The sequence below is a fragment of the Serinicoccus sp. CNJ-927 genome, from assembly GCF_001942435.1.
Taxonomy (GTDB): domain Bacteria; phylum Actinomycetota; class Actinomycetes; order Actinomycetales; family Dermatophilaceae; genus Ornithinicoccus; species Ornithinicoccus marinus.
On sequence record NZ_MKKF01000022.1, the window covers coordinates 56,172 to 112,800 of the forward strand.

The 56,629-nt window shown below is 71.1% G+C and carries 53 protein-coding genes, 1 pseudogene and 1 riboswitch (1 of these 55 running past the window's edge); of the genes and pseudogenes, 15 read left to right on the top strand and 39 right to left on the bottom strand.

Annotated elements, in window-relative coordinates; all coding sequences use genetic code 11:
• Positions 1-653: the 3' portion of an electron transfer flavoprotein subunit alpha/FixB family protein gene (locus BJF86_RS07755; RefSeq protein WP_083652794.1), read on the top strand. Its footprint begins 328 nt before the window's first position; the window shows 653 of its 981 coding nt (coding positions 329-981); the start codon falls outside the window, past its left edge; its stop codon occupies positions 651-653.
• 21 nt (positions 654-674) lie between these two features.
• Here BJF86_RS07755 and BJF86_RS17915 read toward each other — a convergent pair whose 3' ends face one another.
• Both BJF86_RS17915 and BJF86_RS17920 read right to left on the bottom strand, forming a co-directional pair.
• Entirely contained in the window at positions 675-1,112 is a 438-nt protein-coding gene (locus BJF86_RS17915) for an aminoglycoside phosphotransferase family protein (RefSeq protein ID WP_075817903.1), read from the bottom strand.
• Positions 1,040-1,609 (bottom strand): hypothetical protein, encoded by a 570-nt coding sequence (locus BJF86_RS17920; RefSeq protein WP_075817905.1) that lies wholly within the window; start codon positions 1,607-1,609, stop codon positions 1,040-1,042. Before BJF86_RS17920 ends, BJF86_RS17915 begins: the two co-directional genes overlap by 73 nt.
• Positions 1,610-1,650: 41 nt before the next feature.
• Between BJF86_RS17920 and BJF86_RS07770 the strand changes: the two genes are divergently transcribed.
• Positions 1,651-3,513 carry a cell wall-binding repeat-containing protein gene (locus tag BJF86_RS07770; RefSeq protein WP_075817907.1) on the top strand — a complete coding sequence of 621 codons (1,863 nt, stop codon included), beginning with the start codon at positions 1,651-1,653 and terminating at the stop codon, positions 3,511-3,513.
• Positions 3,514-3,546: 33 nt separating this feature from the next.
• Here the strand turns inward: BJF86_RS07770 and BJF86_RS07775 are convergent, their stop codons facing one another.
• The 3 genes from BJF86_RS07775 to pdhA are packed head-to-tail and all read right to left on the bottom strand — an operon-like array spanning position 3,547 to position 7,159.
• Positions 3,547-5,001, bottom strand: a complete 1,455-nt coding sequence (locus tag BJF86_RS07775) for a dihydrolipoamide acetyltransferase family protein (RefSeq protein ID WP_075817910.1) — start codon at positions 4,999-5,001, stop codon at positions 3,547-3,549.
• Positions 4,998-6,023: an alpha-ketoacid dehydrogenase subunit beta gene (locus BJF86_RS07780; protein ID WP_075813054.1), complete on the bottom strand. Its 1,026-nt coding sequence runs from the start codon at positions 6,021-6,023 to the stop codon at positions 4,998-5,000. Before BJF86_RS07780 ends, BJF86_RS07775 begins: the two co-directional genes overlap by 4 nt.
• Positions 6,020-7,159 carry a pyruvate dehydrogenase (acetyl-transferring) E1 component subunit alpha gene (pdhA, locus tag BJF86_RS07785; protein WP_143553741.1) on the bottom strand — a complete coding sequence of 380 codons (1,140 nt, stop codon included), beginning with the start codon at positions 7,157-7,159 and terminating at the stop codon, positions 6,020-6,022. The genes BJF86_RS07780 and pdhA overlap by 4 nt, the downstream gene beginning before the upstream one ends.
• Before the next feature lie 102 nt (positions 7,160-7,261).
• Here pdhA and BJF86_RS07790 point away from each other — a divergent pair, with 102 nt between their 5' ends.
• Positions 7,262-7,756: an Lrp/AsnC family transcriptional regulator gene (locus BJF86_RS07790; protein WP_075817912.1), complete on the top strand. Its 495-nt coding sequence runs from the start codon at positions 7,262-7,264 to the stop codon at positions 7,754-7,756.
• 10 nt (positions 7,757-7,766) lie between these two features.
• Complete coding sequence (locus tag BJF86_RS07795) at positions 7,767-9,053, top strand: cation:proton antiporter (protein WP_083652797.1); 1,287 nt, start codon at positions 7,767-7,769, stop codon at positions 9,051-9,053.
• A 21-nt stretch (positions 9,054-9,074) separates the two neighbouring features.
• On the opposite strand, the gene leuE is transcribed toward BJF86_RS07795, so the two are convergent.
• From leuE to BJF86_RS07810, 3 genes are read right to left on the bottom strand one after another with little or no spacing between them, the layout of a single operon-like run.
• Positions 9,075-9,725, bottom strand: coding sequence for a leucine efflux protein LeuE (leuE, locus tag BJF86_RS07800; RefSeq protein WP_075817914.1), 651 nt, complete (start codon positions 9,723-9,725; stop codon positions 9,075-9,077).
• Positions 9,726-9,781: 56 nt separating this feature from the next.
• Positions 9,782-10,174: a type II toxin-antitoxin system VapC family toxin gene (locus BJF86_RS07805; protein ID WP_075817916.1), complete on the bottom strand. Its 393-nt coding sequence runs from the start codon at positions 10,172-10,174 to the stop codon at positions 9,782-9,784.
• Entirely contained in the window at positions 10,171-10,434 is a 264-nt protein-coding gene (locus BJF86_RS07810; RefSeq protein ID WP_066640628.1) for a hypothetical protein, read from the bottom strand. The genes BJF86_RS07805 and BJF86_RS07810 overlap by 4 nt, the downstream gene beginning before the upstream one ends.
• 164 nt (positions 10,435-10,598) lie before the next feature.
• On the opposite strand from BJF86_RS07810, the gene BJF86_RS07815 reads away from it, so the two are divergent.
• Complete coding sequence (locus BJF86_RS07815; protein ID WP_075817918.1) at positions 10,599-11,522, top strand: NADP-dependent oxidoreductase; 924 nt, start codon at positions 10,599-10,601, stop codon at positions 11,520-11,522.
• A 15-nt stretch (positions 11,523-11,537) separates the two neighbouring features.
• Positions 11,538-12,407 (top strand): hypothetical protein, encoded by an 870-nt coding sequence (locus BJF86_RS07820; protein ID WP_143553743.1) that lies wholly within the window; start codon positions 11,538-11,540, stop codon positions 12,405-12,407.
• A gap of 57 nt (positions 12,408-12,464) precedes the next feature.
• Here BJF86_RS07820 and BJF86_RS07825 read toward each other — a convergent pair whose 3' ends face one another.
• The 14 genes from BJF86_RS07825 to BJF86_RS07885 form a co-directional block, all read right to left on the bottom strand.
• Complete coding sequence (locus BJF86_RS07825) at positions 12,465-14,321, bottom strand: cell wall-binding repeat-containing protein (protein ID WP_075817922.1); 1,857 nt, start codon at positions 14,319-14,321, stop codon at positions 12,465-12,467.
• A 160-nt stretch (positions 14,322-14,481) separates the two neighbouring features.
• Positions 14,482-15,090 (bottom strand): winged helix family transcriptional regulator, encoded by a 609-nt coding sequence (locus BJF86_RS07830; RefSeq protein ID WP_237768129.1) that lies wholly within the window; start codon positions 15,088-15,090, stop codon positions 14,482-14,484.
• Between the two features lie 229 nt (positions 15,091-15,319).
• The gene (locus tag BJF86_RS07835) at positions 15,320-16,522 is read right to left on the bottom strand and encodes a hypothetical protein (RefSeq protein WP_075817927.1); all 1,203 of its coding nucleotides are present in this window, start codon (positions 16,520-16,522) and stop codon (positions 15,320-15,322) included.
• Positions 16,519-17,685 carry a pyridoxal phosphate-dependent aminotransferase gene (locus BJF86_RS07840; protein WP_143553744.1) on the bottom strand — a complete coding sequence of 389 codons (1,167 nt, stop codon included), beginning with the start codon at positions 17,683-17,685 and terminating at the stop codon, positions 16,519-16,521. Before BJF86_RS07840 ends, BJF86_RS07835 begins: the two co-directional genes overlap by 4 nt.
• The gene (locus BJF86_RS07845; protein ID WP_083652882.1) at positions 17,682-18,500 is read right to left on the bottom strand and encodes a 2,3,4,5-tetrahydropyridine-2,6-dicarboxylate N-succinyltransferase; all 819 of its coding nucleotides are present in this window, start codon (positions 18,498-18,500) and stop codon (positions 17,682-17,684) included. Before BJF86_RS07845 ends, BJF86_RS07840 begins: the two co-directional genes overlap by 4 nt.
• A 23-nt stretch (positions 18,501-18,523) precedes the next feature.
• Positions 18,524-19,405, bottom strand: coding sequence for a 4-hydroxy-tetrahydrodipicolinate synthase (gene dapA, locus BJF86_RS07850; RefSeq protein WP_075817931.1), 882 nt, complete (start codon positions 19,403-19,405; stop codon positions 18,524-18,526).
• Positions 19,402-19,545 (bottom strand): hypothetical protein, encoded by a 144-nt coding sequence (locus tag BJF86_RS18320; RefSeq protein ID WP_202817326.1) that lies wholly within the window; start codon positions 19,543-19,545, stop codon positions 19,402-19,404. The genes dapA and BJF86_RS18320 overlap by 4 nt, the downstream gene beginning before the upstream one ends.
• Entirely contained in the window at positions 19,542-20,243 is a 702-nt protein-coding gene (locus BJF86_RS07855) for a 4-hydroxy-tetrahydrodipicolinate reductase (protein WP_075817933.1), read from the bottom strand. The genes BJF86_RS18320 and BJF86_RS07855 overlap by 4 nt, the downstream gene beginning before the upstream one ends.
• A 176-nt stretch (positions 20,244-20,419) precedes the next feature.
• Positions 20,420-21,070 carry a response regulator transcription factor gene (locus tag BJF86_RS07860; protein WP_237141346.1) on the bottom strand — a complete coding sequence of 217 codons (651 nt, stop codon included), beginning with the start codon at positions 21,068-21,070 and terminating at the stop codon, positions 20,420-20,422.
• 11 nt (positions 21,071-21,081) lie between these two features.
• Complete coding sequence (locus BJF86_RS07865; RefSeq protein ID WP_083652803.1) at positions 21,082-22,425, bottom strand: sensor histidine kinase; 1,344 nt, start codon at positions 22,423-22,425, stop codon at positions 21,082-21,084.
• A gap of 13 nt (positions 22,426-22,438) precedes the next feature.
• Entirely contained in the window at positions 22,439-22,651 is a 213-nt protein-coding gene (locus tag BJF86_RS17480) for a hypothetical protein (protein ID WP_143553745.1), read from the bottom strand.
• Positions 22,652-22,881: 230 nt separating this feature from the next.
• The gene (locus tag BJF86_RS07875) at positions 22,882-24,474 is read right to left on the bottom strand and encodes a carbohydrate-binding domain-containing protein (RefSeq protein WP_075817939.1); all 1,593 of its coding nucleotides are present in this window, start codon (positions 24,472-24,474) and stop codon (positions 22,882-22,884) included.
• Between the two features lie 122 nt (positions 24,475-24,596).
• A complete protein-coding gene (locus BJF86_RS07880; RefSeq protein ID WP_237768130.1) occupies positions 24,597-25,259 on the bottom strand; it encodes a VTC domain-containing protein in 663 nt (220 codons plus the stop codon).
• Positions 25,256-25,873 carry a DUF4956 domain-containing protein gene (locus tag BJF86_RS07885; RefSeq protein ID WP_075817941.1) on the bottom strand — a complete coding sequence of 206 codons (618 nt, stop codon included), beginning with the start codon at positions 25,871-25,873 and terminating at the stop codon, positions 25,256-25,258. The genes BJF86_RS07880 and BJF86_RS07885 overlap by 4 nt, the downstream gene beginning before the upstream one ends.
• Positions 25,874-26,026: 153 nt before the next feature.
• Here BJF86_RS07885 and BJF86_RS07890 point away from each other — a divergent pair, with 153 nt between their 5' ends.
• Positions 26,027-26,770: an esterase family protein gene (locus tag BJF86_RS07890; RefSeq protein ID WP_075817944.1), complete on the top strand. Its 744-nt coding sequence runs from the start codon at positions 26,027-26,029 to the stop codon at positions 26,768-26,770.
• A 15-nt stretch (positions 26,771-26,785) separates the two neighbouring features.
• Here the strand turns inward: BJF86_RS07890 and BJF86_RS07895 are convergent, their stop codons facing one another.
• The gene (locus tag BJF86_RS07895; protein WP_075817946.1) at positions 26,786-27,241 is read right to left on the bottom strand and encodes a DUF3817 domain-containing protein; all 456 of its coding nucleotides are present in this window, start codon (positions 27,239-27,241) and stop codon (positions 26,786-26,788) included.
• 82 nt (positions 27,242-27,323) lie between these two features.
• Here BJF86_RS07895 and BJF86_RS07900 point away from each other — a divergent pair, with 82 nt between their 5' ends.
• The 3 genes from BJF86_RS07900 (at position 27,324) to BJF86_RS07910 (ending at position 34,226) form a co-directional block, all read left to right on the top strand.
• On the top strand, positions 27,324-28,562 hold the full coding sequence (locus BJF86_RS07900; protein ID WP_075817948.1) for an ATP-grasp domain-containing protein: 1,239 nt from the start codon (positions 27,324-27,326) through the stop codon (positions 28,560-28,562).
• Between the two features lie 74 nt (positions 28,563-28,636).
• Positions 28,637-29,437 carry a hypothetical protein gene (locus BJF86_RS07905; protein ID WP_075817950.1) on the top strand — a complete coding sequence of 267 codons (801 nt, stop codon included), beginning with the start codon at positions 28,637-28,639 and terminating at the stop codon, positions 29,435-29,437.
• A 244-nt stretch (positions 29,438-29,681) separates the two neighbouring features.
• Positions 29,682-34,226: a PKD domain-containing protein gene (locus tag BJF86_RS07910; RefSeq protein WP_237768131.1), complete on the top strand. Its 4,545-nt coding sequence runs from the start codon at positions 29,682-29,684 to the stop codon at positions 34,224-34,226.
• A 15-nt stretch (positions 34,227-34,241) separates the two neighbouring features.
• On the opposite strand, the gene BJF86_RS07915 is transcribed toward BJF86_RS07910, so the two are convergent.
• From BJF86_RS07915 to BJF86_RS07940, 6 genes are read right to left on the bottom strand one after another with little or no spacing between them, the layout of a single operon-like run.
• Positions 34,242-35,195 (bottom strand): glycosyltransferase, encoded by a 954-nt coding sequence (locus BJF86_RS07915; RefSeq protein ID WP_143553747.1) that lies wholly within the window; start codon positions 35,193-35,195, stop codon positions 34,242-34,244.
• Positions 35,192-36,094, bottom strand: a complete 903-nt coding sequence (locus tag BJF86_RS07920) for a glycosyltransferase family 2 protein (protein ID WP_237768132.1) — start codon at positions 36,092-36,094, stop codon at positions 35,192-35,194. Before BJF86_RS07920 ends, BJF86_RS07915 begins: the two co-directional genes overlap by 4 nt.
• 13 nt (positions 36,095-36,107) lie before the next feature.
• Complete coding sequence (locus BJF86_RS07925; RefSeq protein WP_075817956.1) at positions 36,108-37,049, bottom strand: sulfotransferase domain-containing protein; 942 nt, start codon at positions 37,047-37,049, stop codon at positions 36,108-36,110.
• On the bottom strand, positions 37,046-37,981 hold the full coding sequence (locus BJF86_RS07930; RefSeq protein ID WP_075817958.1) for an O-antigen ligase family protein: 936 nt from the start codon (positions 37,979-37,981) through the stop codon (positions 37,046-37,048). The genes BJF86_RS07925 and BJF86_RS07930 overlap by 4 nt, the downstream gene beginning before the upstream one ends.
• Before the next feature lie 8 nt (positions 37,982-37,989).
• The gene (locus BJF86_RS17925; RefSeq protein WP_158068393.1) at positions 37,990-38,367 is read right to left on the bottom strand and encodes a hypothetical protein; all 378 of its coding nucleotides are present in this window, start codon (positions 38,365-38,367) and stop codon (positions 37,990-37,992) included.
• Positions 38,364-39,644, bottom strand: coding sequence for a hypothetical protein (locus BJF86_RS07940; RefSeq protein WP_075817962.1), 1,281 nt, complete (start codon positions 39,642-39,644; stop codon positions 38,364-38,366). The genes BJF86_RS17925 and BJF86_RS07940 overlap by 4 nt, the downstream gene beginning before the upstream one ends.
• 97 nt (positions 39,645-39,741) lie before the next feature.
• Here BJF86_RS07940 and BJF86_RS07945 point away from each other — a divergent pair, with 97 nt between their 5' ends.
• Positions 39,742-41,244, top strand: coding sequence for a Wzz/FepE/Etk N-terminal domain-containing protein (locus BJF86_RS07945; RefSeq protein WP_075817964.1), 1,503 nt, complete (start codon positions 39,742-39,744; stop codon positions 41,242-41,244).
• Between the two features lie 22 nt (positions 41,245-41,266).
• Here BJF86_RS07945 and BJF86_RS07950 read toward each other — a convergent pair whose 3' ends face one another.
• Together BJF86_RS07950 and BJF86_RS07955 are read right to left on the bottom strand one after the other, a co-directional pair.
• Positions 41,267-42,169 carry a sulfotransferase domain-containing protein gene (locus BJF86_RS07950; RefSeq protein WP_083652812.1) on the bottom strand — a complete coding sequence of 301 codons (903 nt, stop codon included), beginning with the start codon at positions 42,167-42,169 and terminating at the stop codon, positions 41,267-41,269.
• Entirely contained in the window at positions 42,169-43,680 is a 1,512-nt protein-coding gene (locus tag BJF86_RS07955) for a polysaccharide biosynthesis C-terminal domain-containing protein (protein WP_143553748.1), read from the bottom strand. Before BJF86_RS07955 ends, BJF86_RS07950 begins: the two co-directional genes overlap by 1 nt.
• A 101-nt stretch (positions 43,681-43,781) precedes the next feature.
• Between BJF86_RS07955 and BJF86_RS07960 the strand changes: the two genes are divergently transcribed.
• A complete protein-coding gene (locus BJF86_RS07960; RefSeq protein ID WP_143553749.1) occupies positions 43,782-44,474 on the top strand; it encodes a hypothetical protein in 693 nt (230 codons plus the stop codon).
• 6 nt (positions 44,475-44,480) lie between these two features.
• Here BJF86_RS07960 and BJF86_RS07965 read toward each other — a convergent pair whose 3' ends face one another.
• Entirely contained in the window at positions 44,481-45,881 is a 1,401-nt protein-coding gene (locus tag BJF86_RS07965) for a carbohydrate binding domain-containing protein (RefSeq protein ID WP_143553750.1), read from the bottom strand.
• Between the two features lie 200 nt (positions 45,882-46,081).
• On the opposite strand from BJF86_RS07965, the gene BJF86_RS07970 reads away from it, so the two are divergent.
• On the top strand, positions 46,082-47,848 hold the full coding sequence (locus tag BJF86_RS07970; protein ID WP_075817973.1) for an SLC13 family permease: 1,767 nt from the start codon (positions 46,082-46,084) through the stop codon (positions 47,846-47,848).
• A 4-nt stretch (positions 47,849-47,852) separates the two neighbouring features.
• Here the strand turns inward: BJF86_RS07970 and BJF86_RS07975 are convergent, their stop codons facing one another.
• From BJF86_RS07975 to BJF86_RS08000, 6 genes are read right to left on the bottom strand one after another with little or no spacing between them, the layout of a single operon-like run.
• Positions 47,853-48,617, bottom strand: a complete 765-nt coding sequence (locus BJF86_RS07975) for a 3'(2'),5'-bisphosphate nucleotidase CysQ (protein ID WP_075817975.1) — start codon at positions 48,615-48,617, stop codon at positions 47,853-47,855.
• Between the two features lie 41 nt (positions 48,618-48,658).
• Complete coding sequence (cysC, locus tag BJF86_RS07980) at positions 48,659-49,735, bottom strand: adenylyl-sulfate kinase (protein ID WP_237768133.1); 1,077 nt, start codon at positions 49,733-49,735, stop codon at positions 48,659-48,661.
• A 46-nt stretch (positions 49,736-49,781) separates the two neighbouring features.
• On the bottom strand, positions 49,782-50,585 hold the full coding sequence (locus BJF86_RS07985; protein ID WP_083652885.1) for an energy-coupling factor transporter transmembrane component T family protein: 804 nt from the start codon (positions 50,583-50,585) through the stop codon (positions 49,782-49,784).
• Positions 50,582-52,336 carry an ABC transporter ATP-binding protein gene (locus BJF86_RS07990; protein WP_083652815.1) on the bottom strand — a complete coding sequence of 585 codons (1,755 nt, stop codon included), beginning with the start codon at positions 52,334-52,336 and terminating at the stop codon, positions 50,582-50,584. The genes BJF86_RS07985 and BJF86_RS07990 overlap by 4 nt, the downstream gene beginning before the upstream one ends.
• On the bottom strand, positions 52,333-52,941 hold the full coding sequence (locus BJF86_RS07995; RefSeq protein ID WP_075817983.1) for an ECF transporter S component: 609 nt from the start codon (positions 52,939-52,941) through the stop codon (positions 52,333-52,335). Before BJF86_RS07995 ends, BJF86_RS07990 begins: the two co-directional genes overlap by 4 nt.
• Positions 52,938-53,624 carry a YkoF family thiamine/hydroxymethylpyrimidine-binding protein gene (locus BJF86_RS08000; RefSeq protein WP_075817985.1) on the bottom strand — a complete coding sequence of 229 codons (687 nt, stop codon included), beginning with the start codon at positions 53,622-53,624 and terminating at the stop codon, positions 52,938-52,940. The genes BJF86_RS07995 and BJF86_RS08000 overlap by 4 nt, the downstream gene beginning before the upstream one ends.
• 54 nt (positions 53,625-53,678) lie before the next feature.
• Positions 53,679-53,787, bottom strand: a riboswitch (TPP riboswitch).
• Positions 53,788-53,893: 106 nt separating this feature from the next.
• On the opposite strand from BJF86_RS08000, the gene cysD reads away from it, so the two are divergent.
• Positions 53,894-54,805 (top strand): sulfate adenylyltransferase subunit CysD, encoded by a 912-nt coding sequence (gene cysD / locus BJF86_RS08005; protein WP_075817987.1) that lies wholly within the window; start codon positions 53,894-53,896, stop codon positions 54,803-54,805.
• A 23-nt stretch (positions 54,806-54,828) separates the two neighbouring features.
• A complete protein-coding gene (locus tag BJF86_RS08010) occupies positions 54,829-56,073 on the top strand; it encodes a sulfate adenylyltransferase subunit 1 (protein ID WP_075818302.1) in 1,245 nt (414 codons plus the stop codon).
• Between the two features lie 148 nt (positions 56,074-56,221).
• Here BJF86_RS08010 and BJF86_RS18800 read toward each other — a convergent pair.
• Positions 56,222-56,477: pseudogene (locus BJF86_RS18800) on the bottom strand (transposase); the annotation flags it as partial.
• Positions 56,478-56,629: the final 152 nt, after the last annotated feature.

Sequence of the window (56,629 nt, forward strand, 5' to 3'; positions counted from 1 at the left end):
TCGCCGCCGCCCGCGGCGTGCCGATGCCGTGCAACCTCGTCGCGGTCGTGCAGCCCGAGCCGCTGGAGGTGGAGCGCCAGGTCGTCGGTGGTGCGGTGCTGGAGCGCGTCGCCCTGGGCGCCGACGGCGGACTCGCGGTGGCCTCGGTGGCCGGGCACGCGGTGGCCCCGGAGCCCGCGGCGACGCCGGGCGAGGCGCGCGTGGAGCGGGTCGCGGCCGAGCTCACCGAGGCCGACCTGGCGGCCCAGGTGGTGCGGGTCGAGGAGCGTGAGGGTGGCGACACCTCGGCGCTGACCGGCGCCGACGTCGTCGTGGGAGCCGGCCGCGGCGTGGGAGGGGCCGACCAGTTCTCCGACGTCGAGGCGCTCGCGACCCGGCTCGGTGGCGCGGTCGGGGTCTCGCGGGTCGTCACCAGCCTCGGCTGGCGGCCGCACCACGAGCAGGTCGGGCAGACGGGCAGCCGGATCTCGCCCGACCTCTACCTCGCCTGCGGCATCAGCGGCGCCATCCAGCACTGGGCCGGCTGCAGCTCGTCCAAGACCATTATCGCGGTCAACACCGACGCCGAGGCGCCCATGGTCACCAAGGCCCGGTATGCCGTCGTCGGGGACATGCACGAGGTGCTGCCCGCGGTGCTGGAGGAGCTGGGCTGAGGATGCCCGTCACGCCGGGCCTCAGCCCGGTGTGAGCAGGCCGGCCGAGCGCAGCCATCGCTCGCCCTCCTCGAGGAAGCCGAGCCGGTGCAGCCAGACACCGGTGCAGACGCGCTCGACGAAGGCCCACGCCTCGACCCGGTCCGCGTCGAGCCCCAGCCGCGCGGCGACGCGGGCGACCTGCGCCCGGTGCCAGGAGCGCACGGCGCTCGGGGGCTCGCTGCGCGCCAGGGACTCCAGCTCGGCCATGAGGTCGCGCAGCGCCACGCCGGCGTCGTACTCCCGCTCGCACAGGAAGCCGTCCGGGTCGATGAAGGCATACCCCGACCCCGGCCGCTGCAGCACGTTGAGGCTGTGCGCGTCGCCGTGGACCACCACCCGGTCCGTCAGCGGGGCGGCGACCAGCTCGCGGGCCAGGCGGCCGCGTGGGCGCAGGCGCGGGTATGCGCCCGCACCCACCCGGCGTCGGCGACCTCGGTCTCGACGATCGCGAGCAGCTGGCTGGCCTTCTCGCCGAGCTGCTCGTCCTGGGCGACCGCGAGCGGCAGCTCCCACGCGGGCTCCAGCAGGTCGACGAGCACCTCCACCTGCGCGACGCCGTCCGGGACGGTCCTCGCCAGCGAGGGACCGAGCCGCTCCAGGAGCGCCGACCCGATGTCCTCGGCGTGGTCCAGCACCCGGCAGTAGCCGCGCCCGTCCGCGGCGGTCATCACCCGCACCTGCTGGGTCAGGTCGGTGCCCGCGTCGTCGAACTTCACCGCGGCGGGCGACCCGCCGCGACGCACCTCCAGCACGGGAAGACCCACGCCGTCCAGGTGCGCGCGCTCGATCGCCAGGTCCCACCGGTCCACGGTGCGGGCCAGGACGTCGGGGAAGGAGGCGAGGATCGGTGCCGCCCAGTCCTGGTCCGCCCAGGGCCGGGCGCGGGCGAGCGCCACCACCTCCGCCTGATCCACGAGGTCGATCGTGCCAGACGCCGGACCCTAGACTCCCGGGTGTGCCCACCCCCGCTCCTCCCGCTGGACCGAGCCCGCGCGCACGGCTGCGCACGGTCCTCGCGCTGCTCCTGACCAGCGCGCTGATGCTCGCCGCGGCGCCCTCGCTCGCGCTGACCGGCGACGAGGACGATCTCGGTGCCCGCGCGCTGCGGGGGGACGGGTGGAGCGAGCCCCGGGCGGAGTTCGACGACCTCACGCGCGACGCGCCGGTCTTCCCGACGACCCCGCCCATCAGCGCCGTCACGCGGATGTACCCCGCCTACTACGCCGACGGCTGCCACGTCGGGCGCAGCGGCACGACGATCCGGCCCGGGTGCGTCTACGGCGACCCGGACGGCGACGTCGAGGTTGCCGTCCTCGGATCCTCCAAGGTCGGGCAGTACTTCCCGGCGCTGGAGGAGATCGCGCTGCGCGAGGGCTGGCGGCTGCGGATGTATACCAAGCTCGCCTGCTCCTTCACCGACGAGCCGGAGCCCTCCTACCCCGAGTGCGACGCCTACAAGGCCGAGCTGCGGGAGCACCTGGAGGACGACCCGCCCGATCTCGTCATCACCGGGGGGATGCGCCAGGACGTCGCCGACGGCTACGTGCGCACCTGGACCTGGCTCCGGGGGCTGGGCGTCGACCAGGTGGTGTCGCTCTGGGACTCCCCGGGCCCTGGCGGCGGCAGCCCGCCGGCCTGCATCGCCCGGGCCGTCGAGGACGGCACGAGCCTGCGCTCGTGCGCCATGACGCTCGCCGACCGCCACAGCGGCAACCCCTCGATGCGGGAGGCCGCCGCACGCGTGCACGGGGCGGTCCACGTCGACCTGCGCGACTGGGTGTGCCCCACCTCCTACCTCACCCCGCGGTGCGCCGCAGTCGTCGGGCGCGCCCAGCTCTACGCCAGCGGCTCGCACCTGGCCCCGTCCTACACCGCCACCCTGACCGACCCGCTGCACCAGCGGCTGCACGAGGCCGGGGTCGCGGCATACCGTCCCGCGGTGGACCGCGTCGGCGGCGCGGACCGGTATGCGACCGCGGCCCTGCTCGCGCGGGACGCCGACCCGGGTGGTCGGGTCTTCCTCACGAGCGGTCGTGACTTCCCCGACGCGCTCGCCGCCGCGGCCAAGGCCGGGGCGCGCGAGGACGTCGTGCTCCTGACCGGCGGGGGAGGGCTGCCGGCGGCGACGCGTGAGGCCCTGGCCCGCCTGCGGCCCTCGCAGGTGGTCGTCGTCGGGGGCGAGGAGGCCGTGCCGCGGGCCGCGCTGGAGGAGGTCGCGCGGCTGGCGCCGGTGGAGCGCGTCGCGGGGCGCAGCCGCTACGAGACCGCGGCTGCCCTCGCACAGCTGGAGCCGGCCGGGCGGGGTGGTGTGGCCTACGTCGCGACCGGGGCCGACTTCCCCGACGCGCTGGCCGCCGCGGCGCGGGCCGGCCGGGAGTCCGCGCCGATCCTGCTGGTGCGCCACGACGAGGTGCCGTCGGCGACGGCGCAGGCGCTGGACCGGCTGGAGCCCGGTCGCGTGATCGTCGTCGGTGGCGAGGCGGCCGTGTCCCGTGACGTGCTCGAGTCGCTGAAGCAGCTCGCCCCGGACGTGGAGCGGGTGGGTGGCGCGGACCGGTATGCCACCGCGGCCGTGCTCGCCGAGGGCGCCCAGGACGTCCTGCACGTCGGGTCCGGCGTGTCCTTCGCCGACGCGCTCGCCGCCGCGCCGGTCGCGGCGGCGGCCGACGGCGCCGTGCTCCTGACCAACCCGGAGCGGGTGCCGACGGCGACGCGTGAGGGGCTGGCCGAGCTCGCGCCGGAGCGGGTCGTGCTGACCGGTGGCGCCGCGGCCGTCACCGAGGACGTCCGGCGCACGTTGCTGCGGCTCGCGTCCTGAGGTCTGGCCCGAGGCCGGGCTCCCGGGCGTGGCTCAGAGGTCGGCGAGCAGGGCTGCGGGCTGCTCCACGCAGTCGGCGACGAAGCGCAGGAAGCCGCCCGCCGTGCCGCCGTCGCATACGCGGTGGTCGAAGGTGAAGGACAGCTGGGTCACCTTGCGGACCTTGACCTTGCCCCGGTGCGCCCACGGCTTGTCCACGATCCGGCCCACGCCGAGCATCGCGGCCTCGGGGTGGTTGATGATCGGCGTCGAGCCGTCCACCCCGAAGACGCCGTAGTTGTTGAGCGTGAACGTGCCTCCCGTCAGCTGCGCGGGGGACAGCTTGCCGTCCCGGGCGCGGACCGTCAGCTCACGCAGCGCGGCGGCCAGCTCGGTCGTCGTCAGGGCGTCGGCGCCGTGGACGACGGGCACCACCAGGCCGCGTGGGCTCTGCGCCGCGAAGCCCAGGTTGACCGCGCCGTGGTGGACGATCTCGCCGGCCTCGGTGTCGACCGAGGAGTTGAGGGCGGGGTAGGCCCGCAGCCCGGCCACGGTGATCCGGGCCAGCAGGGGGAGCACGCCGATGCCCGCGTCGGGGCGGGCCGCCTTCAGCGCGTCCTTGGCCTTCATGAGCCGGGTGGCGTCGACGTCCACCCAGGTCGTGGCGTCCGGGATCTCGCGGCGCGAGGTCGAGAGCCGCTCGACCATGAGGCGCTGCACCCCCTGGATCGGGATGCGCCGCTCCTCGCGACCGGGCACCCCTGCTGTCTGCTGTCCACCGCGACCCGACACCCCGTCGGTCAGGTCGTCCTGGCGACCGGACACCCCGTCGGTCCGCTCGAGGTATGCCGTGAGGTCGGCCTTGCGGATCACGCCGGTCGGTCCGGGCGGCACCTCGGCGATGTCGACGCCCCGATCCGCGGCCAGCCGGCGCACCAGCGGGGAGATGACGCGGACGGCGGCCGGGTGGTCCGGGCGGGCAGCAGGAGTGTCCGGTCGGGAGGTGGTGTCGCGGACGGACGGGGTGACCGGTCGGGTCGCCGCGGCGCGGCGGCGTCGGCCGCCGGTGCGGGCGCGGCGGGCCGGGCTCTCGCCCGCGCCGTAGCCGATGAGCGGCCGCTCGGGCTCGTCCTCGGGCAGCTCGGCCCCGGCACGCTCCTCCTCGCGGTACTGCTCACTGCCGGCTCCCTGCGGGCCGGCCTCGCCGTCGGCCCGCGAGCGGGCGCCCGCAGCAGTGTTGATGTCGGCACCAGCGCCGTCACCGGCGGCCACCTCAGCGCCGATGGTGATGAGCGGCTCGCCGACGGGCAGCACCTGCCCGGCCTCGGCGTGCACCTGGGCGACGGTGCCGGCATACGGGCAGGGCACCGACACCGCGGCCTTGGCGGTCTCGACCGTCACGACCTCCTGGTCAACGACGACCTCGTCACCAGCGCTGACGTGCCACTCGACGATCTCGGCCTCGGTGAGCCCCTCGCCCAGGTCGGGCAGCCGGAAGACCTGCGTCATGCCGACACCTCGTGCTCGTGCGGGGTATGCGTGTGGTCGGGCTCGTCGTCCCACTGCAGCCGGGCGATGGTGTCGAGGATGCGGTCGACCCCGGGCAGGTGGGTGTGCTCCAGCTTGGGCGGCGGGTAGGGGATGTCCAGCCCGCTGACCCGCAGCACCGGCGCGGCGAGGCTGTGGAAGCAGCGCTCCTGCACCCGGGCGGCGATCTCAGCGCCCATCCCGGCGAAGCCCTGCGCCTCGGCGAGCACGACGGCCCGCCCGGTCCGGCGCACCGAGGCCTCCACGGTGGCGTCGTCGAAGGGCACCAGCGTGCGCAGGTCGATCACCTCGACGTCCCAGTCCTCCTCGGCCGCGGCGACCTCGGCCGCCTTGAGCGCGGTCGCGAGCTGCGGGCCGTAGGTCACGAGCGTGACGTCGGACCCTTCACGGCGCACCGCGGCCTGTCCGATCGGCTCGGTGCTCGTGGGCAGCTCGAGGTCGGCCTTGGTGTAGTACTGGCTCTTCGGCTCCATGAAGACGACCGGGTCGTCGGAGGCGATGGACTCGCGCAGCAGCGAGTAGGCGTCGGCCGGCGTCGCGGGGGTGACGACGTGCAGCCCCGGGGTGTGGACGTAGTAGCCCTCGGAGGAGTCGCAGTGGTGCTCGACGCCGCCGATGCCCCCGGCATACGGGATCCGGATGACCAGCGGCATCGGCAGCGCGCCGCGGGTCCGGTTGCGCATCTTGGCGATGTGCGAGGTGACCTGCTCGAAGGCGGGGTAGCCGAAGGCGTCGAACTGCATCTCGACCACCGGCCGGAAGCCCTGCATGGCGAGCCCGACGGCGAAGCCGGCGATCCCGGCCTCGGCCAGCGGGGTGTCGACGCAGCGGTCCTCGCCGAAGTCCCGGGTGAGGCCGTCGGTGATGCGGAAGACGCCGCCGAGGGCGCCGACGTCCTCGCCCATGACGAGCACGTCCGGGTCCTCGGTCAGCGCGTCGCGCAGCGCGGCGTTGAGCGCCTTGGCGTAGGTGGTCGGGCTCATCTCGCGTCCTCCGTCTGGGTGCTCCCGTGCGCCGCCGTGGCGGTGCCCGCGAGCTCGGTGCGGACCATCTCGCGCTGCTCGCGCAGCTGCGGCGTGGGCTCGGCATACACGTGGTCGAAGAGCTCGAGCGGCTCCACGGTCGGCTCGGCGTTCATGCGGGTGCGCAGGTCGGCCGCGAGCTCCTCGGCCTCGGCGCGCACCTCCTCGATCCGGGCGTCGTCGAGGTGCCCCTGCTCGACGAGGTATGCCTGGAGCCGGACGATCGGGTCCTGCCCGGTCCACCCGTCGACCTCGTCCTTGGTGCGGTAGCGGGTCGCGTCGTCGGCGTTGGTGTGCGCCTCCATGCGGTAGGTGTGCGCCTCGACGAGGACCGGACCGTGGCCGGCGCGGGCGTGGGCATACGCCTCCCGCATGACGGCGAGCACCGCGGCCGGGTCGTTGCCGTCGACCTGCTCGCTGCGCACGCCGTAGCCGACGCCCTTGTAGGCCAGGGCGGGGGCCTTGGTCTGCTTGGCGAGCGGGACGGAGATGGCGTACTTGTTGTTCTGGACGAGGAAGACCGTCGGCGCCTCGAAGACGGCGGCGAAGTTGAGACCCTCGTGGAAGTCGCCCTCGCTGGTCGCGCCGTCCCCGATGAGGCACAGCGCGAGCGCGTCGGTGCCGCGGCGGGCCAGGCCGTGGGCGGCCCCGGCGGCGTGGACCGCCTGGGTGGCCAGCGGGGTGCACTGCGGGGCGGTGCGGGTGGCCTGCGGGTCGTAGCCGCAGTGCCAGTCACCGCGCAGCAGCGTCAGCACCTGGACCGGGTCGATGCCGTGGGTGACCAGCGCCATCGAGTCGCGGTAGGTAGGGAAGAGCCAGTCCTGCTCGCCGAGCGCCAGGATGGGCGCGACCTGGCAGGCGTCCTGGCCGCGGGAGCTGGGGTAGACCGCGAGCCGGCCCTGCTTGGTCAGCGCGGTCGCCTGGGCGTCGAAGCGGCGGCCGATGACCATCGCGCGCCAGACGGCGAGCAGGTCCTCGGCCTCCGGCATCGCGTAGCCGCGCTCGCGGGCCTGCTCGCTCGGCTCCACGGCGGTGCCGTCGGCGGCGATCAGCTGCACCGGCTCGGGGCAAGGCAGCAGGTGGGTGATGTCGCTCATCATCGAGTCCTCACGGCTAGACGTCTGACCGATATCGTCCCGCGCGCTCGCACAGGCGGACCACTCCTGCCGCAGATTGCGGACATCTGGCAGGATCGACGTATGCCTGAGGACCGATCGTCCGATCAGTCACCGGCCGCGGCGCCGCCTGCCGGACAGGTGGCGCCGGCGCTCGACGACACGGACCGCGCGATCGTCGCCGAGCTGCGCCGGGACGGACGGCTGTCGGTGCGCGCGCTCGCCGAGCGGGTCCACATCAGCCGGGCGACGGCATACTCACGCCTCCAGCGGCTGCATCGCGACCAGGTGATCACCGGATATGCCGCGCAGGTCGACCCGGACAAGCTCGGCCTGGCGACCGCGGCCTACGTGTCGGTCTCGATCGAGCAGGGGAGCTGGCGGGAGGTGCTCGACGCCCTCGAGGCGCTGCCGGGGGTGGAGCGGGTGGCGCTCGTGGGCGCGGAGTTCGACATGCTCGTGGAGGTGCGGGCACGCGACAACCACGAGCTGCGCGACGTCGTCCTCGGCCGGATCCAGGGGGTGCCGGGGGTCCGCGCCACCCGGACCTGGCTGATCTTCGAGGAGTGGGAGCGCTGAACGGCATGGAGTGGGAGCGCTGAGCGGCATGGTGTCGATCGTCCTGGTGGTGGCCCTCGCCGTCCTCGCTTTCAGCGTGCTGGCCGGGCGGCTCGCGGGCACCCCGGTCACGATGCCGATGCTCTTCACTACCGCCGGACTCCTGCTCGGCCCGACTGTGCTGGATGTCGTGCGGCTCGACGTGGAGGACGAGGTGGTGAGCGTCCTGGCGGAGGCGACGCTGGTCCTGGTGCTCTTCACCGACGCCTCCCGGCTCGATCTGCGGACCGTGGTCCGCGAGCACAGTCTGGCGCTGCGGCTGCTGCTGATCGGGCTGCCGGCGGCGGTGCTCATCGGCACCGGGGTGGGGTGGCTGCTGCTGCCCTCGATGCCCCTCATCGCGCTGGCCCTCCTCGCCGCCACGCTGGCACCCACCGACGCCGCGCTCGGCCAGTCCTTCGTGGAGAGCCCCTCGGTGCCCCAGCGCATCCGCCAGACGCTCAACGTCGAGAGCGGGCTCAACGACGGTTTGGTGGTCCCCTTCGTCGTGATCCTCATCGACGTCGCCCTGGCGCAGACCGACACCGCGGCGGGGTATGTCGTCCTGCTCGCGCAGATCGTCGGCCTGGGTGTGCTCGTCGGCGGGCTGACCGGCTGGCTGGGCGGGCGGCTCCTGGGCTGGGCGCACGAGCGGTCGTGGACGACCGCACCGTCACTGCGGCTCGGGGTGGTGGCGGTGGCCGGCTGCTCCTACGCAGCGGCCGAGCTGATGGGCGGCAACGGCTTCGTCTCCGCCTTCGTGGCCGGCGCGGTCCTCGGGGCGACGCCCCGCCCTGTGCTGGAGCACACCACCACCTTCGCGCAGTCCGAGGGCCAGCTGTTGACGTTGCTCACCTTCCTGCTCTTCGGTGGCGCGATCGCCAGTGACCTCGTCGCCGACCTCGACCCGGGCCACCTGATCTACGCGCTGGCCAGCCTGCTGGTCGTGCGGATGCTGGCGACGACGGTGGCGCTGCTGGGCAGCGGGGTGAGCGCGCCGACCGTGCTCTACGTCGGTTGGGCCGGGCCTCGGGGGCTGGCGTCGATCGTCTACGCCGTCCTCGTGGTGACGACGGCGGGCCTGCCCATGTCGGAGGAGATCTTCGTGATCGCCGGGTGGACCATCCTCCTCAGCGTCTACCTCCACGGGCTCAGCGCGGCCTGGATCAGCCGGCGCTACGGGGACCGGGTGAGCCAGGCGCCCAAGGACCGGCCGGAGCACCGGAGCATCAGCCTGCTGCCGCTGCGCCTGCAGCGGGCGGAGCACCGCTCCCGCTGAGACGTGCTCTCAGCGTGGCGCTCAGAGCGAGGCGGCGGCGAGCTTGACGCCGAAGCCGACGAAGACCGCGCCGACGAGCCCGGTCAGGCCGCCCGAGGTGCGGCGGTGCCGGCTGAAACCGCGGGCGAGCGCGGTGCCACCCACGATGAGCAGGCCGAGGTAGATCATGCTCAGCACCTGCATCGTCATCGCGAGCACGAGGAAGTCGAGCAGTGGCCGTGCCGAGTCCGGGCGGAGGAATTGCACGAAGAAGGCGACGAAGAACAGGATGGCCTTGGGGTTGAGCAGGCTCAGCACCAGCGCCGTGAGGAAGGAGCCGCCGCGCCGGGTTGGGGCCACCGTCTCCTCCGCCGTCGCGGGCTGCTGCTGGCCGAAGGCGGCGATGCCGGCCCGCACCAGGCGGAAGCCGATCCAGGCGAGGTAGGCCGCGCCGAGGTACTTCACGACGCTGAAGACCACGGGGTTGCCCTGCAGCAGCGAGGCGGCGCCGAGGAACGTGAGCCCCATGAGCACCGAGTCGCCCACGAAGACACCGGCCGCGGCCGACCAGCCTCGACCGATGCCACGACGAGCCGCCTCGGACAGCACGAACATCGAGTTCGGCCCGGGCAGCAGGACGATGAGCAGCGCGGCGACGAAGAACGTCCCGTAGTCAGGGATCCCCAGGAGCACAGGACCAGGGTAGGCGGGGGTGGCTCCACGGGGAAGTCTCTGTTCGGGCAGGTGGCCTAACCAGGAAGCGGCCCCACCCTGAGGTGCCGAGCCCGGGCCACGGACGCCAGACGCAGGTCCAGAGTGCCGAGCATCGACCCGGACTGCAGCGCGGTGTCCAGGGCGCAGCAGTCCGGCAGCTTCAGCCCTGTCGTCGAGCGCAGTGTCGCGAGCCGCAGCGGCTCGCCGTCGTCCCGGTCCGCGACCTGCACACCGATCGCGCGCAGGTCATCGAGCAGCTCCTGACCGCGACCCGTCGCCACGGCACCCGCCAGCACCTCGGTCACGGTCAGGGAATGCATGAGGAAGGGCTCGTGGGCGTGGTCCCGGAGAAAGGTGGAGGCGGCGGGGTGGTGCTGCTCGCTGGGCTCGAGATGGGCGATCACCAGGCTGGCGTCGAGCGTGATCATGCCGGCCAGTCGTCGCGCAGGTCGCTCAGGTAACCGTCGGCGAAGGCATCGGCGTACTTCCCCGCCGTGTCACCGATCGCCGCGAGCCGTCGCCCTGTCTCCTCGTCGTGGCCCTCGGCGAGGGTCAGGCCGCCTGCCGTCACCAGCCGGACGAGGAGTCGGGAGCGCGGCTCGTCGGGCCAGCGACGGGCGGCGAGGTCGAGCGCCCGCGCGACCTCGGGGGTCTCGGTGACCTGGTGTCGTGGGCGCGTCGTCGGCATGCGTAGAGTGTACCACTGTCCAATAAGTGGGTCACCTGCTGGCGAGGCTCGTAGGCCCAAGGCGCAGGCCCGGCGGCACGAGGAATAGACCGGCTCCTCGGACGTTGACCTGACCAGGCCCGATTCGGGCACCTCGACCCCCACACCTCACGGAGGAGATGGTCATGCGCGCAGCCAGCTACGACACCTACGGCGGCCCCGAGGTCCTCAGCGTCGGTGAGCTGCCCGACCCGCCGGTCGGCCCCGACACCGTCCTCGTGCGGGCCCGCGCGACCAGCGTCAACCCGGTCGACTGTAAAATCCGGCAGGGCCACCTGCAGGGTGCCTACCCGCACCACCTGCCGATCGTCCCCGGCTGGGACGTCGCCGGGGTGGTCGAGGCGGTCGGCCCCGCCGTCCGCACCGGGCTGCAGGTCGGCGACCGGGTCTGGGGCTACGTCCGCCGTGACGACGTCTCCCACGGCACGGCCGCCGAGCTCGTCCCCGCCCCGGAGCGCACGGTGTCGCGTATGCCGGAGGGCCTGTCCTTCGAGGAGGCCGCCGCGATGCCGCTGGCCGGACTCACGGCATACCAGGTGCTGACCGAGGCGCTGCAGGTCCAGGCCGGCGTCCGGGTGCTCGTGCACGCGGCCTCCGGTGGCGTCGGCCATCTCGCGGTGCAAATCGCGGCCGCGCTCGGCGCCGAGGTGATCGGCACCGCCTCGCCCGCGCACCACGACCTGGTCCGCGGTCTCGGCGCCGCCCAGGTCCTCGACCACCACGCCGGGCCGATCAGCGAGCAGCTCGCCGAGCCCGTCGACGCCGTCCTCGACCTCGTCGGTGGGGACGCGCTGGCGGATGCGCCCGCTCAGGTGAAGGACCCGAGCCGCGTGGCCTCCGTCATCGACGCCCAGACCGTGCTCGGCCTCGGCGGACGGTATGTCTTCGTCCGCCCCGAGCGGGAGCACCTGGAGGCGCTCGCCGAGCTCGTGGCGGCCGGCTCGCTGCGGGTCAACGTGGCGCGCACCTTCGACCTGGCTGACATCGCCGAGGCGCACCGTCTCTCCGAGCAGGGCAGCCCCGGCGGCAAGATCGTCGTGACGATCTGACCGGGAGGATGTCGGATGAGGAGCGCGACCAGCCTCGCGATCGCCGTGTCCGCGGTCGTGCTGGTTTCGTGCTCGCCCGATCCCGGAGCCGATCAGTTCGGATCGACACGGGGGTCGTCCTCAGGTTCCGCCGCCACCACTGAGGCCGATGCGACGACGACATCCCCCGCCGCTCCTCCGCCCGGCACCAACCTGGTACGGCTCGACATCATTGGTCAGCCAGGTTCCCCGCTGCTCGGTGTTAACGTCGGGCACGCACAGGTAGTCGCGCAGGTCGCCCGTCGTGACGGTGGGCAGATACGTGTCGAGCGCGGGGTGGACGGGGGTTTGGCGCTCCGTCTCCCGGCGTACTCAGGAGCGGCTGCGCCTCCGCGTGCCGCGCTGCAGCTGGCCTCCTCGGGGCCGCATGGCCCCCTGGACGTGGGGGTTCAGGACTTCGAGTTCGGCACCGATTTCCGCCTCGATGCCGAGTCCCAGGGCACCGAGGTGGATGGCGGCAACAACCTGATCCAGCGCGGTCTCGCCTCTGATCCGGGCCAGTTCAAGATCGACGTCGACGGGGGACGTGTGGGCTGCCGGGTGGCAGGGTCCGAGGGCGTGGTGGAGGCACGCATCTCCAGCTCTGTGCGACCCGACACGTGGTACCGAGCCCGATGCTCCCGGAACGGCGACGTCGTCGATGTCCGGATCGAGAGTCTGGAGAGCCTGAAAACCGCAGGAGCAGCCACCGCAACTGGCTCGATCGGAGACATCTCCTTCGACGCGGGCCTCCCGCTCTCCCTAGGCGGCAAGGTGCGCGCCGATGGAGAGCTCATCGCCTCGGCCACCGACCAGTTCAACGGTGTGGTGGCCGATCCGGTGCTGACTGTGAGGGCGGCTCCCTGAGAGGGGTTTGGCGGATTCCCATGTCGTTCTCGGACGGCGACCTCCTGCCCTCGATCATCAGTTGCGCACTGAGGCGCCGAACGCCCGGCGCGCGTCAGGGAAAGCTGATGTAGTCAGGTCGGCGAGGATGTCACCGGACTTGTTGCGTGAGAAGTAGAGCGCACCGCTCAGTCCCAGCGCTTCCATTCGGGGTCGAAGCTTGGTGAGGAAGTCCTCCACGTTCTGCTCGCCGTGCCCGGTGTCCTTGGCGAACTCACCCAGGATGATCGGCTGTCCGTCGTACCAGCTGCGGCTACGAAGCCAGTCAAGTTTGGGCTGGGCCATCTGCTCGAAGGTGGTGCGGCCACTGTGGTGGTCGAAGACGTAGGGGTCGAGCGCGATGACGTCCGGCCTATCGATCCTCGAGCCGACCGCGTCGATCTTCTCCCGGTCGTGATGGCCGTACCAGTAGAGGAACTTGACGTTCGGTGCCTTGGCCTTGACCCGCGCCTGGAACCGGTTGAAGGCACGCGCGTAGTCCAGGGGCGTTGTGGACGACGGGTACTTGCCCTGGTTGAGCTTGACCTCGAACTCGTGGTCGAGGGTGAACCAGACCTCGCCTCGCAGATTGCCGAGCTCCCTGGCCCAGTAGTCGATCCAGCCATCCGCCGCGCCCGACCCGATCTCCTTCATGGAGTACGGACCGTTGACCGGAGTCACTGTGATCACCGGGATCGTGCCACGGTCGATCCGCGCCTGCTCATAGGCGCGGTTGATCTTGCCGCCACCACGGCCCTGGGCCTGGTAGTAGGTGGAAGCCAGGTCCGGCCAGGCGCCGAAGCTTTCCCGAAACCGCTCGTCGGGCCGCTCCATCGGGCCACCGAGGTATCCGCCGAGGAGAGGCTCGTCGGTTGGAGGGGGCGACGGCGGAGTCGTTCCGCCCATCAACTCTCTGATGACCGCGTCCGGGATGCTGGCGCGGGTGCCCACGGCGTGGATGGTATCGAGAGCCTTGCGTCCCAGTGAGGTGTGGGTCGCCTTCGGGACCGAGGATGACCGCAGGAGCAGCAGGGGAGCATGTGCCTTGCCTGCTGCTGCCGCCGCCGAGAGCGCCTCGGAGTAGGACGTGCCGAGTGCGACGTAAGCGTGCGATGAGCTGGCAGGGAACTTGTCGGCGATCTTGGCGGCGGTCGCGTAGCGGTCGACGCCCGCGATCCGCGTCACCTTGCCCGTGGTGGCATAAGCAGACAGTTTCTTCGCCACGGCGGAGGAGACGACGCCGCTTCCTCCGAGGATGACGATCTCTTGTGGCCGCAGGTGCCGCAGAGCCGAGGCGGTGGCCGGGTGCAGGCGGTCCTTGGGCGTCAGGGCCATGGGGCTGCCCTGATAGCCGGCGAGTGCGGCTCCGGTCATGGCGTCGGCGTATCCGTGACCGCCGGCCAGGTACACGCGCCTGGTGCCGCGGTCGAACTTCTGGGCGAGCTCGGCGGCGGTGACGTAGCGGTTGAGGCCGGACACCCGCTGTACAGAGCCGGTGGAAGCGTATCCGCGCAAGTCGGTGAGGACGCCGTCAGAGACGACCCCATCACCTCCGACCACCACGATGCGCTGGGGAGAGAGCCGGGTGAGGGCCTCACGTGTGGCGGCGGGTACCGAACGGGTGTTGACGAGCAGGACGGGGGCGTTGATGCCGGCTGCCCGCGTGGCGGCGACCATCGCGTCGGGGTGGGCATCGACGCTGACGACGAAGGCGACTGGCTGGCCGGAGGGGAAGTTCTTGGCCGCTGCGGCGGCGACGGCGAACTCGTCGCTTCCGCTGATGCGCTCGACCTGGGGGGATGAGGACGTGGCCTCAGCGGCAGCCGTCGGCAAGGGGGACAAGGTGGCCAGGGACAGCAGGGCGATGCCGAGGCACGCCACGATGTAGCGAATCACGAAAGTTGCTCCGGGGGGACTGAGCTGGGCGGGGAGCGCTGAACATAGCAGTGTCCCTTTCGGCGCGGGCCTCGAAAGCCCGCTTGTTGGGCCAAAACTGACCGACGCTTTCCTACGCAGAAAGAAAAACGCAAGAAAGACCAACTCCTCGGATGAGCGCTCACTCGTTTAAGCGATAGCCGATCCCGCGCACCGAGGTGAGGACGTCAGGGGCGCCGGCGGAGCGCAACTTCCTCCGTATTCGGCTGGCATGCGTCTGCAGAGCACGTGTGCTGAACGTGTCTTGGCCCAACGCCCAGGCAAGTTCCTGGCTGCTGACGACCGAGCCCCGGCGCAGCGCCACGGTGAGCAGCAGGTCGAACTCCGACTTGGTGAGGGCGAGGGGGCTTTGCCCGACATAGACCGTGCGGCTGCCCGGGGACAGCGTGATGTTGCCGTCGACCTGAATCTCGTCCGGGAGATCGTCCGGGGGCGCCGCCTGGCGGGCCAACGAGCGTAGCCGGCCGCCCAGACGTCGGTTCGACACGGGCAGTGCCAAGACGTCGTTGGTACCTCGGTCGAGCAGGATGGTCTCGAGCTCTTCGGTGAGCTGTGCCAGGAGGATCAGCGTGGGGACGTTGGCGTCCGCCAGCCAGCGTTGGGCGTCGATGAGGAGCCGAGTCGGGGTCCCACCGTGCAGCACGGCTGCGCCAGGAGCATCTGTCGCGAGGCGGGTGCGGATGGCTCCGACCGGGGTGACCTCGCACGGGAGGCGGGACTCCTCGCACACGCGTATGGCGGTGGCGACCTCGTCTGGCGAGGCGCCGACCGGGATGATCCAGAAGCACGCAGCCAAGGGCTAACCCCCAGGTGATGTCCCGCTGCTCACGAACAGCATCTTTAGTTGACTGATTCTTTGCGCAATTCACAGAAAAGTCAAGGGTGTTTCTTCCGAGCCTTGCGACGGGCACCAGGTGCAGCTCGGTCGGCCGGTCCCCCCCCCGGCGGTCTCGGATCACTCAGATCTCGTCGAGCCAGTGCTGCTCGGGCAGCGCGTGCGACAGGAAGTGGCTCATCGCCTGGGTGTAGGCATACGCACCGGTCTGTCCGAAGACCACGACGTCACCGGGGCGGAGGTCGGTGGGGAGGTCGCCGGTCCCCACGCGGTCCAAGGACGTGCACAGCGGCCCGGCCAGCGTGGCGGTCGAGCGGTCGCCGGTCAGCACCCCCTGACCCGGTCGCACGGCGAGCGTCGGGAAGGACTGCCCGGTCAGCAGCGGCCGGAGCAGGTGGTTGATCCCGCCCTCCAGCATGACGAAGCGCTCACCGCGGGAGACCTTCGGCCGCACCACCCTCGCGGCGTAGACCCCCGTCGGGCCGGACAGCCATCGCCCCGGCTCCAGCAGCAGCTCACCGGTGAACCAGTCGTGCTCGGCCAGGATCCGACCCAGCCCGGCACCCAGGGCGCGGACGTCGAGCGTCGGCTCGGTGAGGGCATACCGGATGCCGAGCCCGCCGCCGATGTCGATCAGATCCAGCTCGCGACCCACCAGCTGCCGCAGCCGCTGCCCGATCCGCAGCGCGGTGCGGTGGTTGGCCAGCAACCTGCCCGCGTCCAGCTCGTTGCTCGCGGCGAAGACCTGCAGTCCCCTGATCTCGACACGGTCGTAGCGGGCCGCCTCCGTCACGAAGTCCTCCATCACCTCCTCGTCGACGCCGAAGGCGCTCGGGCCTCCACCGCCGATGATGGTCGCGACCTCCGACACACCCGCGGCAGGGTTGATGCGGACGTTGACGGGCAGCGGGTGGTCCCCGGTGTGCAGGTCGTGCAGCCGCGCCACGTCCTCGATCCCGTCCACCTGGATCCGGGCACCGGCAAACAGCGCCGCCTGCAGGTCGCGCTCGGTCTTGGCCGGTCCGGCGAAGACCATGCCCTGTCCCGTCGCGCCGGCCGCCAGCGCGGTCGAGACCTCGCCCGCACTCGCGCAGTCGAACCACGCGCCCTGCTCGGCGAACGTCTCCAGGAGGGGCAGCCCCGGGTTGGACTTCACGGCATACGCGAGCCGCACCCGGGCCGGGAGCGCGGCCCGCAGCCGGGTGAAGCGCTCCCGCGCCGCGGCCAGGTCGTAGGCGAAGAACGGCGTGCCGTGCCGGGTCGTGAGCTCGTCCAGCCTCGCCTCGTCGAAGGCGAACAGGTCGGTCGTCGCAGCGGTCAAGATCATGCCTTCCACCAGGGCGCCAGGCGCCGCAGTCCTTCCTCGAGATCCTCCACCGGCCCGCCGAGGCTCACCCGCAGGAAGCCCGAGCCCCGCGCGCCGAAGGCCGTGCCGGGGATCGTGGTCACGCCGCCCTCGTCGCGTAGTCGCAGCGCGAAGGCCTCGGTGCCGTCGGGGTCGATGCCCTCCGGGAGCGGGATCCAGAGGTAGATCCCCGCGCGCGCCGCATTTCTGAACCGAGCTTTCTGGGGCCCGTCGCCCAGAAACCGATGTCCCTTTTCGCTGGCGGCCAGTCGCTCGACCGCGTCCCAGCGCAGGCGGAGCTGCTCGCGCGCCGCGGGCAGCACCTCGTCCGCGGCCCCGAGCAGCGCGAGCGTCGCGCGCTGGGAGAGCCGCGACGGGGCCGTGGTCATTGCGTTGTGCACCAGTCGGGCGGGCGCGAGCACCTCGGGGTCGCCGGTGGCCCACCCGATCCGCAGCCCGGGCGCGCCGAAGGCCTTGCTCATCGACCCCAGCACCACGCCCGTGTCCGTGACGTCGCGCAGCGAGGCGGGTGGCCCGTCGACCCAGAGCTCGGCATACACCTCGTCGCTGACGAGCAGGACATCCCGCTCCGCGCACGCCTCGGCGACCCGCTCGAGCGCGTCGGCGGAGGCCAGCCCACCGGTCGGGTTGGCGGGGTGGTTGAGCACCACCAGGGAGGTATGCCCGTGCTCGCCCAGCACCGCGAGCAGCGCCTCGGCGTCGAGGTCGCCGTCCGGGCGGAGGGGGTAGCCGACGGGCGTCGCGCCGCACAGCCGGGCGAGGGTGGGGTAGACGACGAAGCCGGGGTCGGGCACGAGCACGGCCGATCCGGGTTCGGCATACGCCTGGAAGAGCGCGAAGAGCGCCGCCTGGCTGCCGGCGGTGACCATGACCCCGTCCAGACCGACCGTGTCCGCACCGCGGGCCTGGGCGTAGCCGGCGATCGCCGCCACCAGAGCCGGGTCGGAGGTGTTGGGCCCGTAGGACAGGTCGACCGAGCCCTCGTCCGGACGCACGGCCTGTCCGATCGGCAGCGGCCACCCGGGCTCGCCGAGCCCGAGGTTGATCGCGTCCGGCGGGGCTCCGAGCGCCATGCGTCGGATGGGTGACAGGCCCTGGCCCGCCACCCGCGAGGCCGTCCTCACCGCAGCGACTCCTCGAGCGCCGTGGCGGCGTCGGTCGCGGCGTCGCGGTACTTCACGATCACCGGGGCGTAGAGCGAGAGCCCGAGGACGTCGGCGTAGTCGCCGCGCGCCGGGCGGGAGCCGGGGACGACGACGGCGCGCTCGGGCACCTCGCCGCGCAGCTCGCGCTGCTCGACCAGGTCGTAGATCGTCGTCCCCGAGGTCAGCGTGACGCCCGGTGCCAGCACGGCACCGCGACGCACGACCACGCCCTCGTAGAGCCCGCACTGCGCCCCGACGAAGACGTCGTCCTCGACGACGACCGGGCGGGCACCGACCGGCTCCAGCACGCCACCCAGCTGCACGGCCGTGGAGAGGTGCACCCGCTCGCCGACCTGCGCGCACGACCCGACGAGCACGTGGCTGTCGACCATCGAGCCGGCGCCGACATACCCGCCGACGTTGACGTAGCTCGGCGGCATGACGACGACCCCGGGAGCGAGGTGCGCGCCGCGGCGGACGAAGGTGCCGCCCGGCACGAGGCGTATGCCGTCGCCCGCCGTGATCCGGCGCGCCGGCACGAGCGACTTGTCGACGCTGCCGCCCGGCCAGTCGAGCTCGACGGTCTCGCTGAGCCGGAAGGCGGCGAGGATGCCCCGCTTGACCCAGCCGTGCGCAGCCCAGGTGCCGTCCTGGGCGCGGCGGGCGGCCCGGATCGAGCCGTCCTCCAGCCCGGTGAGCAGCTCCTCCACGTGCTGCACTGTCGGGTCGATGTCGCTGCCCTCGGCGAAGACCTGGCGCAGCGAGGTGCCGTCGGTCGTGTCCTGCTGAGTCATGGACTCCATGGTGCCGACGGTGCTCACGACGCCAGCGCCGAGGTGTCGTGCGGCACGGCGACTCGCTCCGGCAGCCGTCCGATCGACGCCGACCCGCTGCGGCGGGAGGTCTGCAGGTCGGCGAGGGCGGTCTGGACCTGCGACCAGGTGTCCGGCTCGGCGGGGGAGAGCGGTAGTCGTACCTGTGCGGTGGCCAGGCCGAGGCACGCCAGCGCGGCCTTGACCGGCACCGGGTTGGTCTCGGCGAACATCGCTGCCATCGTCGGCGCCAGCAGCGCAGCGCTCTCGCGAGCGAGGGGCAGATCACCGGCCATCGCGGCGTGCACGAGGCGCCGGGTCTCGGTCGGCACCACGTTGGCGCACACCGAGACCAGCCCCTGCGCGCCGACGGCGATGCCGGCCAGCGCGAGGTCGTCGTCCCCGGCGAGCACTGCACGGCCCTGCGGCGCCTCCTGGCACATCCGGGCGACCTGGCGCAGGTCGCCCGAGCTCTCCTTAATCGCGACGACCTGGTCGATCTCCCAGATCGCCCGCAGCGCCTCGGGAGTGATGTTGCAGCCGGTGCGCCCGGGCACGTTGTAGGCGATGATCGGCAGCCCAGGCGCCGCGTCGGCGACGGCGCGGTAGTGCGCCACCAGGCCACTGACCTGGGGCTTGTTGTAGAACGGCGTGACGACGAGCAGGGCGTCGGCCCCGCCGGCCGCAGCTTGCCCGGCGAGCTCGCAGGTGCGCTCGGTGTCGTTGTGCCCGACCCCTACGACGACCGGGATGCGGCGGTCGTCGCGGCGGGCCAGCTCGACGGCCTGGCGCACCAGCGCGTGCCGCTCGACGTCGGTGATCGTGGCGGCCTCGCCGGTGGAGCCGAGGACGACCAACCAGTCGATCCCCCGCCCGTCGGCGATCACGTGCTCGACGAGGCGGCCGAAGGCGTCGTGGTCGACAGCGGGCTTCGCGAGCCGCCCACGGCGTCGTTCCCGGTCGTGAACGGCGTCGCCAGGGCGACGCCGAGACCGGTGAACGGTGCTGCGGTGAGGCTGCTGCTCATGCTGTCTCCTTCAGGTGGTCCTCGGCGAGGTCGTCGAGGGTGAACAGGCCCGGTCCGGGCCGGTCGGTGAGCCAGAGTGCGGCGGTGAGGGCGCCGGCGGCGAAGAGGTCGCGGTCGTGCGCGGTGTGCCGCAGCGTGATCGTCTCGGTGGGGGAGGCGAGGGTGACCTCGTGCTCGCCCACGACCTCCCCGAGTCGCAGGCTGGCGGTCTGGACGTCCGCTGCGCCGGCACCGGCCGCGTCGGCCAGCGCGTCGCGCAGGGAGAGCGCGGTCCCGCTGGGTGCGTCGACCTTGTGTCGGTGATGGGTCTCGGTGACGGCGAGGTCGACCGGTATGCCCGCAGCGCGGTGCGCGGCGGCATACCCGCCGAGCAGTCTGCTCACACGGCGGGCGAGGGCGACACCGAGGGAGAAGTTCGGTGCGACGAGCACGCGCACGCCCAGCTCGGTGTCGAGCAGCGCGGGGTCGAAGCCGGTCGCGCCGACCACGAGGTCGGTGCCGCTGCGCTGCGCCCACGCGAGGTGCGCGGAGACGGCCGTGCCGGTGCTGACGTCGATCGCGACGTCCACCGCCTCCCGCTCCTCGGGGTCGCTGCTCCCCACCGCCCAGACGACGTCGACGTCGTCCCGGGAATCGGCGAGCCGCCGGATCGCCGAGCCGAGGCGTCCGGTGCCGAAGAGTCCGATGCGGGTGGGCACCGGACGAGTATGTCGGCGCTCACGGAGGCCTCGCAAACGGCGTTTTCGCAGGTCAGGGCACCTTTCCTGTCAAGACGCCACTTCGCCGCAAGATGTCCTTCTGGGCTCCAGGCGCGCTCGCCGTCCTCCCGCCGCGCCGCGCAAAGTTGGTACGCCGCGCGGCCCTCAGAGAAGGGTCAGGGCTGCACGAGGCCGGTCTTGTAGGCCAGGGCGACGAGCTGGGCGCGCTCGGAGCTGCCGGTCTTCATGAGCAGCCGGGAGATGTGGGTCTTGATCGTCGCCTCGGAGACATAGAGCTGCCGGGCGAGGTCGGTGTTGGAGGGCGCGTCGCCCATGAGCTTCAGCACCTCGAGCTCGCGCGGGGAGAGCAGGTCGAGGTCCGGCAGCCCCTGGGCATCCCGCGGCGCCGTGTCGCGCAGGGTCTCGATGACCTTGCCCGCCACGCTCGGGTCGATCCAGGACTCACCCGCGGCGACCTGCCGGATCGCGTCGGGGAGCCGGCTGGGGGCGGCGTCCTTGAGCATGTAGCCCGACGCCCCGGCCCGCAGCGCGCCGTAGAGCGCGTCGTCGTGGTCGAAGGTCGTGAGCATGAGGACAGTCGTGACGGCCCCCTGCTCCGGACACTCCTGCACGATCCGGCGGGTGGCCTCGATGCCGTCCGTCCCCGGCATCCGGATGTCCATGACGACGACGTCGGGCGAGGTCTGCTCGGTCAGCGCGACCGCCTCGTCGCCGTCCGCGGCGAGACCGACCACCTCGATGTCGCCGTGCACGCCCAGCAGCATCTCCAGACCCTCGCGGACCTCCTGCTGGTCGTCGGCGATCACGACCGTGATGCTCACTCCCGCCCTGCCGTGCCGGGTGCCCGACGCTCGGCCGGGCCTCCGCTCGTGGGCGGCCGCACCGGCAGGACGGCGGTGTTGATGAACTCCTCGCCGGACCATCCCGCCTCGAAGCTCCCCCCGACGAGCCCCACCCGCTCGCGCAGGCCACGCAGCCCGGTGCCGCCGTTGGGCGTGGCGGGCCGCATCCCGTGGCTGGCGCGGGAGCGGACCTGCACCTGCAGCTCGGTGTCCTGCCAGGCGAGGTAGACGTCCACGAGCGCTCCGCGCCCGGCGTGCTTGAGCGCGTTGGTCAGCGACTCCTGCACCACCCGGTATGCCGCCGCGCCCACCGACGGGTCGACCGTCTGCGCGTGCCCCGAGCGGTGGACCTCGACGATGAGGCCGCTGCTGCGCGGCACCTCCACCAGGGCGTCGATGTCGTCCAGCCCAGGCTGGGCGCTGGGCGAGTGCTCGGGGTCGAGGTCGAGGCTGCTGGGCTGGTGGCCGTGGATCTGGTCCTCGCGCAGCGCGCCGAGCAGCCGGTGCAGCTCGCGCATGCTCTGCGCCCCGGTCGACTCGATGGTGCCGAGCGCGCGCTGGACCGTGTCGAGCCGTGCGTCGTCCGGTGCGTCCTTGGCGACGGACTGGCTCATGGCGCGGGCACCGGCGGCCTGCATCATCATGGCGCTGACCGAGTGGGCGACGATGTCGTGCAGCTCGCGGGCGATGCGGTGCCGCTCGGCGTGCGCGGCCTCCTCGGCCCGGACGTCGATCTCGCCCTGCAGGTCCCGGTTGCGCTCGTGCGAGAGTCGGTCACGGGTCGCGACCCCCCAAGCGGTCATCACGACGACGGTGAAGAACACGCCGGGGAAGATCCAGTCGAGCGGCGTGGGGTCGTCGTAGGACCTGTGCACCGCGAGCACCACCATGGGAACCGTGGTCAGGGCGATCCCGAGGGCGAGCAGTGAACGGCGCAGGCTGCCCCGTCGCGACGCTGCGTGCAGGGCGACCAGGACGCAGAAGAGAGGTTGCGCCGTGGTGAAGATCGACATGATGACGAGGGAGATGACCGTGGTCGCCACGAGGACGGGCATCGGGAAGCGTGTCCTGACGAACAACAGCGCCACCATGATGACCACAGCAGGCAGGTTGACCAAGCCGGAGATCTCTGCGCCGCCGAAGGTCTTGAGGGATCCGAAGATCACTCCCGTCGTGGCCAGGTCGAGCACGCCGGCGGTGAGGACGGCGGTGATGTTGGCGGCGCGTCCCACTCGCTGCCAACGCTGCCGCGTGCGTCTCAGCTGTTCCTCAGGAGCAGCGCCGGTCACGACCACTCCTTCCATGGTGTCGGACGTCATCGAGGACGACGGTCTAGCACATCGACGGCCAGAGCCGGCACCACCACGGCTTCGAGGTGAGCGTGGCCAGACCGGCCGCCGTCGGCCCCGGCTCGGACCAGCCGGGGACGGCGTGAGCGAGGCGGAGCGCCACCCTACTCGTGTCGTCCTCGGCGGTGAGCACCTCCACCACGTCGATCTTGGTGTGCTCGCCCCTGTCGCCCCCTGCCGCGACAGGGACGAGCACGACGTGCAGCGGAAGCGACGGGGTGGGCTCCCTGTAGCCCACCCGCATCACGGCGTGGTCCGAGGTGACCAGCTCGGCCTGACCTAGGGTCCGGCCAGAGTGTCCCTCTGCATCTCCCTCGACGACACGCACGCGATCCTGTGACTGCACTCGCCCCAGTCTGGTGAGGTCACCAGACCGGGGCGTCATCCTGCAGACTGATTTCCGCGAGGGAGATCAACGGGTGCGGGTCAGGGGCGCGGCCCACCACCCATGCCGCCCTGGGCATACTCCCCGGCCGTCGCCGTGGCGACCTCCGTGCCGCCGGCGGTGACGGTATACGTCTCTCCGGCCACCAGGTCGGCGGTGGACAGGACGAGCGAGGCGGTGTCCTTGGTCACCTCGACCTCGGCGACGACGGCACCGTCGGCGTCCGTCACGGTGAGCGTCTCGCCGGCCGCGACCGAGCCGGACAGAGCGGTGGCGATCGAGGCCTGCTCGCTGTCGGTGGACGGTGCCATCATCATCCCGGCGCTGCCCACCGCGGTGAGGGTGCCGCCGGAGAGGAGGAAGTCACCGTCGACGTCCACGGCGCCGTTGCCGTCCATGGTGGGCCCGTTGACCACGACCGTGCCGCCGGTCATCGTGACCGTGCCGTTGGAGTCGAGGCCGTCACCGTCCGAGGTGAGGGTGAGCTCGCCGCCACTGATCTCCACGCTCGGCGTGACCGTGTCGGAGGCGGCGTTGAGCGCGTCGTCGCTCGCGGTGACCTCGGTGGTGCCGCCCTCGACGACGATCCGGGCCGACTCGAGTCCTTCGAGCGACTGGGTGACGGTCAGGGTGCCGTCGACGAGGTCGATGACGTTCTCGGCCTTCACGGCGTCGTCGCCGGCCGCGACGGCGATCTCGGTCGACTCGCCCGAGACGGTGATGATGCCGGTGCCGTCCTCGGCGTTGTCCGACTTCAGCGCGTCGCCGTTGGCGGTGACGGTGAGGGTGCCGCCCTGGATCGACAGGAAGTCCTTGCCGCGGATCCCGTCGTCGACGGCGTTGACGGTGATCTCACCCGAGAGGATCACCAGGCCGTCCTTGCTCGTGATGCCGTCGCTGCCGTAGCTCTCGACGGTCAGCACCCCGGTGCCGGCGATGGTGAGGTCGGCGGTGGAGTAGAGCGCCGCGTTGGGCGCGTCCACCTCCTCGCCGGTCTCCTCGTCGACGCTTGCCTCGGTCTGGGCATACGTCTCGGGGTCGGTCAGGGCGTTGTCCGAGCCGTCCGCGAGCACGACGGTGGCGTCCTCGGCGGAGCTGATCTGCAGCGCTGACCCGAGCGAGCTGGTGATCTCGACCCCGTCGAGCACGACGGTGACGTCCTCCTCCTCCGGCACGTCGACGACGACCTGGCCGTCGGTCAGGGTCCCGGAGAGGACGTAGGTGCCGGCCTCGGTGATCGTCACCAGGTCGGTCCCCTCCTCGGTGCTGCTCACCTCGACGCCGCTCCCGGCGCTGCTGCCGCCGTCGTCGGCCAGCTTGACCGACACCGCGCTCGCCGCGTCGTAGTCGGCCTCGTCGCCGTCGGCGTGGGTGGTGAGGCCGACGGTGCCGATCGCCTCCTCGGTGTCCTCGCCGGCGGCCTCGCCGTCCTCGGGCGCCGCGGCGCTCTCCTCGGCCGTGCCACTCGTCTCCTCGGTCGAGCCCTCGCTGTCGGAGGTGCTCGTGCTGACGGTGCTGCCGGTGCTGCCGGCGGCGGTGCTGCCGGTGCTCCCCTGGACGCCGCAGCCGGCGATCAGGGCGGCGACGGCGAGGCTGGCGGCGGTGGTGCGCAGGCGGGTGCGGGTGGTGCTCATGGTGGTTCTCCTTCGTTGGGTGGTGGGTCAGGCGGCCAACGGGCCGGTGGTCGTGAGCAGGCGGTGCCAGCGGTGCGCCGGCAGGGTCGGGTCGAGCAGGGCGAGGCCGGTGGCGAACTTGCTCATCCGCACCGGCCGGTGGCCGGCGGCCCAGAGCGCGCGGTCCAGCGAGGTCGGGGTGGACCCGCCCTTGGTCTCGACGATGGCGACGCCCTCGGGCGCCAGCTCGGTGCCGTCCGGCGAGGTCCAGCGCAGCGCCGTGTCGATCGTGGCTCGGGCGCGTCGGCGAGGGCGAGCGTCGTCCGGCGGTATGCCGTGTCGAGCGCGGGTGCCGCGTCCCAGCCGTCCCGGGGCAGCGGCACTCCCTGGTCGCGCAGCGTGCGCTCCACGAAGCCGGCCGCGTCCGCGGTGAGGGCGGCGGGCATACCGACGGGGTGGGGCTGGCGCGCCTTGACCGTGGTGCCGCGCGGGCCGCGGGTCTTGACCTCGAGCCAGCAGGTCCCGGTGTCGAGGTAGGAGCGGGTGCGCACCTTCCAGCGACGGCGGCGCGCGGTGGCCGTCGAGCGGTAGCTCTGCCGGTCCTCGGTGTCGAAGTAGGTCGAGGCGTAGTCGAACCGGCGCAGGCCCTCGATCTCCAGGACGCGCGTCCCGGCGGGCACATCCACGAGAGCGGCGTCGACCTGGGCGGTGGTGAGGAGGTACTTGCGGTCCACCCGGGTGAGCAGGGCCGACTCGGCCACCAGGTCCGTCAGCGAGATGGGGGAGAGGCTGGCGAGCGGGCTCATCGGGCGACCGCCTCGCGGGTCACGGATGCGCCGGCCGGGCCCTGCACCGTCGGCGAGGTCCTGCCGGACGCCCGCCAGCCGACCTCGACCTGCGTGCTGTCGTTGACCAGGTCCAGGCGCACCGTGCGGGCGGTGACCACCTCGCCGCCGAGCAGCGCCCGCAGCCGGTCGTGCAGCTCGTCGGGGTCGGTGACGGCCCGGTCGAGCACGACCAGCTGCTGCTGCAGCTCCTCCTGCGGCCCGGCGACCCGCGGGTGGTCGCCGATCGCGAGGGCGAGCACGACGAGCGCCATGAGACCGATGCCGACGACGAGGCTGGTCACCCCGATGCCACCGAGCAGACCCAGGGTGAGCGCGGCGAAGTAGTAGGCGATCTCGCGCTGGCTGAGCTCGCTGGAGCGCAGCCGGATGATCGACAGGACGCCGAAGAGCCCGAGGCCCAGACCGACCGTCGCGGCCGAGGAGGTGAGGGCCATGCTGACGGCCAGCACCCCCACGTTGACCCCGAGGAAGGCCGGGACCAGTTCGGTGCGTCGGTGCCGGGGCAGGTAGATCGCGAAAGTCAGCAGGACGATCGCGAGCAGGTCGACGGCGGGCAGGATCAGGGCGTTCATGGGTGCTCCTCGGGGGCGGTGTCCGGTGGTGTGAGTCCATTCCGCCGCCCGGGGCTGTGTGCCTGCTGTGAACCGCCGGTGCGGGATGTATGAGGTGTGGCAGGCTTGCCCCCACGTCGGGTCGGCCGGCGGTCGAGCCGGGTGAGGAGAGCCATGGAGCGCGAGCAGATCGATCTCGACACCGAGGGCGTCGGACGGGGCGCGATCATCCGCTACGGCCACTGGGGCCGGCCGGTGCTGGTCTTCCCCTCCGAGGCCGGTCGGGCGTGGGACTTCGAGAACAACGGGATGATCGACGCCGTCGCCCCGCTGCTGGCCGACGGCCGGATCAAGCTCTACGCGGTCGACTCCTTCGACCACCTGACCTGGAGCGACAACAGCCTGCCGACCGAGGAGCGGGCGCGCCGGCACGGGGCATACGAGCGCTGGATCCTGGACACGGTGGTGCCGCTCGTCGACGAGGACTCACCGGGGCACGGCCGCATCGTGACCGTCGGGGCCAGCATGGGCGGCTTCCACGCGATCAACTTCGCGCTCAAGCGGCCCGACGTCTTCGGCGTCGGCATCAGCCTGTCCGGCAACTTCGACCCCAGCTCGTGGCACGGGTGGGGCGAGCTGGGCGAGGCGACCTACTTCGCCAACCCCACGGCGTACGTCGCGGGCATGGAGGGCGACCACCTGCAGTGGGTGCGCGAGCACGCCAACATCCTGCTGGTCGCCGGGCAGGGCGCCTTCGAGGTGCACCCGACCCAGTCGCTGCCGGGGGCTCACCGGATGGCGGGGATCCTGGCCGACAAGGACATCCCGCACGAGTTCGACCTGTGGGGCCACGACAGCGCCCACGACTGGCCGTGGTGGCGCAAGCAGCTGGAGCACCACCTGCCGCGCTTCTGCTGAGGCGGCCCGCGCCGGTCAGCCGACGGGAGGTCCGACCGCGAGCAGCGCGCTGAAGACGCCAGCCACGAGCAGCAGCGCCACCAGCGCGGAGGGCAGCGGCCGCCGCAGCACCGCCGCGAGCGCCCGCTCGACCGCGGTGTGCCCGGTGCCCTCGCGCAGCCGCCAGCGCTCGCGGGCCAGGCCGCGGCGGCGCACCGAGCGCTCGAAGGGGATCGTCACGAAGGGCGGGATCGCGCTGGCCAGGCCGAGCACGATGCGCCTGGCGCCCCAGCGCTGGTCGACGCCGACGATCACCACGACAACGCAGTAGGCCAGGAAGACGAAGCCATGGATCGGGCCGGCGATGCTCACGCCGAGGTCGGTGGTGCGGGTGAGGTACTTCAACGCCATGCCCACCAGCAGCAGCGCCCAGGTCACCGCCTCGGCGTCGGCGAGCAGGCGGAGCAGGCGACCGGGACCGGGGGAGAGCACCCCTCCATTGTCGGCGACGCCACGGCCACGGCATACCCGACCCCCGCTGACTCGGGCACCGCGAAGCGCTAACGTTCCGACCATGGCCAACGACGTGCGCACGCATCTGATCGGTCTGCTCCTCGGGGCGGAGGAGGACTGGCCCCGAGCCTTCGAGTCGATCCTGTCGCTCGTCGGCCCGGTCGAGGCGGGTGGTGAGACGCACTCGATCACCAGCGAGCGGGTGCGCATCCACCCCTTCGACCTCACCGACCCGGTGCGGCACGGCCTGGTCATCGACCGGCTGGCGTACTGGTACTACCACCCGCGCGAGTGGCTCAAGAAGGCGTCGCTGATGAACGACACCTATCTGCTCAACAGCCCGTTCACGTTCCAGTCGATGGAGAAGCACAGCGCCTACGTCGCGATGCTGCGGCTCGGCATGAAGATCCCCAAGACGGTGCTGGTGCCCTACAAGAACCCGGTGGACAACGTGCGCTGGGCCTACACCTCGAGCAAGTACAACGACCCCTTCGACCTCGAGACCATCGCCGCGGACGTCGGCTACCCGCTCTTCATGAAGCCGTTCGACGGCGGCGGCTGGCGCGGCGTCTCCAAGGTCAAGGACGTCGAGGGGCTGCACCAGGCCTACGACGAGTCCGGCAGCATGCTCATGCACCTGCAGGCGACGGTCGACTACGACAAGTTCGCCCGGGCGCTGACGATCGGCCCGGAGACGATGGTCATGGACTTCCGCCCGGACGAGCCGATGCACAACCGGTATGCCGTCACCCACGACTTCCTGTCACCGCAGGCCGGCTGGGAGGCCGAGACGGTGAGCAAGGTCGTCAACGCCTTCTTCGGCTGGGAGTTCAACTCGGCCGAGATGCTCGTCGCCGGCGACGAGGTCTACCCGATCGACTACGCCAACGCCTGCCCGGACGTGGCGATCACCTCGCTGCACTACTACTTCCCCTGGGCGATCACCGCCCTCGTGCGCTGGTCCACCTACTGCCTCGTGACCGGTCGCAAGTCGGCCATCGGCGTGCGAAAACCGCGCGACTACTTCGCCATCGGCGACGACCCGGACCGCACCTACCAGGAGAAGATGCAGGGCTACCGCGAGCTCGCGGACGCCGAGTTCGAGACCGACCGCTACTGGGAGTGGTGCGAGCAGCACCTGCCGCACCTGCCCGAGCGGGTGCTCGACTGGGTCTCCTCGGACGACTTCGACCGGCTGCTCGTCGACACCGTGCGCGGGCACTACCCGGAGCACGAGCACGAGAAGTTCATGGCGCACTTCCGGGGGTTGACGGGGATGTGGGTCACCGACCGACGCTGAGGCCACGGCCCGGGTGGCAGGTCCGCGCGTGACGTGGATAACATGACGCAACTTTCCCTGAAGGAGGAGCTCCCGTGAAGACTCCGCGTCTCATCCGAGTCGGTCTCGTCGCCCTGACGATGCTGGCCGCCTCGACACCCATGGCTGTGCATGCCGACCAGTCCCGTGACGTCCATGTCGAGCTCGAGGGCTACCCGAGCAAAGGTACGGTCGCGTCCGACCTCGTCAACATCGGCACCGTGTCGGCGCGGGTCGACGTCGCCCGGCTCCACAACGGTCAGGCACGGGTGGCCCGGGACCGGTTCGGCAAGGCCGCGGTGCGGCTGCCTGCTTTCCGCTCCGGAAGCACCATGCCCCGGGCCGTCATCCGGGTCACCCACCGCGCCAGCACCGGGGACCCCCTCGCGCCGAGATCTCGCGACTTCGCCTTCGGCGCGATGTTCACCGTGGACGAAACGTCGACCGGTTCAGCAGTGGACAACGGCAACAACATCATCCAGCGGGGGCTGGCCTCGGATCCGTCGCAGTACAAACTGGAGCTCGACCGGCAGCGTCCGATGTGCCGGGTCGCCGGGAGCGCAGGTGCGGTGGTCGTTCGCTCAGATGTCGCGGTCAGCCCGCACAAGTGGTACAAGGCGGAGTGCGCACGGTCGGGTGACCGCGTCACCCTGACCGTCTCCGAGATCGTGGCCGGGGGCGATCTGCGCACGACGGTGAACTCGCGCACGGGACGTACCGGTGAGGTCGCGCTGCCCAAGACCTGGACGCCGCTGTCGATCGGAGGCAAGCTCGCGGCCAACGGTGCGGTGATCCGCTCCAGCACGGATCAGTTCAACGGCGTCATCAGCGACCCCTTTCTCGACATCTCCGGTTGACCGCCGAGCGTGGCCCCGGACGCGGGGCGCAGCACGCTCTCACCCCACTGGGTGAGTTGAGATCTGCACTCTTGCCGTGATAGCGGCTCAGCCTTTACTCTGCACATACCAACTTTTCAGACACGAGCTGGAATCGTCGTGTGGCCGTGACCGCTGTCGCTCATCCCCACCATGTCGTTCTTGCCGACGTCGCAGGCCGTGCTGGTATGCACGGAGAGGGAGAACCCTGATCATGAGGGTATTGGTGGGTGCAGTCCGCAGGTGGATGGTGGCGGGGGTCGTCGCCGCGATGGCCGTGACCGGCCTGGTCCCGGCCACGCTGGCACAGGCGGACGAGATCACGGTCAACCCGGCGCGCTACTCCGGACTGTCGCAGGACACCGCGGCGGTGTCGTGCTGGGAGATCAAGCGGCTGAACCCCGACTCGGAGGACGGGGCCTACTGGTTACTCACTCCTCAGATGAGGGCTCCCCAGCAGTTCTGGTGCGACATGACGACCGACGGCGGGGGTTGGGTCCGGATCGCCAGCGGGCGGGAGCAGTGGACGACGACCTACGACGGCAAGGGCGATGTGAGCGAGCTGCTCACCGCGCAGCCGCCGCTCACCCGCGCCGTGCAGCACGGGTCCCGCACCGTGGACCAGTTGCTGGGTGGCGGTCGGGTCGACGAGCTCGAGGACCAGATCCGGGTCCGGCGTGCCGCGGACGAGGCGGGTACCACCTGGCAGGAGGTGCGTTTTCAGTACGCGAACCGTGATCGCTGGGTGTGGAGCATGGGGGCCGAGCACCCGGTGGCCACGTGGAGCGTCGACGACATCGGCGGCACCGGGGGGCAGACGCTGAGCTTCGGGAGTGGGAATGCCTACACCCGGGTGAACGGCTCGATCCAGTCCGACCAGGGCTACCGCTGGGGCTACGGTTACGGCGGCCAGGTCACCGGCACTAACAGTGGCACCAGCTACCTGTGGTCGAGCACGACCGGGGCGGGCAGCGCCCTGCCCTACGCCGAGGTCTACCTCCGGCCGCGGTTGGAGACGCTGACCACGACCTTCGGGGAGCTGCCGGACGACGGCCTCGGCGCCCTCGAGAACGTCGCGGCCGCAGAGTCCGCGGCGCTGGTGAACCCATGGGGGGTGACCGGGACCGCAGGGAGTACGGGCACCGAGGGCAACGTCGAGGTCCAGGCGATGGAGCAAATCGGCAACGTCATGTATGTCGGCGGCAACTTCCGATGGGTCCAGCAGGACCAGGGCGGCAGCGGCCGGGTGGAGCAGTCGTTCCTCGCCGCGTTCAACGCGACCAACGGCCAGTACATCCCGGGCTTCGCGCCGGAGTTCAACGAGCAGGTGCGCACCCTCCAAGCGCTGCCCAACGGCCAGCTGGCCGTCGGCGGCGACTTCACCGATGCCAACGGCCAGGCGGTCCAGGGGCTGGTGGCCCTCAACCCCTCGACCGGCGCGACCTCGACCTCCTGGGGAACCCAGGTGGAGAATGCCCAGTCTCCTGGCAACGTGCGTGTCGAGGCCGTGGACCTGGGGGAGGACGGATACCTTTACGTCGGCGGCAACTTCACCCACCTGAGCCGCAGTGACGGCGGGGGACGGATGTATACCCGCAACGCCGGCCGGGTGGACGCGACCAACGGTGTCCCGGACCAGTGGAACCCGGAGTTCAACGGGACGGTGCTGGACGTCTCGGCCTCGGAGGACGGTGAGCGGGCCTACTTCTCCGGCTTCTTCGACCGGGCCCAGCAGACCACGGCTTTCCGTGCGGCGTCGGTGATGGCGGACACCGCCGAGCTGGATCCCGTCGCGTGGGAGCCGGAGTGGAGCAACGCCAACAAGAACTACCAGCGGACGATCAAGCAGTACGGCGACCGGGTCTGGGTCGGCGGCTCCGAGCACTCGCTCTTCGACTTCTCCACCACGACCTACGAGCGGCTCGGCGGCAGCATCACCAAGCGCGGCGGCGACTTCCAGGACATGGACATCCGCAACGACCAGGTCTTCGCCGGCTGCCACTGCAACAACTGGACCTACCAGGACGCCTACACCTGGTCCAACGTCGGCACTGGGTGGTCCCAGGCCGACACGATCGGGTGGATCGGCCAGTGGGACGCGACGACCGGTCGCTACGTGCCCGACTTCACCCCGGAGTTCCGCAACCGCCTCGGGTCGGCCGTCTGGGCGATCGAGATCGCGGACGACGGCACGGTCTGGGCCGGCGGAGACATCGTCTCCGGTCGCACGACCTCGGGCTCCCGCTGGCTCGGCGGCTTCGCCCGGTGGGCACCGCGTGACTCCACGGCGCCCGGCACGCCGGGTAACTTCCGGGTCACCAACGAGTCCGCGGACGAGGTAAGCCTCGCCTGGAGCAGCGTCTCCGGCGCCTCGGGCTATCAGGTCCTGCGCGACGACCGGGTGATCGGCACCACCAACGGCTCGCAGAACATCGCGGTCCCCAAGGGTGGGGAGAACCGCTTCTTCGTCCGGGCCGTGGACGCCGCCGGCAACGTGTCGGCGACCACCGAGGTGCTCGCCGTCGGCGGGGGCAATCCCGCACCGACACCGGTCATCGAGACCGCTGTCGACGGACTGGAGGTCACCCTGGACGGCTCGGGTTCCATCGACGACGGCGAGATCGTGGCTTACCGGTGGGACCTCGGCGACGGGACGACCAGCGACGAGGCGAGCCTGCAACACACCTACGAGCGTTCGGGCACCTACGAGGTGCGACTGCTCGTCATGGACGACGGCGGATCGTTCCGCACGGCATCGGAGACTCTTGAGCTGACGATCCCCGTCCCGGAGGACCTCTACGGCAGCGCGGTGATGCAGGACGAGCCCTACCTCTACTGGCGGCTCAACGAGGAGTCCGGCGACTACGCCCAGGACTCCAGCCAGAACGACCGCGCCGGTGTCTACCGCGGCGAGGTCGCTCGGGCGGAGACCGGAGCGCTCACTGACAACCCGGACACCGCCGCCCGGTTCAACGGTTCCGACTCCCACGTCGTGGGCAACCCTGAGACGGCGGTCACGGACCCGGGCGACTTCACGATCGAGACGTGGTTCTCCACCACGAGCACTCGGGGCGGCAAGCTCATCGGGTTCGGCAACGCGACCTCAGGCCTGTCCTCGAGCTACGACCGCCACGTCTACCTCCGCAACAACGGCACGCTGACCTTCGGGGTGTGGACCGGCGCGGAAAACACCATCACCACGCCGCTGTCCTACAACGACGGCGAGTGGCACCATGTCGTGGCCACGCAGGGCAGCGAGGGGATGACGCTCTACGTCGACGGCGAGCTCATCGGCACCGACCCCCAGGTGGAGGCCCAGGCTTACACCGGCTACTGGCGCATCGGCGGTGACCGTGTCTGGGGCGGCGCCAGCAGCGGCTATCTCGAAGGAGGCCTGGACGAGGCAGCCGTCTACCCCACGGCGCTGAGCGCCGACCGGGTGGCAGCCCACTACGCCGCCGGCACCAACGAGAATGCCGAGCCCGCTGCGCAGTTCTCGGTCGAGACCGACGGCCTCGGTGTGTCTGTGGACGCGTCCGCGTCCGACGACCCCGACGGCGAGATCGTCTCCTACGCGTGGGACTTCGGTGACGGTTCGACGGACGACGGCGTGACGGCCACCCACGACTACGCCGAGGCAGGCACCTACGACGTCGCCCTCACGGTGGTCGACGACCGGGGTGGCGAGGCGACGACCACGCAGACGGTGACGGTCGAGGAGCCCCCGAACAAGGAGCCGATGGCCGACTTCACGGTCACGGCCGACGAGCTGGACATCTCGGTCGACGCCTCGGCGTCGGAGGACCCGGACGGGGAGATCGTGTCCTACTCCTGGGACTTCGGCGACGGCGCCACCGGTCAGGGCGAGACGGCGACCCACTCCTATCTCGAGGACGGGACGTACGACGTCACGCTCACGGTGGTGGACGACCGGGGTGGCGAGGCGACGAGCACCCAGACCGTCACCGCGGAGGTCATCCCCAACGAGGAGCCGCTCCCCGGCTTCACCGCCAGCATCGATCTGTTGGAGGTGTCGGTGGATGGGTCGGCGTCGGAGGATCCGGATGGTGAGATCGCGTCGTATGCGTGGGAGTTCGGTGATGGCGCGACGGCTGAGGGTGAGACGGCGTCGCACGAGTATGCGGCGGCCGGGACGTATGACGTCACGCTGACGGTGACCGATGACGAGGGTGCGTCGGCGTCGGTGACCGAGGAGGTGACGGTCTCGGAGTCGCAGGAGCCGGTGACCTCGACGGTGATCGAGCGGGATGCGTCCTGGTCGTGGTACTACGGTGCGGATGCTCCGGGTGCGGACTGGTTGGAGGCTGCCGGGGATCGTGCCGGGTGGGAGTCCGGTGCGGCTCCGTTGGGCTTCGGGTTCTCCGGGGTGGCGACGGACATCGACATCGATGGTCCGACGCAGGATCGGCCACGGGCGGCGTACTTCGTGCGTGAGTTCGAGGTCGAGGATGCCGACCGGGTGGTCTCGTTGGTGCTGGACTCGGTCGCGGACGACGGTGCGGTGTTCTACGTCAACGGCACGGAGGTGACGCGGCAGAACATGCGCGACGGGGATGTCACGCACTTCACGTACGCGCCGTCGGCGCGGCGTCGTGAGGTGGCGTTGAACGACCCGGTCGTGGTGGAGGTGCCGGTGGACCTGCTGGTCGACGGGACGAATGTGGTCGCGGTCGAGTCGCACGTGAACTATCGCGGGACGCGTGACCTCAGCTTCGACCTCGACGCGGTCCTGAGCGAGGAACCCGGCTGACGACCCGCTGCCGGATCAGCGCGTGGGGCCGGACGCGAGCGGGCCGAGCGCGACGTGCTGTCGGCGCGTCGACCGACGCGCTGCCTCGTCGACGAGCGCGGCAAGGTCGGCGCCCGGCATCGCGACCGTGACCAGGTTCCGCCGCTCCAGCTCGCGGGCCAGCTCGAGCTGATGGTCGTCCGCGTGCTCGCCGAGCGATCCCAAGCGGGGCAGGACCAGTGGGTGCCGTCCGGCACGCAGGGCCATGAGGACAGATCCCACTCCCGCGTGCGTGGCGACGACGCCGGACTGCTCGGCCAGTTCGGCGAGTTCGCGTGGCGTCATCCACTGGTGGCACCGCGAGTCCGCCGCATCGACGGGGGTATGCCCGTGCTGGATCGTCCACCGGAGGTCGCTGTGGATCACGGGCGTGGCAACCTCGAGCGCGCGCGGGAACGGGAAGCGCTCGCTCCCGAGGACGAGGAGTCCTCGTGGCGAGGAAGCCGGTCGTGCCGGACCCGGCGCGAAGCCGTCGAAGACGGAGCCGACCGGGCGCCAGCCCGGACGCGGCGTGCGGAAGGCCTGGTGGTACAGCCGAACCCCCGGCACGGCGGCCAGGATCCGGCCGGTGAGCGACGGACCATCGAGCCGCGTGGCGCTCTCCACGTAGTGCACCTCCGCGCCGACCGCCCGTGCGGCCAGCAGATAGGGGAGGGACAGCGCGGCTCCGGTGGAGACGACTGTCTGCGGACGGAGACGGCGCAACAGCGAGAGCGCCAGGGGCAGCGAGCGTGCTGCACGCCCCGCCTGGCGCGACGACACCGGCGGGACCCACTCCACCGTCTCGCGCGCCAGCAGATGCTCGGTCTGGACCGTGCGGGCCGTCACCCAGATCCTGTCGTCGCGGTCGATACCGAGGAGCTCGGCGAACTCGTAGAGCTCGTCCATGTGACCGCCGGGAGTGGCGACCAGCAGCGTCGGTGGAGTCACACTCCGCGCCCGAGCCGGTGGAGGACGTTGAGCACGAGACCGCCCGAGCGTGGCCAGACTGCGACGGCGGCGGACAGCGGCCAGCGGGGCTGGAACGGGTTGTGGCGCGCAGTGCGGGCGACCCAGGTCGCCGCCTCGCGCCGGTTGCCGCTGCAGGCGTGGGCGAAGGCGATCTGCCCCATGAGCCGTGACGCGGCTCGGTTGTCGGCGGCGATGGCAGGGTGGCGCTCCAGCATCCAGACCGAGCTGTCGATCTTCGTGTCCCACCGGCGCGAGAAGAATGAGGCCGCGCCCCACAGCACGTGGACCAGGGGTCGGTCGACGTGGACCACCGGGTGCAGCTCCGCGGCGCGAAGAAGGATGTCCCAGTCCTCGTTCTGACTTCCGGGGATCGACTCGTCGATGAGGCCCAGGTCCCCCAGCAACGAGCTGCGGCGGAAGACGAAGGTGGAGCTGTGCAGCATGGCCATGCGCGAACGCACGAGCATCGGGTGGGTGACCCGGTCCACGCCAGCGGTGCGCGGGGTGGACTGTCCGTCGTACTCCACGACGATGGAGCAGGTCACCAGGTCGGCGTCCGGCGCCGCGGCGAGGGCCTCGACCTGGAGCCGGAGCTTCTCGGGGTCCCAGTAGTCGTCATCGTCGCAGAAGGCGACGAGCTCACCGCCCGCGTGGTCGATCGCCGTGTTGCGCCCACCCGCCAGACCGGGCGTGCGCTCGTTGCGCATGACCCGCACGGGCCTCTCCTCACCCGGTGGCGTCTCCAGGCTCAGGTCCGGTTCAGCCCGGTCGTAGACCACGATGACGTCCACCGCGCCGGCATAGTCCTGGTTTCGTGCGCTGTCGACGGCCTTCCGCACTTCCTCCGGACGGTTGTGGGTCGGGATGGCGACCGTCACGGACGGTAGCCATTCAGCCACGACGACCCCCGACATACCCGAAGGTGCGCAGGAGCGGCAGGGTCAGTGCCCCGACCAGGCGCTTGCTGTGCGAGGGCAGCTCTGTCCGCCACCGTTCATCCATCCGGATCTTCACCTCTCCGGTCGTGAAGCGCAGCGGGTTGCCGCTGCAGGTGTGGTTAAGGACCAGGGTGACGGTGCCGTCCGACATCGCCTCCGGAGAGGAGGGATGCAGGCCGCAGAATCGAAGAATCTCGGCGGTCCCTTCCTCCGGCTTCTCGGTCCAGTCCTCGTAGCGCAGCGTCTTCACCGGTGCGCCCGTGAGTCGGGTCGCGGCTGCCGCCAGATTGTGGGCGAGCCAGACGACCGACAACTTGGCCGGGGAGTAGCGGGTCATCGTCCCGAACGACTCGGTCTGCGCCTCAGGTCGGTTGACCGTCTTGGTCCACGACAGTGCGACGGCTCGGCTGTCCCGGATGCAATGGAGGACTCGTAGGTCCAGGTCCTTCTGGTGTCGCAGGACGTACGGCACGGACGGCTGCTTACTCGAGTCGACGACGACCTCGGCGCCGGCGACCTCCGCGGCGGCTCGGTAGAGCTTGGCATATAGCGCGCCGTAGTCGCGCAGCTTTCGTCGGTATGCCGCGGGTCCCAGGCCGGGGCCCGAACGAGGTGTCCGGCTGACGCGGTCCAGTTCGGCTCGCGTGGCGATGACCGCCCGGGCGTCGATGTTGTGCCACCCGCCGAAGGCGCGTTGGCCGACAGCCTGCCAGAACGGGCAGGCCGAGAACGGCTGACCGCAACCGCAGAGCTCGTCCATGACCAGGCTCCGCTCCCACAGGTGCGTCACCTCGCCGAGGACGACGATGCGCGGATCCGTGCCGAGGGTTCTCTCGATGAGAGTGCTGCCGCTGCGGCCCACACCCGAGATGAATAGCACACGTGTCTTGCTCATAGATCCTTTCCTGCCAGCCCGACCGCGGCTCTCACGCGAGGCGTCCGCGCACCTGCTGTGGTCTGCGGAGAGGGGGGACGCAGCGCCAGGGCAGCCGAGATCATCATCAGCATGAGACCCACCGGGAGTGCGCCGTAGTAGAGAATTTCTATCAACCCCACCAGCACCATCGCATTGGCGACCAGTCCGACGTCATCGTTTCTTCGCAGACTCAGAGCGAAGGCCAGGGCGAACCAGCCGAGGAAGAAGGCGATCCCGGGGAATCCGTGCGAGTGCAGGACCATCCAGAACTGGCCGTGAGTCCCCACCGGCGGGATGTTGGGGTTGGCCGATGGCCGGGGGGCGCCCATGCCGAAGAGCGGCGCCTCCTGCACGCTCCTGATGGTCTGGATGTATATCTCGGCGCGGTCCTCTGTCGTACTCGTGTCCTCGACGCGATCGTCGATGCGGTCGTCGAAGGTGGAGGCGGTGAGAGCGCCAAAGCCCAGCAGGCCCACTACGACCACGGAGAGCAGCACGCGAAAATTGCCCAGGAGGACGTAGCGGAAGCTGAGATAGACGGCCGCGATGCCGAGGCCGAGGAACATCCCTCGGTTCAGGGTGGCTCCCGCGGGCACGACGGAGGCCAGCAGCACAGCCAGAACTATCCAGAAGCGTCTGGTCCCCCGGACCTTGACGAGATACAGCACGGCGAAGGGCACGAGGAGCGAGTAGGCGTTGCCCCAGTTGTTGGTGTAGAGGAATGGCGCGCTGGGGCGAGGCTCGACCGCGAAGTACCCGTCCGGATCGAACTGCGCGAACCGCCGCACCACCATGTGGTTCACCAGTTCGTTGCCCAGCAGCCCGCCGGGCATGACCATCGACAGCGGCGTCCGGATCACGGCCGCGGGAAAGAACATCCCGAGGTAGCCACCGAGGGTGGTGATGGCCAAGAAGATCGTCAGGGTTCCCAGGACGAGACGGTCGGTGAGCTTGGCGCGGGCGTGAAGATGTACAGGAAAAGTGCCGTCGCGGCCAGGTAGAGCGCCCACCGGTACGTGAAGCCGATGAGCCGCCCGAAGGTGTCCAGCTGGGTCACTGAGAGAGTCATCCACACCAAGAAGGCGAGCCACACGCCGAACCCCCTGGGTCCGCGGCCGGTACCGAGCCTCAGGAGGTACAGCATCTGGATGGCGCCGAAGATGATCCAGGAGAAGTCCACCAGGCCGGTGATCCACCATACGGGGTAGCCGATGAGGAGCACCGTTGCCGGCCAGGTGGGCAGGGAGTGACTCGGCGTGGTCTCAACCTCCTGCCGCGCACGGGCGACCATGGTCACGGCTGCGCCTCGGCTCTCCACAGGTGCTGCTGCCCCAGGTGGGCCAGCCGGAGCGTCATCGCCGAGCCGATGCGGTTGCGCTTCCAGGTGCCGTGGCTGAGTGCTAGTTCACAGGACCGGTCGACGGTGAGGGCGAGGTAGGCACTGGTCACGACGTGGGCGGCCCGCTCACCCATCCCGAGCGCCCGCATCACCGGAACGGCATGGCGGTGCGCGTCCTCGATGGCAGCCGCCAGGTCCTTCGGGGCGGGACCGTGCAGGGCGTGGACGAACCAGTGCAGTGCGTCCGTACCGGCCACCACGTCCTGGGCGGAGGACTCCCAGTCCCAGGCCCAGACGGTGCCTGAGGCGTCCCTGCATGTGTTCCACGGCACCAGGTCGCCGTGGTCGAAGTCCGCCAGCACGACATCGGTGCGCGAACCAGCGATCCCAGTGAGCAACCGACGCAACGACTCGGCCGCCTCTGCGACGAGGGCGTGGGCGGTCATACCTTCGGCCCGGTTGCGCATCCGCGTGAGAGCTCCCGAGGTCCCCGCGGGAGCGCGTCGCCGCAAAGGCGCCAGGGTGCTGAGCTCGGGGACCCCCAGGTCGTCCGGACGATCAAGCCGATGCACGCGCGGCGGGAGGGGCGCAGTGACGAGGAAGGGACGGCCGAAGGACTCTCCTCGAGCCAGCAGCCCCGGGACTCGCACGCGACCGGTGCTGCCGCGCAGCCGCTCCAGGCGGTCGGCCTCGGTCGTCACGAAGCCGCCGGTGAGATCGTTCCATCCGAACTTCGCGTAGCCACGCGGCTTGCCCTCGTCGCTGAAGAGCTGGGCCGTCGCCTTCGCGTTGGCTCCGGTGCGCACCCCGACCTGGGCGACCACGTGAGCGCCCATGGCCGCCTCGACCGTGGCGAGAGGTTCGTCGTCAAGATGGTGGTCGATGTGACGCTGGAGGAGGAGGGCAGGCCGCACCCGACTGCTCCGGACGGCCACGGCGGCGGCCGTCGCGATGCGCGCGGCCTGCGGTCGCGCCGGCCGCAGACCCCGGTAGGCGAGCAGCGCGGCAGTCGTCCCGCGTGAGCTGCCTCGCTCGAGCATCATCCGAGGGGCACCTCGCGGCGGGACGACGTCGAACTGGCGCTGGGTCAGCCACGTTGGGTCGGAGGGAGCGTCCGTCACCACCCGGTAGTGGCCGCTGTCGACTGCGGCTCCCCACAACTGCCGGACGGCGTCGCCGAGCGGGCCCACGGCGACGCTGGGACTCCCGGTCGGCATGTACTCCTCCTGCGACATGGGATAGCGAAGCCTTGAGACCTGTTGGTGTGTCGTAGCATACGAGACGCGCACGGGCCGCCGTGCTCGGGACAGGGGACCACCACTCAGGAGCAGGATGTATCAGCAGCACCAGGAGGACGTCAGCGTCGATCTCCGTCGCTACCTCGAGATCCTCTGGCGGCGCTGGTGGGTCGTCCTGTTGAGCGTGGTGCTGTGTGTCGGGGCTGGCGTCGCCTTCCTCGCCCTGGCGCCGCGACAGGCGACGGCCACCGCCTCGGTATCCATCAACCTCATCACCAGTGATCCCTTTGACGTAGGTCGTCCGGTGTCCGAGCTGATCGATCCTGCGGGCGAGGCCCAGGTCGCGTCGTCCTTCGTCGTGGCCGAGCGCGCGGCCGAGTCACTGGGCGGGGATCAGGACGCTGCCTCCGTTCGATCCGCCACGGAGGCCGTCAGCGTGGCGAACACCGCCGTGCTACGGATCTCCGCTACGGCTGGCTCGGAAGACCAGGCGAGGGCGATCGCCGACGCATCGGCGAACGCCTTCCTGGAGTACCGCTCCGAGCTGGCGCAGAACAGGATCGAGCGCAGGGTTGAGCAGTCCAACGCCCGCCTGGACGAGCTGCGCGAGGAGCTCAAGTCGGTCAACGAGCGGATCGCCGCTTTGGGTGAGGACAGTGATGCGGCCATCGAGGCCCAGTCGGACCGGACGCTCATCAGTCTCGAGATCGACGCGCTCTCGACTCAGCTGGCGACGGCGCGTGGCATCGACACGAATGGTGGCACGGTGATCAGTCCGGCCGCGGCGGGGCAGGTCGAGTACCAGCCCTCGCCCTTGCTGGTGCTGCTGACCAGCGCTGCCGCGGGCCTGGGTCTCGGTGTCATCCTCGCCTTCGTGCTTCAGGGGCTGCGGCCGCGGGCGGTGAGCCGGGGGGACATCCGCAACAGCGGCGGGGAAGACCTCCTGGGTCAGATCGACCGGACCAACACCCAGATGCCCCCCGAGGGCGAGGGACTGGCGGCGTACCGTGAGATCCGGGAACGGCTTCTTGCAGGGGGACTGGTCGCGGGGCAGCACGGTCTGCTGGCGGTCCTCCCCATCGGGCCTGCCGCCGTGAGCAGAGGAGTTCCGCTGAGTCTCGCGCGGGTCCTGGCCCAGTCCGGCACGCCGGTCGAATTCATTGCGCTGCACGAGGACGACGTCGAGGTCCAGCAGCTGCGACAGGCTCTCGCGCTGGGGGAGCCCGAGGTGGGTGAGGCAGGTGCGCGCTATGTCGCCGCCGATCTGCCGACCTTCTCGCTCTTCGTGCCGCAGACGGGATCCGAGGATGAACCCCTGTCCTCTGCCGTGCGCCAGGAGATTGAGAGGAGGCGCAGCTCGGCTCTGGTCATGGTCTCAGTCCCCGAGCACTTCGGTCGCGCGACGAGGCTCGCCGCCAGCCGGCTGGCCGACGCCAGCGTGCTCGTCGCCGTCCGGGGCAGAACCCTCACCTCGACGCTTCGCCGCACGACTCACGATGTCGCCCTCCAGGGCGGGACGGTTCTCGGGACCGTCTTGGTGGATCGGCGGCGCAAGGCCCAGCCCGGCACCGGGGAGGTGTCGACCGGTCGGCCGTGACGCAGCGGCCCGGCCCGGCCGGTCAGGACCAGTCGAGCTGGTCGCCCAGGAAGTCGGCAAGTGCGGCGTTGTGCGGCGCGTAGTGAGCCCTCAGCTCTTCTGCTACGGCTTCCGGCGGCGCGTCCTTCGTGCGCCAGGTGGCGTTGTACGGCTTGGTCGTGGGCATCTGGTGGTGCGGGACGCCGAGGAAGTTCGATACCGCATCCATCGTGTCCTGCGTGTGCGCATACAGCCGCTCGCTCGGGAGCACCAACAACTGCTCGCGCGGGAAGTGCTCTAGCCAGTTCTTGATCTGAGCGAGGTACTCACCGCGGCGGCGGTAGCCGTACCAGTCCCAGGTGGTGCTGTGATATCCGGGATCGGCGGCCATACGCTCGAGCTCTCCCTCGAGGCGTTGGTCCTCGGCCTCCAGGGCCTCCTCGAAGCTGAGCGGCTCGACCCCGTTCTGGACCCGCTCTTGATAGTGAGACCAGGCGCGCGGCACTGGGTTGCGGACCATGAGGATGGCCTTGGTGGCCGGAGCCAGGGCGGCCACCTTCGCCGCGATCCGGGGATCCCAGATGTAATAGGGCGAGGCCTCGAAGCTGAGCGGGCGGTGGCCGAGGCGGCGCGCCAGAAGTCGACGGTATGTCTCCGTATGGAAATGCGACCGATACCACCGCTGCGACCGACCCGAGTCGGCGAAGTAGAAGTCGGTGCTCTTCCGGCCCCGAGGTTGGGGGTAGAGCGGGAGGACGCCGGGATGCTGGACGAGATAGTTGAACAGCGACGTCGTGCCTCCGCGCTTCGCGCCGACCACGAGGAAGTCGGGCAGCGGGCGGTCGGCCGCCGTCGCGAGGGCACCGAGCCGTGTGCTGGCGTTCGCGACATCGAGGGTCCACCGCGGGACCTTGGACTTGAGCGCGGTCAGTTGGACGGTGTCCACTACGGCTTCCCCTTTCTGCTGCGGATGATGGGGCCCAGCGCGGCCACCTGGAAGAGCGCTGCCAGTCGCCAGGCTGTCAGGGCCAGGCAGAGGCTACCAAGCAGAACACCCACGACCGTCGTGCCGAGCTCGTCACCACCGAGGAGCCGCGCCCCGAGGGCCGGCAGGCCGAAAGACCACAGCGTGAGGGCCAGAACCTTCAGAACGCCGCCTCCCCACGGCTGAACCCCGACGCGGCGGTGGACCTGCCAGGCGGCCAGTCCGGTGTCAAGCCCCATCCCGACTACCCAGGCCGCCGCCGCACCGACGATGCCCCATTCAGGGAGCAAGAGGAGCAGCAGGCCGACGGTCACGAGCACGGCGCAGAACTTGTTCAGGGCAGCCAGCGAGCTGTGGCCGCTCATCAGGAGCACGGACTGAATGTTGCCGGCACTCAGGACCAGCACCATCCCGCCCGCCAGCACACCGAGGGCCAGGCCACCCTCGCGGAACTCGGCACCCAGCAGGCTGATGACTGTGCCCCCGAACAGGGCCAGACCAAGGTAGATCGGCACGCTGACGGCGATGATCCACTTGGTGGTCGTGGTGTAGAGGTGGCGGACCGCGGGCAGCTCGCCCGAGCCGAGGTGGCGGCTGAACATCGGCGCCACGACGATCCGCAGGGAGGTACTCATGATCAGGCCCGCCTGGGTGAATCGCGTGGCGGCGCCATAGATCCCGGCCGCCGCGGGACCGGCCAGCAGTCCGACGAGCAGCACGTCGAGCCAGGTCATGGCCTGCTCCAGGACGGTCGCCACGGCTCTCGGGAGGGCGTAGCCGAAGATCCGCCTGGTCAGCACACGGGTCGGCCTCCACGTCGAGCCCGCAGAGCGTGGTCCGGCGTGACGAACCAGCTGATGTGCCAGGACGAGAAGGACGATCGGGGCGGAGATCGCGAGAGGGAGCACCCACGACGCCGCCACCGCCGCAGAAGCTCCTCCGGCGGCTGTCACGAGGAGGGCGAGGGCGGGCCGAGCGCTGGGGATGCCGATGCTCTGCACGAGGACGAAGGGCCGCACCCCGCCGAGCGCCCGGGTCGCCGCGAGCCCCACCATGGTGACGCCGGCGAAGGGCAGGGCCCAGGCCATCGCCCGCAGCGCCCCGCCCAGGTCCGCCGCATCAAGGAGGAGACTCGTGGCGTACAACATCCCCCAGCCGATGAGACCCAGGACCACCGTCGGCCAGAGGATGCCGACGACAGCGGCGCGCAGGAAGGACGCGTCCTCCGAGCGCAGCCGGGGCAGCAACCAGACGGCGGTCGTGTCCAACCCGAACCGGGCGACGCTCATCGCGATGGTGAAGGCTGCGATCCCCTGAAAGACGATGCCGGCATCGGAGGCGCCCAGGACTCGACCGAGGACCACGACGAGGAGCAGTCCCATGGCGGCACTCGTCAACGAGCCGATCAGGACGAAGGCACCGCCACGCGCGACCGAACCCATGCCCTCGCCGGGCGCGGTCGTGCTGCTCATGTTCGAGCCCTCCAGGACGAATCGGTGGCTGACCACCGGAGACGCGATGCCGGCGCAAGGACGAGCGTAGGCTATGCGCACCTGGTATCGAGGAGGCAACCGTGAATCGTCGCACTGTGGGGGTCCTGGTCGCGGTGCTGGTGCTCGCAGCCGCAGCGCTGCTGTGGCTGCAGTCCATGTCAGCCGAGGACTCTGGCGTCGCAGACAGTCCTGTGACCGCCGGTAACGGACAGACAGCGGACGCAGATGCGGTTCCGACCACCACCGATGCTGCCGCGGCGCCCGACGAGGAAGACGCAGAGACGGAGGGGCCAAGGGTGAACGCGGAAGGCGCCACGCCGATCAAGAATGTGGCTTCTGAGGTCACCCCGCAGCAGGTGGCCGAGGACGCCGACGCGGGCGAGCTCGTGGACCCGGTCGTGCGGGTGCGTAGCGACGCCCTCGTCACCCCCGACTCCGTCGACTGGGATGAAGTGGTCTCTGTCGCCGGCGGCGGCCTGCTGTCCGACATCGAGGCCAGCGTCCTCGAATACACCGAGAACGGCTGGACCCAGGAGGGCACGCCGGAACTGGTCTCTTCTACCGTGCTCGAGCTCGATCAGCAGGCCGACCCTCCGACGGCCCTGGTCGAGGTGTGTCTCGACCACTCCGCGGTCCGTGTCCTTGATGCCAACGGTCAGTCGTTGACCGACGAGAGCGCCGCGCAGCGGGTTCCCAGCGTGCTGTCGCTGGCGTTCCAGGACGACCGCTGGATCGCCGTCGGTCAGGCCTTCACGGATGAGTCGACCTGCTGAGGAGTGTCACCGGCGAGCGGCGAACTCGCGCCACACCGCGCGCGAGTGCTGGTCGTTCAGGCGCCAGTCACCGTCACGGGTCGACTGGAAGTAGGTGACGAACTGCGCGTCGTTGGCGACGGCGTACTCGGCGAGGGAGCGCAGCCAGCGGGCGCGGCCCGGCCCAGAGTCACCGGGGATCAGCCGGCTCCCGGTCTCCGCTATGCCCCACGGGCGGCCGTCTTGCAGTGACGTCTGCACGGCCGGGGCCATGAAGTCCGAGACCGGAGAGTAGTAGTCACGATCCGGATCGGAAGCACCGTTGTACGGGTCCCAGGCCAGCACGTCGATCACGTCGCGGCCGGCGTCGTAGTCTCGGTAGTCGCGACCGGACGCCGGGGTGGCGGTCCACCCGGTGAGAATCAACGTGGCGAACATGTTGGGCTTGCACGCCTCGTCGGCGATGCTCTCGATGCGCCGCCAGGCCTGCTTGTACTGCGACATCGTGAAGCGGCCGTCGCGGATGAGCGGCTCGGGCTCGTGGATGTAGGACCAGTAGATCGTCCGGTCCTCGGGAGCCTGCGCGAACCAGCGGCGGAAGAAGGCGTCATGTCGTCCGGAAAGGACCTCCTGAGGCATGGGTCGGAAGGACATGACCATGGTCCGCCCGTCCAGGACGTCGTTGCGCCGGTGGCTCCACTCGAAGGGCAGGTTCGGGTCGAAGACACGGACGACCGGGATGGTGCCGAAGGCCGAGTCGAGCCGCGCGAGGGAGTCCTCGGCGCTGATCCCGGAGGTGGTCATGGATGCGCCGAAGAGGGTGCTGTCCGGAACCTCGCCGGTGCAGGGCTCGGGAGTGGGCTGCGCCCCGGAGCCGACCCGCTCCATTCTCACGGAGTCGATCACGAGACGCTGGCCGACGGCCAGGTCCCAAGCCACGACGTTGAGGTCCAGGCTGGCGTTGGGGTGCGTGGTGCGGACGGTGAGCTCCACCGTCCGCCAGCTGTCGCCTAGCGTGAAAGACGTCTCGTGCTCGATCGTCCCGCGCGAGGACACCTCTCGGAGACGGAGTGCGCCGTCGGCGCCGGGGGTGCCCCGCAGACGGGCCTGTACCCGGTAGCTGGCCCCTACCGCGCCGGTGTCGGTCACGCTGTTCGTGGTGTCGTTGAGCACAGCATGGGTGGTGCGGGTCGTGGTCAGCACGGCGGCCGGGCTGCCGGAGACCTCCTGCACCCGAAGGACCTCGTCAGAGCCGTTGGTCCGCCAGTGCCGCGTCCCCTGCTCGAAGTCGGGGTTGTCGACGAGCTCGGCGGCACGAGCCGGTGCGGCCGCCACGGTGGTGACGGCGAAGGCCGCCAGCAGGGCCGCGACGAGGCCCAGGATCAGCCAGACACGTGGCTGTCGTACGGGCATGGTGGAATCAGTCATGACGGGGTTACTTCCTCAGGGACAACGGTGAACGGGACAAGGGGTCGGCATCGACCCCTGCTCCGGGGGACGCTAACCCGGGCCGACACCCTGCTGCGACCCAAGTTGCCTCCTGAGGTTCATCTGTTCGAAAGTTTGGGCTAACCGCAAGGGGTTCGTAAGGTTTCTCGACGTCTGGGCCCGGAGAAAGGACCCCTGCCGTGCAGCTCGATGCGTGGATCACGATCGTCGTGATCGTCGGCGTGCTCGCCGCCCTCGTCCGCCAGCGCACCAGCCCCTGGGTGGTCGTGCTCGGCGGCGTCATCGTCCTGCTGACCCTCGGGGTGGTCACTCCGGCGCAGGCATTCTCCGGTTTCTCCAACCCCGCCCCCATCACCGTCGCCGCGCTGTATGTCGTCGCGGCCGGTATCGAGAAGACCGGGGCTCTCGCGCCGGTCATGCAGCGCACGCTGGGGGAGCGGGGGACCTACCGGGTGCCGCTGCTGCGGGTGCTGACGCCGACCATGGGCGCCTCCGCGCTGCTCAACAACACCCCGATCGTCGCCATGCTCATCCCGCAGATCACCGCGTGGTGCGAGCGCCGCGGGCTGTCGGCGAGCAAGTTCCTCATGCCGGTGTCCTTCGCCGCCATCCTCGGCGGGCTGCTCACGGTCATCGGCACCTCGACCAACCTCGTCGTCTCCGGGCAGATGGGCGAACTCGGCCTGGACGAGATCGGCTTCTTCGAGATCGGCAGGCTCGGTCTGCCGATCGCGCTCCTCGGCCTGGTCGCCCTGGTGGCGCTGTCGCCTCCCCTTCTCCCGGCCCGCCGCTCGGCCCGTGAGGAGCTCGAGGAGCAGGGCCGACGCTTCTCCATCGAGATGATCGTCCAGGACGGCGGCCCGGTGGACGGCAAGACGGTCGAGGAGGCCAAGCTGCGCTCGCTGCCGGGGCTCTTCCTCGTCTCGGTCGACCGCGGCGACACGGTCATCGCCCCCGTGCGGCCCGACACCGTGCTGCGGGGCGGCAACCGGCTGCACTTCGTCGGCTCCGTCAGCAAGGTCGTCGACGCCCAGGCCATGCCGGGCCTGCGCTCCGCCGAGCTCGAGCACGTCCTGGACCTGCAGAGCCAGAGCGCGAAGTACTTCGAGGTCGTCGTCGGCTCGCAGTCGCCGCTGGTCGGCCGCACGCTGCGCGAGTCCGGCTTTCGGTCCACCTATCAGGCAGCGGTGGTGGGCATCCACCGCTCGGGCCACCTCGTCGACGGCAAGCTCGGCGCAGAGACGATCCGGCTCGGCGACACCCTCATCGTCGTCTCCGACCCCGACTTCCGCCGTCGCTGGCGCGACCACTCCGACTTCCTGCTCATCGCTGGTCTCGACGGCTCTCCGCCCGCGGCCACCCGGCGCGCGTGGATCCCTGTCACCGTCCTCGTCCTCGTCGTCGGTCTGGCGGCCTTCGACGTCCTGCCGATCCTGCAGGGCTCGCTGCTCGGTGCGGTCGCGCTCGTGCTCTCCGGCATCCTCTCGGCGCAGGAGGCGCGCCGCGCGGTGGACCTCGAGGTCATCCTCGTCATCGCCTCGGCCTTCGGGCTCGCCAGCGCCATGCAGGTCTCGGGCCTGGCCGGCGCGGTCGCCGGCGGGCTGGTCGCCTCGCTCGGCGGCTTCGGCACCGTCGGGGTCCTGCTCGGCCTGGTGCTGGCGACGATCGTGCTCACCGAGCTGGTGACGAACAACGCGGCGGCGCTGCTCATGCTGCCGGTCGCCGTGGCGACCGCCGAGTCGGTGGGCATGGACCCGCGTGGCGCGGCGATCGCCGTCGCCGTGGCCGCATCGGCCTCGTTCCTGTCGCCGATCGGCTACCAGACCAACATGATGGTCTACGGCCCCGGCGGCTACCGGTTCACCGACTACGCCCGGCTCGGCTGGGTGCTCACCGCGCTGGTGGTCGTGGCGACGGTGGTCCTGACCCCGCTGCTGTGGCCGTGACGGCTCAGCCCAGGTCCATCGTCGACAGCGCTGCGAGCAGCGACTCGGCGACCTCGGGCCGGCAGACGACGAGGTCCGGCGACCACGGGTTCTCCTTGTTGTAGACCAGCGGGCTCCCGTCGACCCGGCTCGTGTGCAGCCCGTATGCCTGGGCGACCGCTACCGGCGCCGCCGAGTCCCACTCGTACTGCCCGCCCGCGTGCACGTAGGCGTCCGACGACCCGTCGACGACCGACATCGCCTTGACCCCGGCCGAGCCCATCGGCACGGTCGTCGCGCCCATCGACCGGCCGAGCTCCTCCGCGAAGGCCGGGGGGCGCGAGCGGCTCACGGCCAGCCGCAGCGGCGGCTCGCCCTCCGGTCGCGCCGGGATGCCGTCGCCCTGCTCGTCGGTGCCGTAGGTCACGCCGCGGGCGGGGAGCGCGACTGCACCGGCCACGAGGTCGCCGCCCTGCCACAGCGCCACGTGCACCGCCCAGTCGTCGCGGGGCACCTCGCTGAACTCGCGGGTCCCGTCGAGCGGGTCGATGATCCACACCCGGTCGGCCGACAGCCGCGCGTGGTCGTCGACCGCCTCCTCGCTGAGGACGGCGTCGCCGGGAGCGCGCTCGGCCAGGGCCGCGGCCAGCACCTCCTGGGAGGCGGCGTCCCCGGCGTCCTTGAGCTCGCGGCCCTCTACGCCGGCTGCGTGCAGCTCGGTGCGCACGGCGAGCAGCCGCTCCCCGGCGAGGTCGGCGAGCTCGCGGGCGAGCTGGTGGTCGTCGGTCATGGTGGTTCCCCTCACGGTGTGGTGGTCGGTGGTGTGGCTGGTCAGTCGGTGATGGCGGGCAGCTCGAGCGCAGCCAGGATCTGGTCGACGAGCGGGTCGACGTCCTGCCCGGTCGTGTCGAGGGTCAGGGTGGCGTCGGTGGGCACCTCGTAGGGCGAACTGATGCCGGTGAAGTCGGGGATCTCGCCGGCGCGGGCACGGGCATACAGGCCCTTGCGGTCGCGGCGCTCGCACTCCTCGAGCGGGGTGGCGACGTGGACGAGGACCAGGCGGCCGCCGCGGCCCTCGACCATGGCGCGCACGTCCTGGCGGGTGCGCTCGAAGGGCGCGATCGGGCTGGCGATCGCGGTCCCGCCGTGCCGCGCGATCTCCGCGGCGACCCAGCCGATCCGGCGGATGTTGGTCTCCCGGTCCTCGGGCGAGAAGCTCAGCCCCGCCGACAGGTGGCGGCGCACGACGTCGCCGTCCAGCAGCGAGACCGCGCGCCCCTGGTCCTCGACGAGCCGGTCGCGCAGCGCCCGGGCGAGGGTCGACTTCCCCGAGCCGGAGAGCCCGCTGAGCAGGACCACGACGCCCTGCCCCTGTCCCTGGTATGCCGCGGGCTCGCCCCGCCCGGTCAGGTCGTGGACGGTGCCGTGGTCGCCGGCCAGGGCAGCCCGCAGCTGCTCGACCCGCTGCTGCCGGTCCGGGGCGGCGAGCCCGACCGGGGCGACGCGCAGGGCATACCCCCCGTCGTCGGTCGCGCGACGCACCGCGCGGACCAGGTCGAGGTCGCGCTGGTTGTCGTCGCCGTCGACCGAGGCCAGCACCACGAGCGTCCGGGTGCCGTCCGGGATCTCGGCCAGGGCGGCCGGGTCGTCCACGAGCGCCGCCGGCAGTTCGACCCCGGCATCGTCGAGGTGCCACCGTTCGAACGGGCGGGAGGAGCGGGCCGACAGCCAGGTGAGGGCGCCGTCCTCGGCCACCTCGGCGACCGGAACCCCCTCGGCGTCCACCACTGTCGCCGTCCCCCGAGGCAGGTCCACCGCGTCGGGCGCGAGCAGCCCAAGGCGCACCAGCTCGAGGTCGTCGAGGAGGGGGACGCCGGGAAAGAGAGGGGCCGGAGATGCTGGTTCCACGAACACGCAGTCTGCCATCCGCCACCGGCGTCCCCCCGGGGGTGCGTCAGCCGAAGAGCGCACCCGGCCCCCGCAGCTGGCCCGACCACGCGCTGAGGACGAGGACGGCGGTCAGGGTGAGGGCGCACACCACCACGAGGACCCAGTCGGCTGCGGTCACGACGACCGGGCGCCACGTCGTCCGGGGCTGCCGGCCCAGCCCTCGGGACTCCAGCGCCTGCGCCATCCGCTCGCCCTTGCGGATCGAGACCACGAGGAGCGAGAAGACGGACCGTGCCAGCGGACCCGCGCGTGACATCCTGCCCGGGTGTCCGGGGTCGCCGGCGCGGACGGCGTGCGCCGCCCTGATGAGGGCCCACTCGCGTGGCATGTCCTGCAGCATCCGGTAGCCCGCCAGCACGGCGTAGGTCAGCCGGGCGTCGAGGCGGGCGTTCTGGTGCAGGCTCGTCATGAGGGCCACCCCGTCGGTGGAGAGGAGGAAACCGATCGCGAGCACGCCGATGAGCAGCGTCCGCGCGGCCAGCGCGGCACCGATCTCGACGCCCTCGACGGTCACCCGGACAGGCAGGTCCTCCCACAGCACGGTGCCGGGGCGCGAGAGCGCGTTGACCACGAAGACGCCCAGCCCGAACAGCAGGAAGGGCACGTGCGCGAGGGCCACCGTCCGGGCGGGCGCCCGGGTCGTGATCAGGACCCCGCCGAGCGCCAGCAGGTAGAGCACCGACGGGGTGAGCGGGTCGAGCATGAACATCGCCGCGACCGAGACCGAGACGAGCACGGCGAGCTTCACGGTGGGGTTCCGGCGGGCGAGCGACGATCCGTCGGCCACGGCCGCCGCGGACCAACTCATCGGCACCCACCCGGGCGGTCCGGCGCAGGGGAGGCGACCGCGACGTTGCGGTCCAGGCCGCGCAGGACCGTCCGCAGATCGGCGGGGCGGTGGTGGACCAGCCAGCCGACGAGGGCGGGGAGCCGCACCCGGGCCCGGTCCAGGACGGCCTCGTCCCCGAGTGCCCGGGCGGTTGGGGCGTCGGTGAGCACCCCGCCCTCGCCCAGCACCAGGACGCGCGTGGCGACCGTCGCCACCAGGCGCAGGTCGTGGCTGGCGAGCACGACCGCACCGCCGCCGGCGGCGACGTCGGCCAGGGTAGAGGCCACGGCGATCGCGTCGCGCCGATCCAGGCCCAGCGTGGGCTCGTCCGCCAGCAGGACCCGGCGCTCGTGCGCCAGCATCGCCGCCAGGCTCACCCGCCGCTTCTCCCCACCGGAGAGGCGGAACGGGTTCTGGTCGGCGAGGTGCTCGAGCCGGTGCCGCCGCAGCTGACGGTCGACGACGCCGTCCAGGCCCCCGTCGGTGACGGCTCGTAGACCGTGCGCGACCTCCGCCCGCACGCTGCTCGCCACGAACTGGTGCTCGGGGTTCTGGAACACCAGGCCCGGACGTGGCCCGGCGACCCCGCCCGCGGCGGGCGGCAGCAGACCGGCCAGCGTCAGCAGCAGGGTCGTCTTGCCGACCCCGTTGGCGCCGAGTACGGCGACCACCTCGCCGGGGCGCACCTGCAGGTCGACCCCCGCCAGCACCGGCCTCGCCGCAGGCTCTCGACGTCGCCGAGCAAGAGTCGTGCGCGCCACCGCCAGGCCGGAGGCGCTCAGCAGGACGGCGTCGTCCGTCCGGGCCGCAGGATGGAGGGGGTCCGGCACGGGCGCGGGGCCTGCCTCCTCCGCCCCCTGGTCGGCCAGCCGCTCCAGCAGCGCGACGTTGTCGGCGTGCGCGAGGCCCCCGGCCGCACCCGTGAGCGCACGGAGCTCGGTCTCCAGCGGCAGCCAGCAGCCCATGGCGTGCAACCGTGGGCCGTGCAGCGCGAGCACGTCCTCGGTCGGACCGTCGGCGGCAACCCGCCCGGACTCGTCGAGCACGACCGCCCGCCCCGGCAGCGCGGCGACGCCCCGGTCACCGGCCCACTCGTCGAGGCGGTGCTCGACGAGGACCGTCGCTGCCCCCTGGCGGCCGACGACACGTGACAGTGCGGCGCGCACCGCCCCGACGCCGTCACCGTCCAGCATGGAGGTCGGCTCGTCCAGCAGCAGCACCTGCGGCCGGGTGACCGTCGCGGCCGCCAGAGCGACCCGCTGCGACTCGCCGCCGGAGAGCTGCGACGTCGCGCGGGCACGGAGGTGCGCGACGCCGACCATCTCCAGGGCGGCGTCGATCCGCGCGTCGATCTCTCCCGGTTCGACGGCGTCGTTCTCCATCGGCAGCGCCAGCTCCTGCTCGACGACCGGCAGGCACACGCCGGCGGAGGGGTCCTGCGCGAGCACGCCCAGGTGCCGGGACCGCTCGACCACGGTCGTGTCGCCGGTCGGTGTGCCGGCGACCGTGACCTCACCCTCGACCTGCGCGGGCACGGTATGCGGCACGACGCCCGTGACGGTGTGCAGCACGGTCGACTTCCCCGAGCCGGAAGGCCCCAGGAGCACGACCTGCTCACCCGGGGCCAGCCGCAGCGAGACGTCCCGGAGGACGGGGTCCCGGCGTGCCGCGAAGGTGACGGAGACACCGGCGAGCCGGACCACCGCACCGGCGGGTGATGCTCCCGTCACGACTCCTCACGCGCCTGACCGACGGCGAAGTTGTCGACCACCCCGGTGCGGACCAGGGCGTCCACGAGCACCTTGGCCAGCAGCCCCCCGAGGACGACGCCGGAGACGCACTGCACCATGAGGCGCAGCAGGAAGATGTCCTGCCCGTACCACCCCGAGCGGAAGGCGCTGAAGAAGAAGACCAGCCCGGCTCCCAGCAGGCCCGAGAGCGCGAAGACCGTCCACCCCCAGCGCCGGTACCGGGTGAGCGCGAAGGCGAGCTCGCTGCCCGCGCCCTGGATGGTGGCCGCGAGGACCAGCGTCGGACCCACGGGCGACCCGAGGAAGACCACCTCGATGACCGAGGCGAGGATCTCGGCCAGGACGCCGGCTCCGGGACGGCGGGTGATCGCCAGGGCGATGGGGGCCACGAGGAGCCAGCCGCCGAGCAGCACGTGCTGGGCGAGGTCGCCGGCGGGTCCCATGAGCACGGCGAGCCCGTTCCACGCCTGCACGAGCGCCCAGTAGACGAAGCCGAAGACCACGCCGAGCACCACCATGAGCACCAGGTCCTTCATCGCCCACGTCGTGCGGCGCCCGTCGGTCACCGGTGCGGGAGAGCTCATCGCTCCTCCTGCACCGGGGTGGGGGAGCCGACGGACAGGGTCAGGTGGGTGACGACGTGGGGCACCGTGGCGCCCACCCGCGCCCAGGCGTCGACCGCCGTGGCGACGACCTGGGAGAGGTCACCGGCGAGCCTCGTCGCGTAGTGGCGCGGCGCCACCGCGACCCCGTCGCGCCGGGCGGTCGCGATGGCCTCCTCGATGTGGCTCATGTGGGCGCCCGCACCGCCGTCGCCGTCGAGCAGTGGGTAGAGCGACCACTGGGCCACAGCCGGCAGCTCGCCCGGAACGAGGACCACCGGGGCGGCGCCCGGGAGGCGGGTCGTGGTGAGGTCGCACGACGCCTCGCCGGGGCAGCCGCGCGAGAGGAGCACGTGCGCGACGACGTGCCCGCCGGCGCTGCGGCGTGAGGCCGCCGTGACGAGGGCCGCCAGGTAGGAGGCCAGCCGCTGCTCGCCGGGAGCAACGGTCGCACCGACGTAGGTGCTGACGTCGTCGGTCTCGATGGTGAGGCCCTCTGTCAGTCCCGCGGCGTCGACGTCGTCGAGCGCCCCGAGGATGACCTCGACGAACCGGTCGGTGTGCGGGTGCACGCTGAGCCGCATGCCGACCCCGATCTCGGCGGGGCCGAGCTCTGTCGGTGCCGGCTGCGGGGCATGCCCGGTCTGCGCTGGGGTGGTGCTCATCCTGGTCCTCCTGTGCGAAGGACCCACGGGTCGGTCGAGACGCGCCGTCGACGAACGACGGCGGGTGCCCTGCTCCCTACGCCGGTACGAACCGGATCAGGTGGACGGGTCTGCGGGCCTTCCGCACTCTCAGCGCCGTCTCGGCGCTCCCCGGGGGTCGAGCACGAACCTAGCAGCCCGGGCGGAGGACCGCAGGGGCGACGATGCGGGATATCTCCCCGTCGTCCGATATCGTGCTGGCGCAGCATCCGTAGGGGAAAGGCGCAGGTGTGACAGTCGACGGCAGCTACCGACTCTCCCAGCTCGACGAGCTGGAGGCAGAGTCGATCCATATCTTCCGCGAGGTCGCGGCCGAGTTCGAGAAGCCGGTGCTGATGTTCTCCGGCGGCAAGGACTCGATCGTCATGCTCCGGCTCGCGGAGAAGGCGTTCTACCCCGCCAAGGTGCCCTTCCCGGTGCTCCAGGTCGACACCGGCTACGACTTCCCCGAGGTCCTGGCCACCCGCGACCGCTGGGTCGACCGGCTCGGGGTGCGGCTGCACGTCGCCTCGGTCGAGCAGGCGATCAAGGACGGCATCGTCGTCGACGACGGCAAGACGCCCCGCAACCGGCTGCAGATCGGCACGCTGCTCAACGCCATCGAGGAGGAGGGCTACACCGCCGCCTTCGGTGGCGGCCGCCGTGACGAGGAGAAGGCTCGCGCCAAGGAGCGCGTCTACTCCCACCGTGACGAGTTCGGCCAGTGGGACCCGAAGAACCAGCGACCCGAGCTGTGGAGTCTCTACAACGGGCGGATCCACGAGGGCGAGCACATGCGCGTCTTCCCGCTGTCCAACTGGACCGAGCTGGATGTCTGGGACTACATCCGCCGTGAGGCGATCGACATCCCCTCGATCTACTACGCGCACCAGCGCCGGGTCTTCGAACGGAACGGCATGCTCTTCACCGAGAGCGAGTTCAACCCGCTGCGTGCCGGCGAGACCGTCACCGAGCGCACCGTCCGCTTCCGCACCGTCGGCGACCTGACGCTCACCGGCTGCCTGGAGTCGGACGCCGACGACCTGGACAAGATCATCGAGGAGGTCGCGGCCTCCCGCATCACCGAGCGCGGCGCCACTCGTGGTGACGACAAGTTCTCCGAGGCTGCCATGGAGGATCGCAAGAAGGAGGGCTACTTCTGATGAGCACGGGCACCGAGACCGGGATGGACCTGCTGCGCTTCGCGACCGCAGGCTCGGTGGACGATGGCAAGTCGACGCTCATCGGGCGGCTGCTGCTGGACAGCAAGGCGATCTTCGAGGACCAGCTGGAGTCGGTCGAGAAGACCTCCAAGGACAAGGGCTTCGACTACACCGACCTCGCGCTGCTCACCGACGGGCTGCGCAGCGAGCGGGAGCAGGGCATCACCATCGACGTGGCCTACCGCTACTTCGCGACGCCACGGCGCAAGTTCATCATCGCCGACACCCCGGGCCACGTGCAGTACACCCGCAACATGGTCACCGGTGCCTCGACCGCCGACCTGGGCCTGGTGCTGGTGGACGCCCGGCAGGGCATGACCGAGCAGTCGCGTCGTCACGCGGTCATCCTGTCGATGCTGCGGGTGCCGCACCTGGTGCTCGCGGTCAACAAGATGGACCTCGTTGGCTACTCGGAGGAGCGGTTCCGGGAGATCGAGGCCGAGTTCACGGCCTTCGCGCGCAAGCTTGACGTGCCCGACCTCACGGTCATCCCGATCTCGGCGCTGCAGGGCGACAACGTCGTCTCGCGCAGCGAGAACATGGACTGGTATGAGGGCAGCAGCCTGCTGCACCACCTCGAGCACGTCTACATCGGCTCCGACCGCGAGATGCGTGACGTCCGGTTCCCGGTGCAGTATGTCGTGCGCCCGAAGTCGGACGAGTTCCACGACTACCGCGGGTATGCCGGTCAGGTCGCTGGCGGCGTGATGAAGCCTGGTGACGGGGTCATCGTCCTGCCGAGTGGGATGACGAGCACCATCGAGGCGATCGACGCCTTCGACAAGCAGCTGGACGAGGCATACCCCCCGATGTCGGTGACCGTGCGCCTCGCCGACGACGTCGACGTCAGTCGCGGCGACATGATCGCCCGGGTCAACAACCAGCCCGAGCAGACCCAGGACCTCGACGCGATGATCTGCTGGATGTCGCCGGGCGCGCTCAAGCCGCGGGCCAAGCTGCTCGTCAAGCACACGACGCGCACGGTGAAGGCGCTGGTCAAGGAGATCGACTACCGCCTCGACGTCAACACCCTGCACCGCGACCAGGAGGCCGACGAGATCGGCCTCAACGAGCTCGGCCGCGTCCGCATGCGGGTGCAGCAGCCGCTCATGGTCGACCTCTACGAGCAGAACCGCGTCACCGGCAGCTTCATCCTCATAGACCAAGCCTCCGGCGTCACCGTCGGGGCGGGGATGATCCGCGGCTGATCAGCCTCCCCGGCCCGGGAAACGGCACCGCACTAGACTCGGCGACCACGACGGAGCAGGCGGGGGTCCCCGCGGACCGGCAGGAGCTGCGCAAGACGATCAAGCCGGAGTGGGTGTGGGCGGCACCCATTGAAGATCACGGCGTGGCCCGCGCCAAGGGCCGTGCCCACCAGGCTTGCATCTCTTCTATCACTTGGTCGGTAGTCCGCCAGATGGTGTCCTTGGACACCGAGGCGCCGTACGTCTCTGACAGACAGGTGCGCGGAGATCTCCCCGGTGGCCGGGCCTTCGGCTTACAGCGAGAACACAGAGTTGACCCGCTCGTTGTGGGTGCCTCTTCGTTCTGGGGGAACCTCATTCTTTCCGGTGAAGGTGGACTGACAGGCACCCGTGTCTCGGTCGCGACGACTCCTTCTTGCGCAACCGGGGCGATAACGCCCGGTTCACCGTTTGAGCGATACATCCTCGGACACCCCAAGACCTGGCCGGAGAGCACCTTCACCAGCGCAAACTCGTCCCGGACCCTGATCGACGGCTGTAGTATCAGGGAGGGTGC

What these genes read in the sequence shown, in the direction of transcription:
- BJF86_RS07775 (WP_075817910.1), bottom strand. Translation starts at nt 5,001, where the DNA reads ATGACGCAGGTCTTCCGGCTGCCCGACCTGGGCGAGGGGCTCACCGAG.
- BJF86_RS07780 (WP_075813054.1), bottom strand. Translation starts at nt 6,023, where the DNA reads ATGAGCCCGACCACCTACGCCAAGGCGCTCAACGCCGCGCTGCGCGAC.
- pdhA (WP_143553741.1), bottom strand. Translation starts at nt 7,159, where the DNA reads ATGAGCGACATCACCCACCTGCTGCCTTGCCCCGAGCCGGTGCAGCTG.
- BJF86_RS07790 (WP_075817912.1), top strand. Translation starts at nt 7,262, where the DNA reads ATGCCTGAGGACCGATCGTCCGATCAGTCACCGGCCGCGGCGCCGCCT.
- BJF86_RS07805 (WP_075817916.1), bottom strand. Translation starts at nt 10,174, where the DNA reads ATGATCACGCTCGACGCCAGCCTGGTGATCGCCCATCTCGAGCCCAGC.
- BJF86_RS07810 (WP_066640628.1), bottom strand. Translation starts at nt 10,434, where the DNA reads ATGCCGACGACGCGCCCACGACACCAGGTCACCGAGACCCCCGAGGTC.
- BJF86_RS07815 (WP_075817918.1), top strand. Translation starts at nt 10,599, where the DNA reads ATGCGCGCAGCCAGCTACGACACCTACGGCGGCCCCGAGGTCCTCAGC.
- BJF86_RS07820 (WP_143553743.1), top strand. Translation starts at nt 11,538, where the DNA reads ATGAGGAGCGCGACCAGCCTCGCGATCGCCGTGTCCGCGGTCGTGCTG.
- BJF86_RS07835 (WP_075817927.1), bottom strand. Translation starts at nt 16,522, where the DNA reads ATGATCTTGACCGCTGCGACGACCGACCTGTTCGCCTTCGACGAGGCG.
- BJF86_RS07845 (WP_083652882.1), bottom strand. Translation starts at nt 18,500, where the DNA reads ATGACTCAGCAGGACACGACCGACGGCACCTCGCTGCGCCAGGTCTTC.
- BJF86_RS18320 (WP_202817326.1), bottom strand. Translation starts at nt 19,545, where the DNA reads ATGAGCAGCAGCCTCACCGCAGCACCGTTCACCGGTCTCGGCGTCGCC.
- BJF86_RS07865 (WP_083652803.1), bottom strand. Translation starts at nt 22,425, where the DNA reads ATGACGTCCGACACCATGGAAGGAGTGGTCGTGACCGGCGCTGCTCCT.
- BJF86_RS07875 (WP_075817939.1), bottom strand. Translation starts at nt 24,474, where the DNA reads ATGAGCACCACCCGCACCCGCCTGCGCACCACCGCCGCCAGCCTCGCC.
- BJF86_RS07880 (WP_237768130.1), bottom strand. Translation starts at nt 25,259, where the DNA reads ATGAGCCCGCTCGCCAGCCTCTCCCCCATCTCGCTGACGGACCTGGTG.
- BJF86_RS07885 (WP_075817941.1), bottom strand. Translation starts at nt 25,873, where the DNA reads ATGAACGCCCTGATCCTGCCCGCCGTCGACCTGCTCGCGATCGTCCTG.
- BJF86_RS07890 (WP_075817944.1), top strand. Translation starts at nt 26,027, where the DNA reads ATGGAGCGCGAGCAGATCGATCTCGACACCGAGGGCGTCGGACGGGGC.
- BJF86_RS07900 (WP_075817948.1), top strand. Translation starts at nt 27,324, where the DNA reads ATGGCCAACGACGTGCGCACGCATCTGATCGGTCTGCTCCTCGGGGCG.
- BJF86_RS07925 (WP_075817956.1), bottom strand. Translation starts at nt 37,049, where the DNA reads ATGAGCAAGACACGTGTGCTATTCATCTCGGGTGTGGGCCGCAGCGGC.
- BJF86_RS07940 (WP_075817962.1), bottom strand. Translation starts at nt 39,644, where the DNA reads ATGTCGCAGGAGGAGTACATGCCGACCGGGAGTCCCAGCGTCGCCGTG.
- BJF86_RS07945 (WP_075817964.1), top strand. Translation starts at nt 39,742, where the DNA reads ATGTATCAGCAGCACCAGGAGGACGTCAGCGTCGATCTCCGTCGCTAC.
- BJF86_RS07955 (WP_143553748.1), bottom strand. Translation starts at nt 43,680, where the DNA reads ATGAGCAGCACGACCGCGCCCGGCGAGGGCATGGGTTCGGTCGCGCGT.
- BJF86_RS07965 (WP_143553750.1), bottom strand. Translation starts at nt 45,881, where the DNA reads ATGACTGATTCCACCATGCCCGTACGACAGCCACGTGTCTGGCTGATC.
- BJF86_RS07975 (WP_075817975.1), bottom strand. Translation starts at nt 48,617, where the DNA reads ATGACCGACGACCACCAGCTCGCCCGCGAGCTCGCCGACCTCGCCGGG.
- BJF86_RS07985 (WP_083652885.1), bottom strand. Translation starts at nt 50,585, where the DNA reads ATGAGTTGGTCCGCGGCGGCCGTGGCCGACGGATCGTCGCTCGCCCGC.
- BJF86_RS07995 (WP_075817983.1), bottom strand. Translation starts at nt 52,941, where the DNA reads ATGAGCTCTCCCGCACCGGTGACCGACGGGCGCCGCACGACGTGGGCG.
- BJF86_RS08000 (WP_075817985.1), bottom strand. Translation starts at nt 53,624, where the DNA reads ATGAGCACCACCCCAGCGCAGACCGGGCATGCCCCGCAGCCGGCACCG.
- BJF86_RS08010 (WP_075818302.1), top strand. Translation starts at nt 54,829, where the DNA reads ATGGACCTGCTGCGCTTCGCGACCGCAGGCTCGGTGGACGATGGCAAG.